The sequence below is a fragment of the Nonomuraea sp. NPDC050404 genome (assembly GCF_040655495.1).
In the GTDB taxonomy this organism is placed as follows: Bacteria; Actinomycetota; Actinomycetes; order Streptosporangiales; family Streptosporangiaceae; genus Nonomuraea.
Map to the genome: position 1 here is coordinate 1 of NZ_JBFAKB010000027.1, position 57,235 is coordinate 57,235.

At 72.0% G+C, this 57,235-nt stretch carries 47 protein-coding genes, 1 tRNA gene and 2 pseudogenes (1 of these 50 cut by a window edge); 23 read left to right on the forward strand and 27 right to left on the reverse strand.

The window, feature by feature from the left end:
* Positions 1-211 (forward strand): annotated as a pseudogene (locus AB0I81_RS48925) (NADH-quinone oxidoreductase subunit H); the annotation flags it as partial.
* Positions 212-221: 10 nt separating this feature from the next.
* Here the strand turns inward: AB0I81_RS48925 and AB0I81_RS48930 are convergent.
* Positions 222-1,013 carry an NAD(P)-dependent oxidoreductase gene (locus AB0I81_RS48930; protein ID WP_360673450.1) on the reverse strand — a complete coding sequence of 264 codons (792 nt, stop codon included), beginning with the start codon at positions 1,011-1,013 and terminating at the stop codon, positions 222-224.
* Positions 1,014-1,137: 124 nt separating this feature from the next.
* Here AB0I81_RS48930 and AB0I81_RS48935 point away from each other — a divergent pair, with 124 nt between their 5' ends.
* Entirely contained in the window at positions 1,138-1,998 is an 861-nt protein-coding gene (locus AB0I81_RS48935) for a siderophore-interacting protein (protein WP_360673453.1), read from the forward strand.
* Positions 1,999-2,274: 276 nt separating this feature from the next.
* Complete coding sequence (selD, locus tag AB0I81_RS48940) at positions 2,275-3,309, forward strand: selenide, water dikinase SelD (protein WP_360673456.1); 1,035 nt, start codon at positions 2,275-2,277, stop codon at positions 3,307-3,309.
* A gap of 153 nt (positions 3,310-3,462) precedes the next feature.
* Here the strand turns inward: selD and AB0I81_RS48945 are convergent.
* A tRNA-Sec gene (locus AB0I81_RS48945) sits at positions 3,463-3,557 on the reverse strand.
* Between the two features lie 153 nt (positions 3,558-3,710).
* Here AB0I81_RS48945 and AB0I81_RS48950 point away from each other — a divergent pair.
* The gene (locus AB0I81_RS48950) at positions 3,711-4,046 is read left to right on the forward strand and encodes a hypothetical protein (RefSeq protein ID WP_360673459.1); all 336 of its coding nucleotides are present in this window, start codon (positions 3,711-3,713) and stop codon (positions 4,044-4,046) included.
* A gap of 101 nt (positions 4,047-4,147) precedes the next feature.
* Positions 4,148-6,031 carry a hypothetical protein gene (locus AB0I81_RS48955; RefSeq protein ID WP_360673461.1) on the forward strand — a complete coding sequence of 628 codons (1,884 nt, stop codon included), beginning with the start codon at positions 4,148-4,150 and terminating at the stop codon, positions 6,029-6,031.
* A 47-nt stretch (positions 6,032-6,078) separates the two neighbouring features.
* On the opposite strand, the gene AB0I81_RS48960 is transcribed toward AB0I81_RS48955, so the two are convergent.
* The 8 genes from AB0I81_RS48960 to AB0I81_RS48995 all read right to left on the reverse strand — a co-directional run bounded on the left by AB0I81_RS48960 (position 6,079) and on the right by AB0I81_RS48995 (position 18,443).
* Positions 6,079-8,787, reverse strand: coding sequence for a Tat pathway signal sequence domain protein (locus AB0I81_RS48960; protein ID WP_360673464.1), 2,709 nt, complete (start codon positions 8,785-8,787; stop codon positions 6,079-6,081).
* Positions 8,788-8,960: 173 nt separating this feature from the next.
* The gene (acnA, locus tag AB0I81_RS48965; RefSeq protein WP_360673797.1) at positions 8,961-11,492 is read right to left on the reverse strand and encodes an aconitate hydratase AcnA; all 2,532 of its coding nucleotides are present in this window, start codon (positions 11,490-11,492) and stop codon (positions 8,961-8,963) included.
* A 58-nt stretch (positions 11,493-11,550) separates the two neighbouring features.
* Positions 11,551-12,600: an Ldh family oxidoreductase gene (locus AB0I81_RS48970; RefSeq protein ID WP_360673467.1), complete on the reverse strand. Its 1,050-nt coding sequence runs from the start codon at positions 12,598-12,600 to the stop codon at positions 11,551-11,553.
* The gene (locus AB0I81_RS48975) at positions 12,597-13,364 is read right to left on the reverse strand and encodes an aspartate/glutamate racemase family protein (protein ID WP_360673469.1); all 768 of its coding nucleotides are present in this window, start codon (positions 13,362-13,364) and stop codon (positions 12,597-12,599) included. The genes AB0I81_RS48970 and AB0I81_RS48975 overlap by 4 nt, the downstream gene beginning before the upstream one ends.
* On the reverse strand, positions 13,361-14,431 hold the full coding sequence (locus tag AB0I81_RS48980) for an isocitrate/isopropylmalate dehydrogenase family protein (protein ID WP_360673472.1): 1,071 nt from the start codon (positions 14,429-14,431) through the stop codon (positions 13,361-13,363). The genes AB0I81_RS48975 and AB0I81_RS48980 overlap by 4 nt, the downstream gene beginning before the upstream one ends.
* Positions 14,432-14,439: 8 nt before the next feature.
* Positions 14,440-15,540, reverse strand: a complete 1,101-nt coding sequence (locus AB0I81_RS48985; protein WP_360673475.1) for an ABC transporter ATP-binding protein — start codon at positions 15,538-15,540, stop codon at positions 14,440-14,442.
* Complete coding sequence (locus AB0I81_RS48990; protein WP_360673477.1) at positions 15,533-17,284, reverse strand: iron ABC transporter permease; 1,752 nt, start codon at positions 17,282-17,284, stop codon at positions 15,533-15,535. The genes AB0I81_RS48985 and AB0I81_RS48990 overlap by 8 nt, the downstream gene beginning before the upstream one ends.
* A gap of 10 nt (positions 17,285-17,294) precedes the next feature.
* Entirely contained in the window at positions 17,295-18,443 is a 1,149-nt protein-coding gene (locus AB0I81_RS48995) for an extracellular solute-binding protein (RefSeq protein ID WP_360673480.1), read from the reverse strand.
* A gap of 244 nt (positions 18,444-18,687) precedes the next feature.
* Here AB0I81_RS48995 and AB0I81_RS49000 point away from each other — a divergent pair, with 244 nt between their 5' ends.
* The 4 genes from AB0I81_RS49000 (at position 18,688) to AB0I81_RS49015 (ending at position 24,922) form a co-directional block, all read left to right on the forward strand.
* Complete coding sequence (locus tag AB0I81_RS49000; protein WP_360673483.1) at positions 18,688-19,380, forward strand: GntR family transcriptional regulator; 693 nt, start codon at positions 18,688-18,690, stop codon at positions 19,378-19,380.
* Between the two features lie 15 nt (positions 19,381-19,395).
* Positions 19,396-19,869 (forward strand): ribonuclease E activity regulator RraA, encoded by a 474-nt coding sequence (gene rraA, locus AB0I81_RS49005; protein ID WP_360673486.1) that lies wholly within the window; start codon positions 19,396-19,398, stop codon positions 19,867-19,869.
* A 116-nt stretch (positions 19,870-19,985) separates the two neighbouring features.
* Positions 19,986-24,614 (forward strand): RHS repeat-associated core domain-containing protein, encoded by a 4,629-nt coding sequence (locus tag AB0I81_RS49010; RefSeq protein WP_360673489.1) that lies wholly within the window; start codon positions 19,986-19,988, stop codon positions 24,612-24,614.
* Positions 24,599-24,922, forward strand: a complete 324-nt coding sequence (locus AB0I81_RS49015) for a hypothetical protein (protein WP_360673491.1) — start codon at positions 24,599-24,601, stop codon at positions 24,920-24,922. Before AB0I81_RS49010 ends, AB0I81_RS49015 begins: the two co-directional genes overlap by 16 nt.
* A gap of 5 nt (positions 24,923-24,927) precedes the next feature.
* On the opposite strand, the gene AB0I81_RS49020 is transcribed toward AB0I81_RS49015, so the two are convergent.
* The 3 genes from AB0I81_RS49020 to AB0I81_RS49030 form a co-directional block, all read right to left on the reverse strand.
* The gene (locus tag AB0I81_RS49020) at positions 24,928-25,407 is read right to left on the reverse strand and encodes a hypothetical protein (protein WP_360673494.1); all 480 of its coding nucleotides are present in this window, start codon (positions 25,405-25,407) and stop codon (positions 24,928-24,930) included.
* Positions 25,408-25,544: 137 nt separating this feature from the next.
* A complete protein-coding gene (locus AB0I81_RS49025) occupies positions 25,545-25,775 on the reverse strand; it encodes a hypothetical protein (protein ID WP_360673497.1) in 231 nt (76 codons plus the stop codon).
* Between the two features lie 196 nt (positions 25,776-25,971).
* Positions 25,972-26,178, reverse strand: a complete 207-nt coding sequence (locus AB0I81_RS49030; protein ID WP_360673499.1) for a cold-shock protein — start codon at positions 26,176-26,178, stop codon at positions 25,972-25,974.
* Between the two features lie 526 nt (positions 26,179-26,704).
* Between AB0I81_RS49030 and AB0I81_RS49035 the strand changes: the two genes are divergently transcribed.
* Complete coding sequence (locus AB0I81_RS49035) at positions 26,705-27,256, forward strand: hypothetical protein (protein ID WP_360673502.1); 552 nt, start codon at positions 26,705-26,707, stop codon at positions 27,254-27,256.
* A 156-nt stretch (positions 27,257-27,412) separates the two neighbouring features.
* Here the strand turns inward: AB0I81_RS49035 and AB0I81_RS49040 are convergent.
* Positions 27,413-27,715 (reverse strand): annotated as a pseudogene (locus AB0I81_RS49040) (ROK family protein); the annotation flags it as partial.
* A gap of 38 nt (positions 27,716-27,753) precedes the next feature.
* Between AB0I81_RS49040 and AB0I81_RS49045 the strand changes: the two are divergent.
* Positions 27,754-29,007 (forward strand): hypothetical protein, encoded by a 1,254-nt coding sequence (locus AB0I81_RS49045; protein ID WP_360673505.1) that lies wholly within the window; start codon positions 27,754-27,756, stop codon positions 29,005-29,007.
* An 8-nt stretch (positions 29,008-29,015) separates the two neighbouring features.
* Complete coding sequence (locus AB0I81_RS49050) at positions 29,016-29,936, forward strand: BadF/BadG/BcrA/BcrD ATPase family protein (RefSeq protein WP_360673508.1); 921 nt, start codon at positions 29,016-29,018, stop codon at positions 29,934-29,936.
* Here AB0I81_RS49050 and AB0I81_RS49055 read toward each other — a convergent pair.
* Positions 29,902-30,273, reverse strand: coding sequence for a nitroreductase family deazaflavin-dependent oxidoreductase (locus tag AB0I81_RS49055; protein WP_360673510.1), 372 nt, complete (start codon positions 30,271-30,273; stop codon positions 29,902-29,904). The two genes, AB0I81_RS49050 and AB0I81_RS49055, sit on opposite strands and share 35 nt — an antisense overlap.
* 82 nt (positions 30,274-30,355) lie before the next feature.
* Here AB0I81_RS49055 and AB0I81_RS49060 point away from each other — a divergent pair, with 82 nt between their 5' ends.
* Positions 30,356-31,009: a TetR/AcrR family transcriptional regulator gene (locus AB0I81_RS49060; protein ID WP_360673513.1), complete on the forward strand. Its 654-nt coding sequence runs from the start codon at positions 30,356-30,358 to the stop codon at positions 31,007-31,009.
* 19 nt (positions 31,010-31,028) lie between these two features.
* Here AB0I81_RS49060 and AB0I81_RS49065 read toward each other — a convergent pair whose 3' ends face one another.
* Positions 31,029-31,628, reverse strand: a complete 600-nt coding sequence (locus AB0I81_RS49065; RefSeq protein WP_360673516.1) for a TetR/AcrR family transcriptional regulator — start codon at positions 31,626-31,628, stop codon at positions 31,029-31,031.
* Positions 31,629-31,708: 80 nt separating this feature from the next.
* Between AB0I81_RS49065 and AB0I81_RS49070 the strand changes: the two genes are divergently transcribed.
* Positions 31,709-32,452 carry an NAD(P)-binding domain-containing protein gene (locus AB0I81_RS49070; protein WP_360673519.1) on the forward strand — a complete coding sequence of 248 codons (744 nt, stop codon included), beginning with the start codon at positions 31,709-31,711 and terminating at the stop codon, positions 32,450-32,452.
* Between the two features lie 161 nt (positions 32,453-32,613).
* Entirely contained in the window at positions 32,614-33,303 is a 690-nt protein-coding gene (locus AB0I81_RS49075) for a 4'-phosphopantetheinyl transferase superfamily protein (RefSeq protein WP_360673522.1), read from the forward strand.
* A gap of 7 nt (positions 33,304-33,310) precedes the next feature.
* On the opposite strand, the gene AB0I81_RS49080 is transcribed toward AB0I81_RS49075, so the two are convergent.
* Positions 33,311-34,051 carry a TetR/AcrR family transcriptional regulator gene (locus tag AB0I81_RS49080; RefSeq protein ID WP_360673525.1) on the reverse strand — a complete coding sequence of 247 codons (741 nt, stop codon included), beginning with the start codon at positions 34,049-34,051 and terminating at the stop codon, positions 33,311-33,313.
* A 321-nt stretch (positions 34,052-34,372) separates the two neighbouring features.
* Here AB0I81_RS49080 and AB0I81_RS49085 point away from each other — a divergent pair, with 321 nt between their 5' ends.
* Complete coding sequence (locus tag AB0I81_RS49085; protein WP_360673527.1) at positions 34,373-35,893, forward strand: MFS transporter; 1,521 nt, start codon at positions 34,373-34,375, stop codon at positions 35,891-35,893.
* A gap of 100 nt (positions 35,894-35,993) precedes the next feature.
* Here the strand turns inward: AB0I81_RS49085 and AB0I81_RS49090 are convergent, their stop codons facing one another.
* Both AB0I81_RS49090 and AB0I81_RS49095 read right to left on the reverse strand, forming a co-directional pair.
* The gene (locus tag AB0I81_RS49090) at positions 35,994-36,932 is read right to left on the reverse strand and encodes an alpha/beta hydrolase (protein WP_360673529.1); all 939 of its coding nucleotides are present in this window, start codon (positions 36,930-36,932) and stop codon (positions 35,994-35,996) included.
* A 65-nt stretch (positions 36,933-36,997) separates the two neighbouring features.
* A complete protein-coding gene (locus AB0I81_RS49095) occupies positions 36,998-38,392 on the reverse strand; it encodes a carboxyl transferase domain-containing protein (RefSeq protein WP_360673531.1) in 1,395 nt (464 codons plus the stop codon).
* Positions 38,393-38,911: 519 nt separating this feature from the next.
* On the opposite strand from AB0I81_RS49095, the gene rfbC reads away from it, so the two are divergent.
* The gene (gene rfbC, locus AB0I81_RS49100) at positions 38,912-39,535 is read left to right on the forward strand and encodes a dTDP-4-dehydrorhamnose 3,5-epimerase (RefSeq protein ID WP_360673534.1); all 624 of its coding nucleotides are present in this window, start codon (positions 38,912-38,914) and stop codon (positions 39,533-39,535) included.
* Positions 39,532-40,647: a DegT/DnrJ/EryC1/StrS family aminotransferase gene (locus tag AB0I81_RS49105; protein WP_360673537.1), complete on the forward strand. Its 1,116-nt coding sequence runs from the start codon at positions 39,532-39,534 to the stop codon at positions 40,645-40,647. The genes rfbC and AB0I81_RS49105 overlap by 4 nt, the downstream gene beginning before the upstream one ends.
* 15 nt (positions 40,648-40,662) lie before the next feature.
* Here AB0I81_RS49105 and AB0I81_RS49110 read toward each other — a convergent pair whose 3' ends face one another.
* From AB0I81_RS49110 to AB0I81_RS49130, 5 genes are all read right to left on the reverse strand, one after another.
* Positions 40,663-41,721: a VWA domain-containing protein gene (locus AB0I81_RS49110; RefSeq protein ID WP_360673540.1), complete on the reverse strand. Its 1,059-nt coding sequence runs from the start codon at positions 41,719-41,721 to the stop codon at positions 40,663-40,665.
* Positions 41,722-42,672: a VWA domain-containing protein gene (locus AB0I81_RS49115; protein WP_360673543.1), complete on the reverse strand. Its 951-nt coding sequence runs from the start codon at positions 42,670-42,672 to the stop codon at positions 41,722-41,724.
* 85 nt (positions 42,673-42,757) lie between these two features.
* The gene (locus AB0I81_RS49120) at positions 42,758-43,654 is read right to left on the reverse strand and encodes a DUF58 domain-containing protein (protein ID WP_360673546.1); all 897 of its coding nucleotides are present in this window, start codon (positions 43,652-43,654) and stop codon (positions 42,758-42,760) included.
* Positions 43,655-43,657: 3 nt separating this feature from the next.
* Entirely contained in the window at positions 43,658-44,641 is a 984-nt protein-coding gene (locus AB0I81_RS49125) for a MoxR family ATPase (RefSeq protein ID WP_360673549.1), read from the reverse strand.
* A gap of 47 nt (positions 44,642-44,688) precedes the next feature.
* On the reverse strand, positions 44,689-45,477 hold the full coding sequence (locus tag AB0I81_RS49130; protein ID WP_360673552.1) for a trypsin-like peptidase domain-containing protein: 789 nt from the start codon (positions 45,475-45,477) through the stop codon (positions 44,689-44,691).
* A gap of 217 nt (positions 45,478-45,694) precedes the next feature.
* Here AB0I81_RS49130 and AB0I81_RS49135 point away from each other — a divergent pair, with 217 nt between their 5' ends.
* Positions 45,695-46,861 carry a metallophosphoesterase gene (locus tag AB0I81_RS49135; protein ID WP_360673555.1) on the forward strand — a complete coding sequence of 389 codons (1,167 nt, stop codon included), beginning with the start codon at positions 45,695-45,697 and terminating at the stop codon, positions 46,859-46,861.
* Positions 46,862-47,047: 186 nt separating this feature from the next.
* Here the strand turns inward: AB0I81_RS49135 and AB0I81_RS49140 are convergent, their stop codons facing one another.
* Both AB0I81_RS49140 and AB0I81_RS49145 read right to left on the reverse strand, forming a co-directional pair.
* Positions 47,048-47,545, reverse strand: coding sequence for a hypothetical protein (locus tag AB0I81_RS49140; protein ID WP_360673558.1), 498 nt, complete (start codon positions 47,543-47,545; stop codon positions 47,048-47,050).
* Entirely contained in the window at positions 47,533-49,293 is a 1,761-nt protein-coding gene (locus AB0I81_RS49145) for an NB-ARC domain-containing protein (RefSeq protein ID WP_360673561.1), read from the reverse strand. Before AB0I81_RS49145 ends, AB0I81_RS49140 begins: the two co-directional genes overlap by 13 nt.
* A gap of 189 nt (positions 49,294-49,482) precedes the next feature.
* Between AB0I81_RS49145 and AB0I81_RS49150 the strand changes: the two genes are divergently transcribed.
* The 3 genes from AB0I81_RS49150 to AB0I81_RS49160 are packed head-to-tail and all read left to right on the forward strand — an operon-like array spanning position 49,483 to position 56,257.
* Positions 49,483-53,043, forward strand: a complete 3,561-nt coding sequence (locus AB0I81_RS49150; RefSeq protein ID WP_360673563.1) for a WD40 repeat domain-containing protein — start codon at positions 49,483-49,485, stop codon at positions 53,041-53,043.
* 29 nt (positions 53,044-53,072) lie between these two features.
* On the forward strand, positions 53,073-53,720 hold the full coding sequence (locus tag AB0I81_RS49155) for a hypothetical protein (RefSeq protein ID WP_360673566.1): 648 nt from the start codon (positions 53,073-53,075) through the stop codon (positions 53,718-53,720).
* Positions 53,717-56,257 carry an NACHT domain-containing protein gene (locus AB0I81_RS49160; protein ID WP_360673568.1) on the forward strand — a complete coding sequence of 847 codons (2,541 nt, stop codon included), beginning with the start codon at positions 53,717-53,719 and terminating at the stop codon, positions 56,255-56,257. Before AB0I81_RS49155 ends, AB0I81_RS49160 begins: the two co-directional genes overlap by 4 nt.
* Here AB0I81_RS49160 and AB0I81_RS49165 read toward each other — a convergent pair.
* A complete protein-coding gene (locus tag AB0I81_RS49165; RefSeq protein WP_360673570.1) occupies positions 56,160-57,017 on the reverse strand; it encodes an AfsR/SARP family transcriptional regulator in 858 nt (285 codons plus the stop codon). The genes AB0I81_RS49160 and AB0I81_RS49165 overlap by 98 nt on opposite strands.
* A 148-nt stretch (positions 57,018-57,165) precedes the next feature.
* Between AB0I81_RS49165 and AB0I81_RS49170 the strand changes: the two genes are divergently transcribed.
* A protein-coding gene (locus AB0I81_RS49170; protein WP_360673573.1) for a SpoIIE family protein phosphatase crosses the window boundary here: on the forward strand, positions 57,166-57,235 show its beginning. The gene runs 1,973 nt beyond the window's last position; the window shows 70 of its 2,043 coding nt (coding positions 1-70); its start codon is at positions 57,166-57,168; its stop codon lies off the right edge, out of view.

Sequence of the window (57,235 nt, forward strand, 5' to 3'; positions counted from 1 at the left end):
CACGCCGCTCGGCATCGGGCTCGGCGCGGTCGTCGTGATCGGCGCGCTGGCCATCTGGATGCGGTTCGACACCGTCAACCAGCGGCGCAAGGAGGAGCGGAAGGCACAGGTGGACGCCGAGTTCGAGCAACTGTCGCAGGAGCCGACGGCCGGTGGCTTCCCTGTGCCGCCGCTCGATCTGCCGCACTACCACGGCGCTCCCCGGCCGTGACGCAGGGCTTTCACAGGTGCCGCAGGGTGTATTCGGCGCTTGCGTACACGCCGCTCTGCAGGTCGGGTGAGTCCTCCTCCGGTGGGAGGCCCGGCGCGAAGGCTTCCGCGTCGTCAACGGGCGTGTAGCCGAGTGCCGTGCCCGCCTCCAGGTCCCAGAACCGGCGGGTGTTGGCGGAGACCGCATAGATGGTGGTGAAGCGGATGCCGGGGGCGGTGAGGGCCGCGCGTACGTACCCGAGGCAGTCTCGGGGGCTCAGCCACGTGGCCAGATGGCGGCGCTCGGAGGGCGCGTCCTCGAAGCTGCCGATTCGCAGGCACACCACGGACAGGCCGAACTTGTCCGCATAAAGCCGTCCCAGGGCCTCGACGGCCACCTTGCTCACCCCGTACAGGCCGTCAGGGCGCGGCGGCAGTTCGGCGGTGATGCTCTGTGAGGCCGGATAGAAGCCGGTCAGGCGGTTGCTGCTGGCGAGCAGCACGCGCCCGACCCCCTGCCGGCGCGCGCCCTCCAGCACGTTGTGCGTCCCCAGGACGTTGCCGTCCAGCAGGTCGGGCAGCGGCGCCTCGCCAGGGACCCCGCCCAGGTGCACCACCGCGTCGGCGCCCGCCAGAGCCGCCGTCACGGCCTCGGCGTCGCGCAGGTCAACCCGCCGGACCTCCTCCGACGGCGACCGCGCGTCGAGGGCGACCCGATCGAGCAGCACCAGCCGCTCCACCTCGCCGCGCAATCCGGCCCGCACCGCCGACCCGACGCGCCCGGCCGCGCCGGTGACCACCACAGTCCCAAGGTTCGATCCCATGGCGGCCACTCTGCCCGACCGCACCGACACTTCCCGCGAAGGATCGGTAAGAACAGAACAACTGACCCACTAGCCTTGGTGGTTAAGTTAGGCTTGCCTAATTACCGAAAGGGAGTGAGTCCCCATGGCGACCGAAACGGTACGGCGCGCACCCAAGTGCACCACCGGCGTGGTGCTGCGCACCGAGCAGCTCAGCCCGCACATGATCCGTGTAGTGCTCGGCGGCGAGGGACTCGCCGGGTTCAGCGCGGGCGAGTTCACCGACCACTATGTCAAGCTGCTGTTCCCCGTGCCCGGGGTGACCTATCCGGAACCGTTCGACATGGGTGTCATCCGTGCCGAACTGCCCCGCGAGCAGTGGCCGACGACCCGAACCTACACCGTACGCTCCTGGGATCCGCAGGCGCTGGAGCTGGTCATCGACTTCGTGGTCCACGGCTCCCAGGGCCTCGCGGGGCCGTGGGCGATGCGGGCCCGGCCGGGCGACGTGCTGCGCTTCCTGGGCCCCGGCGGCGCGTACGCGCCCAGCGCCGAGGCGGACTGGCACCTGCTCGCCGGCGACGAGAGCGCGCTGCCGGCCATCGCCACGGCGCTGGAGCGGGTCCCCGCCGGCGCGCCCGCCAAGGTCTTCATCGAGGTGGCGGACGCCGCCGAGGAGCAGGCGCTGCCGACGGACTGCGACGCCGAGATCGTCTGGCTGCACCGCGCCGACCGGCCGGTGGGCGAGGCGCTGGTACGCGCGGTGCGGGAGGCGAAGTTCCTCGACGGCACGGTGCACGCCTTCGTCCACGGCGAGGCCACCTTCGTCAAGGAACTGCGACGCTACCTGCGCGTGGAGCAGGGCCTGCCGCTGGAGCAGCTGTCCATTTCCGGTTACTGGCGGCTCGGCCGTGACGAGGACGGCTGGCAGTCCTCCAAGCGGGAGTGGAACCAGCAGATCGAGGACGAAGAGGCGAAGGACCTGAACGGCTCGCCCGCACGCTGAGCCGGTGCCCGCCCGGCCGCACTCCTCCAGCGACCGGGCGGCCACCTCCTGCCCGCCAAGCCCCTCCTCCAGCGACCGGGCGGCCACCTCCTGCCCGCCAAGCCCCTCCTCCAGCGACCGGGCGGCCACCTCCTGCCCGCCAAGCCCCTCCTACTCGCCAAGCCCCTCCTGTTAGCCAAGCCCCTCCTACTCGCCAAGCCGCCGCGTCGCGGAGTAAATTTCTTCTCTGTCGGCAGGCACTTGTCCGCGGTTGGTCCCGTGGGTGGGGAGAGGGCGATGACGTTCCATCCGGGGACGGGCGGCGCGGCGATCCGGTTGACGCAGTTCGCGCATGGCGGCGGGTGTGCCTGCAAGATCCCTCCCGGTGAGCTGGAGCGGATGGTGGCGGGCCTGACCGAGCCCGCGGAGGCGAAGAACGGCCATGAGAACGGTCATGAGCTGCTCGTCGGGCTCGACCATGGTGACGACGCCGCCGCCGTACGGCTGAGCGGCGACACCGCGGTGATCCTGACCTCCGACTTCTTCACGCCCGTCGTTGACGACGCCTACGACTGGGGACGCATCGCGGCGGCCAACGCGTTGTCCGACGTCTACGCGATGGGCGGCACGCCGCTGGTGGCCATCAACCTGCTGGGCTGGCCGCGCGGGACACTTCCGATGGAACTGGCCACGGAGGTGCTGCGCGGCGGCATGGACGTGGCCCGCGCCGCGAACTGCCACCTGGCCGGCGGGCACAGCATCGACGATCCTGAGCCGAAGTACGGCCTGGCCGTCACCGGGACCGCCGACCCCGACCGGCTGCTCAGGATCGAGGCCGGACGCGCGGGGCTGCCTCTGTCGCTGACCAAGCCGCTCGGGGTGGGCGTGCTGAACAACCGGCACAAGGTCACGGGGGAGTGGTTCGCGCAGGCGGTCGCGGTGATGACGACCCTGAACAGGGACGCCGCGCGGGCGGCGCTGCGGTCGGGGGCGCGCTGCGCGACGGACGTGACCGGGTTCGGGCTGCTCGGTCACGCGTACAAGCTGGCCAGGGCCGGAGGGGTGACCGTGCGCGTCGACCCGGCCGCGGTGCCCTACATCGACGGGGCCCGCGAGGCCGTACGGGACGGCTTCGTCAGCGGCGGCACCCGCCGCAACCTGGAGTGGGTCCTGCCGCACACGCGGTGGCGCGGCGGCGTCGGCGAGGACGACCGCCTGCTTCTGGCCGACGCCCAGACCTCCGGCGGGCTGCTCGTCGCCGGGGAGATCCCGGGCGCTCCGGTGATCGGCGAACTCCTCTCGGCAGGAGAGGCGGCGCTCGTCATCGGTTGAGTCGTCGGCTGAGAGACCGGAACGCTCGTCGTCGGCTGAGAGGCCAGGAACGCTCGTCGTCGGCTGAGAGGCCAGGAACGCTCGTCGTCGGTTGAGAGAAGTGGGATCAGGGTCGGGGGCACGAGAGGACACCGCTCACGACGACATGAGCGATGGCGGAGGCGGACGGGAATCGAACCCGCCAGGCCGGGATTCTCGGCCTCGTCGGTTTTGAAGACCGCGGCGCCCACCAGGACGCGTACGCCTCCCCGACCCCAAAATCGTAGCCCGGCCCGCCGGCCGCCGGCGTTGAACTCGCGCACCCGCACGAAGCGGCGCACGCGGCGGAGCCGACGTCAGGCGAGCACGCGGCGGCCTCGGCGGCGCTGCTGGACGACCCCGACCCGGTGGTGTGCGGCGCGGTGACCGAGCCGCTCGCCGCCGCCGTCACCCTCGCCGGCCGCCTGCGCGACCTCCTCCACCACCGGGACCCGGCCGTCCGGGTCGAGGCCGCGCACGCCCTGTACCGCCTCACCGGGGATCCCACGACGGCCCGGTGGACGTTGTGGGCGGAGGTCCCGGGCGGCGCCCCCGTACGCTGGACGGCCCTGCGGTACCTGGCGGCGATGGAGGGCTCGAACCAGGGACGGTTGTGGCAGTGCCGCGAGATCCTCGACGACGACCGCCTGCACCACATCACCCCCCCATGGGCTGGCGCGCGTTCGCCGAGGACCGCGAACTGCGGGCTCGCATCCTAGTAAAGCGTTTGCATCCCGCTCTTGACGGCAGAGACCTCCCATGTTGGGATCCAGCAGAGTAAACGTTTCAACATGTGGCCCGGCACTCGGGAAGGAAGTCGATGACGGCACGATTTCGACGCGGCAGCCGCAGAACACTGATGCTCTGCGCCCTGACCGGCCTGGTACTCGGGACAGCGGCAGGACCGGCGGCCTCCACTCCGGCGGAGGGCGGGCGGGTCATGGAGCGGCTGGACCGCGGCGTGGTGGCCGTGCGGTCGGGCGAGAAGGAGGTGCTGGTCAGCTGGCGGCTGCTCGGGCTCGACCCGAAGGGCCTCGGCTTCGACGTCGAGCGCTCCACCGACGGCGGCCCGTACCGCAGGCTCAACCGCGAGGTCCTCACCGGCGGCACCAACTACGTGGACACCACCGCCGACCTGAGCAGGTCCAACCGCTATCGGGTACGGCCCGGGAAGCAGCCGCCGAGCAGGCCGTTCACCCTGACGGCGGGCCACGCGGTCGAGCCGGTGGTACGGGTCCCGCTGCGCGAGGGCGGGCGGATCAAGTTCGTCTGGGTCGGCGACCTCGACGGCGACGGCGCCTACGACTACGTCGTGGACCGGCAGACCGCGCCGCAGAAGATCGAGGCCTACCGCAGTGACGGCAGGCTGCTGTGGGAGATGGACCTGGGCCCCAACAGCGTCGACCAGAACAACATCGAGGGCGGCTCGGCCACCGTGGACGTCGGCCACAACGACGGCGTCACGGTCTACGACCTCGACGGCGACGGCCGCGCCGAGGTGGCCATCCGGGTCGCCGACGGCGTCACCTTCGGCGACGGCAGCAAGCACACCGAGAGCGACGACGTCCGCCAGTCCATCGCCATCCTCGACGGCAGGACCGGCGCGCCCAAGGCCATCGCCCCCGTCCCCGGCGACTACCTCGCCGACGGCCCGCTGTACGCCCGCTTCGGCGTCGGCTACCTGGACGGCAGGACGCCGAGCCTGGTCGCGTACATGAAGAACCGCATCGGCAGTGGCGACTTCAACCTCATGTACACCGCCTGGAAGTACGACGGCCGCGCCCTGACGAACCAGTGGAAGTTCCTGCGCGGCGACCAGGACCTCCCAGACGGCCACAACACCCGCATCGTGGACGTGGACGGCGACGGCAAGGACGAGGTCGGCGAGATCGGGTTCCTGCTCAACGGCGACGGCACCCTGCGCTACAGCCTCGCCCCGCAGGGCATCCGGCACGGCGACCGGTGGTTCATCGCCGACATCGACCCCGGCCATCCGGGCCTGGAGGGCTACGGCATCCAGCAGGACCACCCGGAGGGGCTGCTCGACTACTACTACGGCGCCGCCGACGGCAAGATCATCTGGAAGCACGGCAGCGCGGAACCCGGCGCCGACGCGGGCCGTGGCATGGTCGCCGACATCGATCCCCGCTTCCCCGGCATGGAGACCTGGTCGATCAACGGCGAGGTGAACTACGAGCAGGGCAGGCCCACCGGCCTCTACAACGCGCCGTCGAACCGGCTCGCCGAACCCGACACCACCAAGCAGCCGTGGCCGCACATGGGCGTGTGGTGGGACGGTGACCTGCTGCGGGAGCTGTACAACGCCGACCCGTTCCCCGAGCGGCGCGACGCCCGCATCGAGAAGTGGGACCCCGCCAACCCGGCCCCGCCCGCCACGCTGCCCCGGGTGGTGACGACCTCCGAGTACGGCGCGGTCACCGCCCTGGGCAACTCCGTCTACCCGCACCTGATCGCCGACATCTTCGGCGACTGGCGTGAGGAGGTGGTGCTGACCAGCCCCGAGTTCGACGAACTGATCATCTTCACCACCGACCGGCCGACCGGCACCCGGCTGTACACCCTCGCCCACAACCCCGCCTACCGCAACGGCATGACCCTCAAGGGCTATCTGCAGGCGAGTAACGTCGACTACTTCCTGGGCCACGGCATGACCGCCCCGCCCCGGCCGAAGATCAGGTACTGACGCCCGGCACACCGCGAGGCCGCGACGCCTCGCGGTGTGACCCGTCGTCAGATGTGCTCGCCCACGAGCGCGAGGCACTGGATGGCGGCCAGGCCGTACTGGGCGCTGGCGTTCGTGCCCAGTTGCGCCTCATCGACCGGGTTGAGCACGGCGGGCCGCTCGACGCGCGTGGCGGTGAACGGGTGGTCGTCGGGGTAGCCGGCGTGGCCGGTACGCAGCTCCTGCCAGGCCCGCTTGGCCAGGGCCTGGTCGTTCAGCTGCACGGCCGCGTAGGCGGTGGCCCTGGAGTAGGCCTGGCGGAGGTTGAGGTTGCCCCAGTTCGATCCGGTGACCGCCTGCTGCTCTTCCTTGGTGGCATTGTACAGGCGGCAGAACTCCACCCATTTCGCCTTCACGGCCGCGTCGTCGATCAGGCCGAGCAGTTCGTCCATCACCTCGATGAGGCCGAAGACCGAGCTGAGGCTGCCGACGCTCACCGACTTCTCCGGCGCCGAGGAGTAGCGGCCGTCGTGCAGGTTGTATTTGACGCCGGCCTGCACCCAGCCGTTGGGCAGCGCGGCGATCGAGGTGACGCTGTTGACCAGCTTGGTACGGACCGCCGGATCGCCGTTGCGCTCCCACTCCGTCAGCCACGCCAGCGCCAGGGCGCTCCAACTGGTGGTCTGCCCGACGTCGAGCGCCTTCGGGTCCGGGTCGAACACGCCGTCGCCGAGCTTGCGGCCGGCGTCCAGCACGAGGAAGCTCCGGTCGGAGTCCACCAGGTCGTGCAGGATGTCGCCGATGCGTTCGTCGGCGGTCAGGAAGTAGTAGAAGCGTTTGTAGCCGGCGTTGCTGATCCTGACCTGCTTGGCGCTGTCGCCCCAGTGCTGGACGCCGTGGCGGGTGCCCAGGTTGCGCCACTTGCCCAGGTGGTACATGTCGACCTCGCTGGTGTGGCGGGTCATCGCCTCGGCGAACCGGTACGCCTTGGCATCCCCGGTGCGCAGGTAGTGGTACCAGAGCCACAGGTCGGTGGACAGCTCCGAGTTGTCCCACGCGTAGCCGCCGATGTCGTAGCGCCACACGTGCCGGTCGCGGTCGTAGTCGTGCATGACGTCGCCGTAGTCCCAGAACCCGTACCAGGAGCGCTGATCGACCTGCTCGCGGTGGTACTTGTGCATCAGGTCGAGCTTGTCCTCGATCGCGGCCTTCGCCGGGACCGACCGGTCCACCGGGGTCCAGGAGCCGAACACGCCCGCCGCGTGGTTGTGCGCCGGCGGGCTGATCAGCAGGGGCGGGGTGGCGTTGGCGGCGGCGAGCCGGGCGAAGCGCTCCGCCGTGGGGGTGGCCTCCAGGGCCCAGAAGGTCAGCTCGGTGGTGCGGGCGACGCCGTACGGGGTGCCGAAGCCGGGCTCGTAGTCCTCGTAGGTGATCTCCAGGGCGTCGAGCTGCTCGGGGTAGGTGTCCTGGCCCATGCCGTCGTGGTAGAACCGCAGGTCCATCGCGCCCGCCCGGGGCGACCACATCCAGACCGTGGCCGTGGCCTCGTCGGTGGCGGCGCCGGTGATCTCCAGCTCGGTCGGGTGCAGCTGCCAGAAGTCGCGCATGCCGAACGCCAGCCCGCCGGTCGGTCCGCCCAGGTAGGCCAGCCCGGAGGCGCGCCGGCCGCCGTCCACCCTGATCCAGGGGTGGCCCTCCTTGGTGCGCTTGTGGATCTCGAAGCCGTGCGCGGTGAGCTGGCGCAGGCTGTAGTCGCCCCAGGCCGGGATCCAGTGCAGGCGGGTGGTGACGCGCTGGTCCCAGGTGGCGGGGTCCGGAGTCGCCTTGCCCGTGACCTGCGCCTGCCGGACCGCCGCGCCCGGATCGCGGCGCAGCCCCGTGATGCCGCGTACCGCCTCGGCCAGCACGCCGTTGCCCTCGCCCGCGAGCCGGATGTGCCGGTTGTGTGGTTCGCCGCGCATCGGCACCGCGAACCGCACGCCGAGGCCGTTGAGGAAGTCCTTGTTCTCGTTGCCGTCGTAGACGAAGGTGTGCACGACCCGGATGGCGTCGGAGCCCGCGTACAGGTAGAAGCGCACGGTGAACGGCAGCCACTCGCGCCGCCCCTTCTTGTGCCTGCCCTCCACCTTGACCACCGCCCGCACCGGGCCGCTCTGCTCGACCTTGACCGAGGAGACGCGGCCGGTGAACGACTCGCTCTTGCCGGGTTCCTCGGGCTTGTCCTGGCGGGAGGCGACCAGGCGGCCGTCCTTGGCGATGACCGTCTCACCCCGGCTGATGGACTCGACGACGTGGTCGCCGCCGCGCGCGAACACCACCGTGATCACGCCGGTGTCCACGGTCACCTGACCGCCGTCGGTCCCGACGGTGATCGGTTCGGCGGGCGTGGCCGGGGCGCCTGCGCTCAGCCGGTACGTCTCCGCGCGCGGACCGGCGCCGCTGACGGCGTGGGCGGTCCACTTCACCGAGCCGTCCGGCCACCATGCGGTCGGCCACGACTGCACCGGCACCTGCGCACCCGCGCCGGTGGTCAGCGAGAACTGCTGGCCGGGGGCGAACGCGCCACGCGGCCACGGCACGCCCCACGTCGTGCCGCCGGTCACCTCGGCCGGGCTGCCGCCCTCCAGCCACCGTAAGTCGACGGGGTCATGACCGCTCAGATCGGACGGCACGGCGGCGGTACGCGCGGCGGCCGGGCTCGCGCCCCGGAAGGCCAGCGCCGCAGCTGTACCACCGGCGGTGGTGGCCAGCATGGCACGTCGGCTGATGTCAACCACGGGATCAACTCCTCGCGGGCCGAGCCCGGCAAGCGCTTTCCCGAGGCGCGACGGGCCCGGCCATCGATGGGGGGTCAGAAGGGTTTAACCGTTTACGTGGACGTCATCGGACCACAGCGGTCCGCGCAAGTCAACGTCCGGGTGAAGCCCTTGCGAATCCCTTCGGAAACCGTTTAAATCAGATGGCGCAGGACGTACGGCATGATGCCGCCGTGCCGGTAGTAGTCGGCCTCGCGCGGCGTGTCCAGGCGGACGCGCGCCCGGAAGGTGATCCCGTCGGCCGTCACGGTCACCTCCTGCGGGAGGTCCGGTCCGCCGAGCCCGGTGACGGCCATGGTCTCGTGCCCGGTCAGGCCGAGCTCGCCGGGCCCCTGGCCGGGGAGGAACTGCAGCGGGAGCACGCCCATGCCGACCAGGTTCGAGCGGTGGATGCGCTCGTAGGATCGAGCGATGACGGCCCGCACGCCGAGCAGCGCCGGACCCTTGGCGGCCCAGTCGCGGGAGGAACCGGCGCCGTACCCCTCTCCGGCCAGCACGATGGCCGGCACCGAGGCGGTCTGGTAAGCGCGGGCCGCCTCGTACACGCTGGTCAGACGCCCGCCGTCGAGGAAGTCGGGCGTGAGACCGCCCTCGGCCCCGCCGGCGAGCAGGTTGCGCAGGCGGACGTTGGCGAACGCGCCGCGCATCATGACCTCGTGGTTGCCGCGCCGGGAGGCGTAGGTGTTGAGCTGGTGGCGAGGCACCCCCAGCCCGGCCAGGTAACGTCCGGCGGGGCTGGACGGGAGGATCGCGCCGGCCGGCGAGATGTGGTCGGTGGTGATGAAGTCGCCCAGCATGACCAGGACGCGGGCGCCGGTGATGTCGGTGACGGGCGGCGGCTGCGGTGACATGCCGTCGAGGTAGGGAGCGCGGCGCACGTACGTGGAGCCGGGATCCCACGGATAGGTGGCCGTGCCGGACACGTCCAGCCGCCGCCACCGCTCGTCGCCTTCGAGGACGTCGGCGTAGGCGCGGCTGAACATCTCCGGGCGGATCACCTCATCGACGACGGCACGCACCTCGCCAGGCGTGGGCCACAGGTCGCGCAGGTAGACGGGACGGCCGCCGGGATCGGTCCCGAGAGGTTCGGTGGTGAGGTCCACGTCCACCGTGCCGGCCAGGGCGTAGGCGACGACGAGCGGCGGGGAGGCGAGGTAGTTGGAGCGGACCTCGGGCTGGATCCGGCCCTCGAAGTTGCGGTTGCCGGACAGGACGGCGGCGACGTCCAGGTCGTGCTCGGCCACGGCCGTGGACACCTCCTCCACGAGCGGCCCCGAGGCGCCGATGCAGGTCATGCAGCCGAACCCGGCCAGGGTGAAGCCGAGCAGCTCCAGCGCGGAGGTCAGGCCGGCCTCCGCGTAGTAGTCCATGACGACGCGGGAGCCGGGCGACAGGGTGGTCTTCACCCAGGGCTTGGCGCGCAGGCCGCGCGCCACGGCATTCCTGGCCAGCAGCCCGGCGGCGACCATGACGGAGGGGTTGGAGGTGTTGGTGCAGGAGGTGATGGCGGCGATGGCGACGGTCCCGTGCGTGATCTCCCGCCCCGGCGGGACGGGCGGATGTTCCTGCGCGCGGAAGGCGCTCTTGGCCGTGCCGAGGGGGATGCGGTCCTGCGGCCTGCGGGGCCCGGCGATGGACGGCACGACGGTGGCCAGGTCGAGATCGAGGTCGGCGGTGTAGGAGGGCGGCGCGCCGGGGTCGTGCCACAACCCCTGCGCCCTGGCGTACGCCTCGACCAGGTCGGCGTGCTCGTCGGGGCGGCCGGTGAAGCGCAGGTAGCGGATGGTCTCGGCGTCGATGGGGAACAGCGCGGCGGTGGAGCCGAACTCGGGGCTCATGTTGGACAGCGTCACCCGGTCGGTGACGGGCAGCGCCGTCACGCCCGGACCGTGGAACTCGACGATCTTGCCGACCACGCCATGGGCGCGCAGCAGCTCGGTGAGGGTCAGCACGAGGTCGGTCGCGGTGGTGGCGACGGGCAGCTCGCCGTGCAGCCGCACCCCCACCACGTCGGGGACGGGGATGGACACCGACTGCCCGAGCATCGCCGCCTCGGCCTCGATGCCGCCGATGCCCCAGCCGAGCGTGCCGAGCCCGTTGACCATCGTGGTGTGCGAGTCGGTGCCCAGGCACAGGTCCGGGTACACCTCCCCGTCGCGGCTCATCACCACGCGGGCCAGGTGCTCCACGTTGATCTGGTGCATGATGCCCTTGCCCGGCGGCACCACGGTGAAGCCGCGCAGCGACGCCTGACCCCAGCGCAGGAAGCGGTAACGTTCGGCGTTGCGCTCGTACTCCAGCTCCGCGTTGCGCGCCAGCGCGTCCGGGCGGCCGAAGACGTCGGCGATGATGGAGTGGTCCACGACCAGCTCGGCGGGGATGGCCGGGTTGACCAGCTCGGGGTCGCCGCCGAGCGCGGCCATGGCGTCGCGCATGGCGGCCAGGTCCACGAGCGCGGGCACGCCGTTGGTGTCGTGCAGGAACACCCGGGCGGGGTGCAGGCCCACGGCCGCGCCACGCTCCGCGCGCGGCTCCCATCCGGTCAGCGCCCGCACCTGCCCGGCCGGCGCGCCGTGGCGCAGCAGGTTCTCCAGCATGATGCGCAGGCTGTACGGCAGCCGCCCGGGAGCGTCCACGGGGTGGAAACGGTAGCGGCGGGATCCCACCGCGAGGTGATCGGTCACAGGTCTGGCCCTCGCAGCGATACGGGGTGGTCGTGGCTGGTCATGCGGTGCTCAGCCAGGTGGGTCGTGAAATCGCGCAGGACTGGGCGAGGCGTTCGAGGTCGCGGAGGGTTCTGCCGGGCAGCCGTACGCCGGTGACGGCGGTCCGCGCTGCGTTGCGGTCCTCGATCTCGCCCGGGTAGAAGATCTCGTCGAAGCCGGGCGCGAGCGGCACGGCCTTGGTGCGGTCGATCAGGTCGTCGAGCCGGTGGGCGTAGTCGGCGGGATCGGCCACCGCGTCCAGGCGCAGCGCCAGCAGCAGGTGGCCGCAGCCGCTGCGGCGGTCGGGCACGTACGGCCCCGCCACGTCGGCCGCGTACGAACCGCCGGTCAGCACGCCGGACAGCACATCCATCATGAACGAGATGCCATACCCCTTGTGCCCCGCCATGGGCAGGATCAGCCCGTCGATGGCCCGCCGGGCATCGGTGGTGGGGGAGCCGTCCGCCGTCTGGGCCCAGCCCTCGGGGATGGACTCGCCCCGCTCCAGCGCGGCGTAGATCTTGCCGCGGGCGACCGTGGTGCCCGCGATGTCGAGCACGACGGGCCCGCGCCGGCCGCCGGGCACCGCGATCGACCAGGGGTTGGCGCCCACGCTCTTCTCCCTGCCGCCCCACGGTGCCATCGCGGGGCTGCCGTTGGTGGTGAGCAGGGCGACGCAGCCCTCGTCGGCGATCATGCGGGTGAAGTAGGCGGCGGTGCCGAAATGGTTGCCGTTGCGGACCGCCACCACGCCGACGCCGTGCTCGCCGGCCCTGCGTACGGCGTCGCGGGCCGCGTGCGCGGTGACGACCTGCCCCACGCCGTCGCGGCCGTCGAGCACGGCCACCGCGCCGCCGTCGATCACGGTCGCCACGTCGGTCACCGCGCGCATGACGCCGGAACGCAGGCGGTCGGCGTACCACTCCAGGCGCAACATGCCGTGCGAGGGATGCCCCCACGCGTCGGCCGTCACCAGGCTGTCGGCCACCAGCCGGGCGTCCGGCTCCGGGACGCCGAGCGAGGCCAGGACCGCGGCCCCGAAGGAGATCAGTTCGGACGGCGGGATCATGTCCGTGCCCCGAAGGTCCGCGTCCCGAAGTTCAGGGCCTGGCGCAGTGCCGTGGCCGCCGCCAGTGGCGGGCTCAGCACCGGGACGCCGAGCCGGTCGGCCAGGTCGGCGCGGACCGGGCTGATCGAGTACTGCCCGAGCAGCACCAGGTCGGCCCCGTCCAGGGCGGGCCGGGCGGCCAGGGTGAGCGCGTCGGTCAGGTCCGGCCAGTTCTGGGCGGTGGCCGCTGCGACGGCTCCTGGGGCCGAGATCGCGCGTACTCCCACGCCGTGCGCCACCTGCCCGAGCCGCCGCGCGGAGTCCGCCGCCGCCGAGGCGAGCGAGCCGAGCACCAGCACCCTGCCGGGCCGCCGCCGGGCTACCTCGGCGAACATCGCCTCGTCCGAGCCCGTGACCGGCACCTCGTGCAACCGCCGCGCCACCTCGGCCGCGGGGCCGTACATGGAGCAGGACAGGAGCACCGCGTCGGCGCCGCCGCGGACCGCGTAGTCGATGAGGGCCAGCATGCGGCGCATCAGCGCGGGAGTCATGCCACCGGCCGCGTCGGCCTCGGTGACGAGCCGGTCGTCCAGCAGGTGCCAGGCGGTGGCCTCGGGGAAACCTTCGCCGAGCCCGTCGTCGGCGGGCCGCATGGAGGCGGGGGTGGCGTTGACGACCGCGACGACCGCGACCGTGCGGGGCGTCGCTTCCGGATCCGTGCGGCTCGTGTGGGGCCCCACTTCCGGATCGGTGCGGGTCGTCGCTTCCGGACTCGTGCGGGTCATCGCTTCACACCGGCGGCGACGGCCTCGGCGAACGCGCGGGTGCCCGCCGTGCCGCCCATGTCCCTGGTGCTGGTGCCGGACCGTACGGTGTCGGCGACCGCCGTCTCGATCAGCGTGGCGGCCCCGGCCAGGGCGGGGTCCTGGTGGCGGGCGCCGAGCCAGTCCAGCAGCATGGCGCTGGACAGGATCATCGCGATCGGGTTGGCCAGGTCGCGCCCGGCGATGTCCGGGGCGGAGCCGTGGGCGGCCTGGGCCATGGCGCGTTCGTGGGAGGCGTTGATGGACGGGGCGATGCCGAGCGATCCGGCGATCTCGCCGGTCAGGTCGGACAGGATGTCGCCGAACATGTTCTCGGTGACGATGACGTCGAAGTCGTCCGCCCGCCGTACCAGGTGCACGGTCATCGCGTCGATGTGGAAGTCGTCCACGCTCACCTGCGGGTAGCGGGCGGCGACCTCGTGGCAGACGTCGCGGAACAGGCCGGTGGTCAGCTTCAGCACGTTCGCCTTGTGCACGATGGTGAGCCTGCCGCGCCTGCGGGTGGCCAGCTCGAACGCCTCGACGGCGATCCGCTCGACCGCCGGCCTGGTGATGATGCCCATCGCGATGGCCACGTCGGGGGTCGGCATGAACTCCCCGGTGCCCTTGTAGGTGCTGCGGTCGGCGTAGAAGCCCTGAGTGTTCTCGCGGACGATGACCAGGTCGGTGCCGGGGACGACGGCGTCGGCGCCGTCGAAGGACTTGGCCGGGCGGATGTTGGCGAACAGGTCGAAGCGCTTGCGGATGGTGCCGCTGGGGTTGAGCCTGGAGCGGTGCGGCTCGGGGTAGGCGGCGCTGTCGTGCGGGCCTAGCAGCCAGGCGTCCAGCCCTTCCAGCGCGGTCAGCGTCGATTCCGGTACGGCGTCCCCGTGCGTGCCGATGGCCGAGACGCCCAGGGGCAGGTCCACCCACTCGGCGGGCGCCGCTCCCGCGGCGGCGAGTGCGGCGTCCACTACCTGGACGGCCGCGGGGACGATCTCGGGGCCGATGCCGTCGCCTTCGAGTACGCCAAGACGGTAGGAGGTCACGTGAGTCCTTACTGTGCGATGAGCGCTTCGACGTCCTGGGGCAGGGCGTCGGTGGTGGGGTAGAGCAGGCAGGCGGCGGGCTCGGCGAGGAGCGTGACCTCGCCGGTCAGGCCGGGGCGGGTGGTCTCGGCCTGGATGACGTGGTCGCCCAGGCGCAGGTCGTACTCGTGCCGGGAGCCGACGTAGGAGCTGGTGAGCACCTCGGCGGTGAGCACGTTGACGCCGGCGGGCGCGGTGCGGCCGGCCGGGAGGACCTCCAGTCGTTCCGGGCGGATCGCCACCGTGACACCGCCCTGGCCGGGCAGGTCGCCGGGGACGGTGATGGTCTGCCCGGTGCAGTCCAGCCGCACCTCGCCGGGGCCGCTCACCCGGCCGGGCAGGAAGTTGCAGCGGCCCACGAAGGCGGCCACCTCGGCGGTCGCGGGCCTCTCGTAGATCTCCTCGGGGGTGCCGATCTGCACCATGTCGCCCTTGGACATCACCGCGATGCGGTCGCTGAGCGCCAGGGCCTCCTCCTGGTCGTGGGTGACGTACACGGTGGTGATGCCGAGGTCGGCCTGCAGCCGCTTGAGCCAGGCGCGGGCCTGGTCGCGGAGCTTGGCGTCCAGGTTGGACAGGGGTTCGTCGAGCAGCAGCACGCTGGGGGAGTAGACCAGGGCGCGGGCGAGGGCGACGCGCTGCTGCTGGCCGCCGGAGAGCTGGTGCGGGTAGCGGTCCCTCAGCTCGGCCAGGCCCACCTTGTCCAGGACCTCGGCGATGAGCGTGTCCTGCTCGCGCCGGTCGACCTTGCGGATCTTGAGCGGCATGGCCAGGTTCTGGGCGACGGTCATGTGCGGCCACAGCGCGTACGACTGGAAGACCATGCCGAGGTTGCGGCCCTCGGGCGGCACGAACGTGCCGGCGCTGGCGAAGGTGGCCGGCCCGACCGTGATGCTGCCGCCGGTGGGGCGTTCCAGTCCGGCGATGCACGCCAGCGTGGTGGACTTGCCGCAGCCGCTGGGGCCGAGCAGGGTGAAGAACTCGCCGTCGGCGATGGTGAAGGTGATGTCGCGCAGTACGGCGTTCTCCCCGAACTGCTTGGCCAGGTGGGTGACCTTGACCTCAGGCATTGTTGTCACGTCCCTTGAGGAGTAGCCCGGCGAGTCCGACGAAGGTCGCCGTGATGGCGATCTGCAGGCTGGCCAGCGCGGCGACGGAGCCGGTGTTGCCCTGCACCCACAGTTCGAGCATGGTCGTGCCGATGATGTTGGTCTCGGCCGAGGCGAGGAACACCGCGGGCGAGTACTCCTTGAGCAGCGTCACGAACGTCAGGATCAGCGCCCCGGCGAAGGCGGGCCGCAGCAGCGCCGCGAGGATGCGGGTGAACGTACGCACCCAGTCGGCCCCCGAGACGCGGGCGGCGTTGTCGAGTTCGCGGCCGATCTGCATGATCGACGGCGAGATGGAGCCGAAGCCGCTGGGCAGCGCGCGCAGCCCGAACCCGATGATCAGCGCCCACAAGGTGCCCTGGATCAGCGTGCCCAGGCCGAACGGGGCGAAGGCCAGCGCCCAGAACAGGCCGATGCCGACGATGATGCCGGGCATCGCCTGCGGGGCGAGCGCCAGGTACTCCACCGCGCGGGCGAAGCGGAACGACGACCTGCGCGCCACCATCACCGCCAGCAGCGACAACGCGCTGACCAGGACCGCGCCGATGGCGGCCACGAGCAGGCTGTTGACGATCGACTGCACGTACACCGGGTAGGTGAAGATCCGCTCGTAGTTGTCGCCGGTGAGGGTCCTGAACGGCGACTGCAGCGGGGTGAACACCTGGGTGAAGGAGCGGAACACCAGCCCGCCGATGGGGATCAGGGCGCCCATCACGACATAGACGGTGATGGCGGCGACGCTGATCCACTTCAGCCAGCCCAGGTCCAGCGGGCGGGGCCGGGTGGCCTTGCCGCGTACGGACACGAAGCGTTGCGCGTTCTTCAGCAGCTTGGCCTGCAACGCGACCAGGCTGATGGTCACCACGAGGATGATCGCCGACGCGGCGCCCAGCACGCCGTAGTCCGGGTTGATGGACTGCAGGCCGTTGCGGTACAGGAAGGTGGAGAAGACGTCGATGCCGACCGGCTGGCCGAACAGCAGCGGCACGCTCAGCGTCTCCACCGACATGCTGATCACCAGGATCGAGCTGTAGACGACGGGCGGGCGCAGCAGCGGCAGGATCACCGAGCGCAGGACGCGCAGCGGGCCCGCGCCGCACACCTGGGCGGCGGCCTCCAGCGAGGCGTCGCTCTGGCGCAGCGCGTTGGCGCAGAAGGTGTAGACGATCGGGGCCAGCGCCACGGCCTCGGTGAGCGCCATGCCGGGGATGGAGTACAGGTTCCACGGCAGGAAGCCGAGCAGGCGGCGCACCTCGACGCTGACGAATCCGGCGGGGCCGTACATGGTGATCCAGCCGAAGCCGAGGATCAGCGAGGAGATGAAGAACGGCCACTGCATGGCGGCGGCGAACACGCGCCCGCCGGGCAGCCTCGTGCGCACCACGACCACGGCCATCGGCACCGCGATGAGCAGGCTGAGCACGGTGGTCAGCGCCGCGAACAGCGCCGTGTTGAGCACGACCCGGCCGAATCCCGCCTCGGTGAACAGCCGCACGTAGTTGCCGGCGCCGAGGATGCCGCCGGCCTCGTACAGGGGGCGGTCGAGGAAGGACTGGTACAACGTCGGCACCACCGGCGCCAGGACCAGGACGGCCAGCAGGAGCAGCACGCCGTACTGCAACCAGTTCTCCCTGGGCAGGCCCAGCGGCCGGCGGTAGCGCGGCGGGGGATGGGCGGGCGGCCGCGAAGGGGACAGGGTGGTCATCGCGTTCCTCTCAGCGGCCGAGCAGGCCGTTCCACTTGTCGGTGAACGCCTTGACCTCGGCGTCGGGGACCTTCTCGTACTTGGCGAGAATCACGTTGGCCTCACCCACGGCCTTCTCCAGTTCCTGGTAGGTGTGCAGCCCGTCGGCGTCCTTGACGTCGTCGCGGTAGGAGGTGAGCCCGCCCTCGGCCACCGCCCGCTGGCCCTCCTGCGAGAGCAGGAAGTCCACGAACAACTTGGAGGTGGCCGGGTGCGGCGCCTTGGCGGCGATGCCGACGCCGCGCGGCAGCGCGACCGTGCCGTCGTCGAGGAAGGAGATCTCCAGCAGGCCGCCGCTCTTGGCCACCACCGGATAGGCCGGGGCGGCGCTGACGAAGAAGCCGGCCACGTACTCGCCGGAGATGATCTTCTCCATCTGCGTGCCGGACGAGGTCTCCGGCCTGGCCAGGGGGAGCACCGACTGCAGCGAGGCCCAGGAGTCCGGGCGGGCGCCGGCGAAGGCGTGCGAGACGGTGAAGCCGAACGCGCCGCTCACGTCCCGTGTGGTGATCTTGCTCTTGTACTGGGCGGGGTCCTTGGCCAGGATCGCGGCCAGGCTCTTCAGGCCGGTCGGCTTCTCGGGCAACAACGAGGTGTTGTACGCGATCGACAGCGGGTCGATCGACATCGCGTACACGCCGGGCAGCAGTTCGCCGAAGTCCGGCAGCTTGTCCTGCTCCGGCGAGTCGTACTCCAGCAGCGTCCCCGGCCGGGCGGCGAAGTCGGCCCACGCCTGCGCGGCGTTCGACACCACCAGGTCGGCGGGCGAGCCGCCGGTGGCCTGCTCGCTGAGCACCCGCTGGAACACCTCGTCGCTGTCGAGGTTGTTGGCCGCGATCTTCGTCACCCAGGGGTACTTCTTCTGGAAGTCGCGGAAGATCGGCGCCCAGTTCTCCTGGTCGGTGTTGGAGTAGATGGTGAGGGTGCCGCCCTCCTTCTTGGCCGTCTCCATGAGCCGGGCGTACTCGGCCGGGTAGTACGACGGGGCCTTGCCCGTCGCGATCTGGTTCGGCGGCGGCTCTCGCTGTGCTTCACCGCCGCCGCCACCGCATGCCGTGAGCAGGCCGAACGCGAGCATGGCGGCGCCGAGGGCGCGGAAAGGGGGGTGGAAGGTGGTCATGTGCTACCTCCTAAACCAGGCGAGGCCGACCGGCCTGCCGCCTGTGGTGCCGCACACTTTGCTTCGTTATAACCTATGACGTCAACCCCCCGTTTCCGGAATGTAACGCTTCGAGCCTCCTTAACGCCTTATAGCGGCGGCTGTACGGCTGACGTGGGATGTCCAACTTGGAGGTGACTCTTCTCGACAAAGTGGGATTGCGGTGTAGGTTATAACGGTCATCGGATCACGAGACAGGACAGCGATGAGCGAATCACCGGCTGAGCTCTACACCACCAAGGCGGACTTCGCTTACCTGCGGGTCAAGGAGCTGATCCTGTCCGGGGCGCTGCTCCCCGGCTCCGTCATCGCGCAGGCCCAGCTCGCCCGCGAGATCGGCATCAGCACCACGCCCCTGCGCGAGGCGCTGCGCCGGCTCAAAAGCGAAGGGCTGGTCGAACTCGACGCCCACCGCGACGCCCGGGTGGCGCCGCTGGCCGCCGAGGAGGCCCGCGACCTGCTGGAGTTGCGCCGCTCGCTCGATCCCATGGCGGTCGCGCTGGCCGCGGAACGCCGTACCAAGGCCGACATCGCCGCCATGCGCGCCGCCCACGAGGGCCTCAGACCGCTGCCCGGCAACCCCGCCTACGAGCAGCTCGTCGCGCACCGCAAGTTCCACACGGCGCTCTACTCCGCCTCGCACAACGACCTGCTCATCCAGACCCTCGACGGTCTGTGGGACAAGGCCGACCGCTACCGCCGCCTGGCCCTGGAGGTCGAGCGCGGCCAGGCCGCCCGCGACCGCAAGGCCGCCGAACATGAGAGCCTGCTGGAGTACGTGATCGCGGGCGACACCGAGTCGGCGGCGGCCGTCATGCGCGAGCACATCGACACCAGCCTCGGCGCCCAGGCCGCCTGGCGCCTGCGCAAGCACCACCCCGAACCAGATCCCGCCTAGAAAGGGTTTCCCACCGTGACCATCGTCACCGCCGACCTGTACGACGAGCGCGGCGACCGGCTCGACTCCTGCGACCTGCAACTACGCCAGTACGGCGGCCGCCGGGCCTTCGCCGGGCCCATCGTGACCGTTCGTTGCCACGAGGACAACGCGCTGCTCAAGTCGATCCTCGGCGAGCCGGGGCAGAACCGGGTGCTGGTCGTGGACGGCGGCGGCTCGCTGCACACCGCGCTGATGGGCGACCTCATCGCCGGCCTGGCCGTGTCGAACGGCTGGGCCGGAGTGGTGATCAACGGCGCCGTCCGGGACGTCGTGGCGCTGCGTGAGCTGGACCTGGGCATCAAGGCGCTCGGCTCCAACCCCCGCAAGAGCGGCAAGCAGGGCACCGGCGAACGGGACGTCCCCGTCACCTTCGGCGAGGTCGTCTTCCACCCCGGCGCCGAACTCTTCTCCGACGACGACGGCATCCTCGTCACCCGGCCAGGCTGACCGGCTGAGGCCGACCAAGCTGACCGGCTGAGGCCCGGCGCCGTTGAACCCTGGGCTTCGGCGGCTGCGTACAACCCCGCGACACCCCATCAGGGGTCGGCGAAGCGGGTGATCGTATGCCGGGTGGCTGGGAAACTCTCGGACTGACGGGCGACCCCGCGCCGGGCGATCCGGCGCAGGTGCGCGCGCTGGCCGGCCGCCTGCTCGACCAGGCGAAGCTGGCCGAGGACAACACCGCCCGGCTGAACACGGTCTCCGGCGGCAGTTCGGCCCTGCGGATGCGCGGCGACTACGCGGCCGGTTACACCGAGGCGCTGGCCGTGCTGCCCGCGGAGCTGGCCAAGCTGGCCAGGGCCTACCGGGGTGCGGGCACCGCGCTGCGGTCGTACGCCGGCAGCCTGGAGCAGGCCAAGACCCAGGCCGGGTCGGCGCTGCGACAGGGGCAGACGGCGGACGCGCAGTACCAGGGCGCCCTGCGCGAGGTACGGGCCCAACTCCCCGCCACGGCGGCCACCGGCAGCCTGGCCGAGGTGGAGTCGGCGGTGGCCACGGCCGACCCCGCGGTGCAGGCGGCGGTGCGGCCCGCGGTGACACGGGCGCGGAACGCGGACGCGGATCGGGGCCGGGCACGGCGGATCGCCGATGAGGCGGCCGGGCTGCGGGGCGAGGCGGAGACGCGGGCGGTCGAGGAGATCGAGCGGGCGCTGCAGGGCAGCGGCATCCAGAACAAGACCTGGCTGGAGAAGGCGTGGGACACGGTCTCCACGCCGTTCCGGTCCTGGGACGACTTCGTCAACCTGGCCCGCAACGTGGCCATGGTGGCCGGGATCGCGGTGCTGATCATCGGCACGGGTGGAGTGGCGGGGGCGCTGCTGCTGGGGGCCGCGGTGGTGGCCGGGGCGGTGGTCTTCGCGGACACGCTGAACAAGTACCGGCAGGGCAAGGCGAGTCTCGGGCAGGTCGTGCTCGACGGGATCGGCATGTTCCCCGGCGGCCGTCAGGTGGGGATGCTGGCGCAGGGCGCCAAGGCGGTCGCCGCGCTGGGCGGGGTGGCGGCGGGGGTGCGCGCCGGGGGCGGCGCCACGATGGGGCTGTTCCGGACCGGAATTCCGGCGGGCGCCACCGCCATGACCGGGGCCGGGCTCCGTGGGACGCTGGCCGGGGGTGCGGGCCGGGCCTCGACGGCGGCGGGTACGGCCTGGCAGAAGACCAGGCAGTTCTTCAGCAAGGACCCGGTGCACTTCCCGACCGGCACCGTGCTGCTGCCGCAGCAGGATTTCGCGTTGCCCGGGGTGTTGCCGCTGGTGCTGGAGCGGGTCCACCTGTCGACCTACCAGGTCGGCCGGTGGTTCGGCCCGTCCTGGGCCTCCACCTTCGACCAGCGGCTGGAGATCGACGACGAGGGCGTGTGCCTGGCCCTGGCCACCGGCGCGCTGCTCAGCTTCCCGCACCCCGAGGTCGATGGGGAGTCCGTGCTGCCGGAGGAGGGGCCACGGCTGCCGCTGACCCGCGACGGCGACGACGGCTACCAGGTGACGGACCCAGCCACCGGCCAGACCCTGCACTTCAAAGCCGTCTCCGAGGCGGCCGAGGTGCTGCCGCTGACCGCGATCACCGATCGCAACGGCAACCGCATCGACCTGCGCTATGCGGACGGCATGCCGGTTGAGGCGGCCCACTCCGGCGGCTACCACCTCGACATCGAGACGCACGCCGGCCTGATCGTGGCGATCCGGCTGCGCGAGGCCGGCCAGACGCTCGTCGCCTACGGCTACGACGAGCACCGCAACCTCACCGAAGTGATCAACTCCTCCGGCCTGCCGCTGCGCTTCACCTACGACGAGCAGGGCCGGATGACGCGGTGGACCGACCGGATCGGCACCTGGTACGCCTACACCTACGACGACCGGGGCCGATGCGTCGAGGGCCACGGCTCCGACGGGATCTTCGACACCCGGATCTCCTACGGCGACGGCGTCACCGAGGCCCACGACTCCCTCGGCCACGTCACCGCGTACCACCACAACGAACTTCTCCAGGTCGTCCGCGAGACCGACCCGCTGGGCCGGAGCATCCACTACGAGTGGGACCGCCACGACCACCTGCTGGCCCGCACCGACCCACTCGGCCGCACCGACCGTTACGCCTACGACGAGCACGGCCTGCTGACCTCGATCGTCCGGCCGGACGGCGCCGTGGCACGCCTGGTCCGCGACCCTCTCGGACTGCCGGTCACCATCGTCGACTTCGACGGGCGTACCCACCTCCGCGAGTACGACGGCCCCGGCAACCTGCTCACCGAGCGCGCGGACGGGACGCAGGCCGCCACCCGGTACGCCTACCACGCCCACGGCGGCCTGGCGGGCTTCACCAACGCCTCGGAGCACACCTGGCGGGTGGACTGCGACGCGGCGGGGCTGCCGGTGGCGGTCACCGACCCGGCGCAGGCCGTCACCCGCTACGAGCGCGACGCCTTCGGCCGGGTCGTCGCCGTCACCGACCCGCTGGGCGGCACCACCCGCCTGGCCTGGACCGTGGAGGGACTGCCCGCCGCCCGCACGCTGCCGGGCGGCGCCACCGAGCACTGGCGGTACGACGCCGAGGGCAACCAGATCGAGCACCTCGACGTGCTCGGCCAGGTCACCCGTACCGAGATCGGCCCCTTCGACCTGCCGATGGTCAGGACCGCGCCCGACGGCGCCCGCCTGGAGTTCGGCTACGACACCGAACTGCGGCTCGTCACGGTGACCAACCCGCACGGGCTGATCTGGCGCTACGAGTTCGACCCGGCCGGCGGCCTGGCCGCCGAGACCGACTTCAACGACCGCCGCCTCACCTACGGCCGCGACGCGGCAGGGCAACTGGTCGAACGCGTCAACGGCGCGGGGGAGAGCACCCGCTACGACCGCGACCTGCTCGGCAGGATCAGCGCCCAGCGCTCCGGCGACCGGGTGGCCACCTTCGAGCACGACGCGCTCGGCCGCCTGATCAGAGCCGTCAACTCCGACGCCGACCTGCGCCTCGACCGTGACGAGCAGGGCCGGGTCATCGCCGAGACCTGCAACGGCGCCACCGTCACCACGGCCTACGACCGGCTCGGCCGCCGCGTGCTGCGCCGTACCCCTTCGGGCGCGCAGAGCCGGTGGGAGTACGACCACCGCGACCTGCCGCGGGCCCTGCACACGGGCGGACACACCATCAGCTTCACGCATGACCCAGCCGGCCGCGAAACCACCCGCCGCATCGGCCCCACCCACGATCAGCCCAACCGCATGGGCTCCACGCACGATCAGGCTGACCGCATCAGCTTCGCGCACGATCAGGCCGGCCGGGAGACCACCCGCCGCGAAGGCCCCGACCTGACCCTGTCCAGCGAATGGGACCCCGACTCCCGCCTGCGCACGCACACCTGGAGCGTCGGGTCGCAACCCTCCGCCCGCCGCATCCGCCAGCGCCGCGGCTACGACTACCGCGCCGACGGTCACGTGACCGCCATCGACGACCTGCTGTCCGGCCGCCGCCGCTTCGACCTCGACCCGGCCGGCCGCGTCACGGCGGTGCACGGCAACGGCTTCGACGAACGCTACGCCTACGACCCGGCCGGCCAGATCACCCATGCCTCCTGGGCCACCCCCTCACCGGACCAGGGCGAACGCGCCTACAACGGCACCCTGATCCGCAGGGCGGGGCAGGACCGCTACGAGTACGACGACCAGGGCAGGGTCGTCCTGCGCCGCCGCAGGGGCCTGTCGAAGGGCACGCGTACCTGGCACTACACCTGGGACGCCGACGACCGCCTGACCGAGGTGCGCACCCCGGACGGCCAGACCTGGCGCTACCTGTACGACGCCCTGGGCCGCCGCATCGCCAAGGAACGCGCCGATGGCACCGGCCGCATCGACTTCACCTGGGACGGCCCATCCCTCGCCGAACAGTCCACCGCCGGGCGCACCACCACCTGGGACTTCCAACCCGGCACCCTGCGCCCCCTCACCCAGACAGAACGCATCCCGCAGGACCAGATCGACCGGGCCTTCTACGCCATCGCCACCGACCTGCTCGGCACCCCCACCGAGCTCATCACCCCCGACGGAGACCTGGCCTGGCGCACCCGCCACACCTTATGGGGCACCGACCTCGGCACCCTGTCCACCGGCGCGGACTGCCCGCTGCGCTTCTCCGGCCAGTACGCCGACGAGGAATCCGGCCTCCACTACAACGTCTTCCGCCACTACGACCCAGTCACCGCCCACTACACCAGCAGCGACCCCCTGGGCCTGTCCCCCGGCCCGAACCCCTACGCGTTCGTCCCCAACCCACTCACCGCCGCCGACCCCCTGGGACTGGCTCCCTACGGTGTGCCGGGCGGGGACGACGTCCTGGATCCCAGGACCGCCGCCAACTTCGTCGGAGGCCGCTATACGACGCGCATTCTGCAGGAGGACACCGTCCTCTACCGGGCCGGCATCCACACCGAGGCCCTGGGGCGGTGGTTCTCCGTGCAAAAACCGGTGGGGGAGATCCAGGCGCGCATCGACAAGGCCCTCCCACCGGTGTGGCAGACCGGCGAGGAGTGCATCATTGACACCGGCTACGCGGTCAAGGTCCCCGCGGGTGTGAAAGTCTTCGAAGGAGAGGTCGCGAGTCAGGGTTCCTGGTACATGGGTGGCACAGATCAGATCTACATCCCCAACATCCGGGAGATCCCCGGAGTGGAGGTGGTGGGCTCATGGCCGCTCCACTAGAGGAGGACCGGCTGCACGCCGCGCTGCTCGCCCTCATTGAGCTGCTGGAAGGCCTCGGCGGCCGCTACGTGTCCATTGCCATGGGTCTACGGCGCCTGACCCTGGAGGTGGAGGAGGCACGCGAGCACGAGCGTGACTCGCCCGAGCTGCTTCAGTACGCGGTCCGAAAAATCCTCAGGCTCTACGGCGGCATGGGCAGCTTCCAGGACCTGATCCTGCAAAATGCTCAGGGCGTACTGCCCGAGCAGGACCGATTCGAAGAGCTACAGGACCAACTGTTCGAAGCGGCGCGGGACGAATTGCGCTGAGGGCCTCAGGAGCGGATGGCGCGGACTTCCGTCACGACGAAGTCGTCGATCGTGCCACGGTTCTCCAGGAGGAAGCCGACCAGGCCCGCCACCGCCTCCACCCCCTGAGACGCTCGTGCCTGCCCCGTCAGCAGGAAGACCAGGGGAGTGGAAGGCTGGTCGAGGGAGTAGCGGCGGTCGTGGCGGTGTACGTCGTGCAGGACCTTGATCGGGATCGGCCGGGGTGAGGTGAACCAGGCCACGGCCTCCCACAGCGGCAGGGCCGGGTCGGAGTCCGCGGCGGCGCGGTAGCAGGTCACGCAGCCCTGGCCGACATGCTGGCCGTGGGGGCAGGTCCAGCGGACGGCCTCGGAGTAGGGCTGGTCGCGGGGGCCGAGGATGGCGCTTTCAACCGTGCGGCGGCGTGCGGCGTGCGCCCTGGGCTCGCTGATGATGGTCCTCCGGATCGTCGTTGAGCCGGCGACGAGGCCGGTTCGGAGATGCACGCCCCTACCCAAGCCCCGCACTGCCTACCCAAGCCCTGCGCTGCGCTGCGGCGGCACGGCTGAGGAGCCGTCGCCTCGTTCGACGATCCTGCCCGCTCATGAAGGATCGAGCGGGCACCCGGGAGGAGCGGCGATCGTCACAGCTTCACGAGCTTCGCGTTCGGTAATGCGATGCGGTAGGTCTCCGCGCCGAAGTCGACGAGAACGGTGACGTCCTGCTCGACCGTGACGACCCTGCCGAGGCCGTACTTGTCGTGGCTGACACGGTCGCCGACCACGAAGTGCTCGACGGGTGGGGGCGGGATCTCCGGGGTGCTGAAGGGGCTGCCGGGCGGGCGGCGCCGGACTGCGGGCGGAGTACGTCTCATTCGGCCAAGCATGCGCCCCTCCAGTGAATAAATCGAGCCTGCCGGTGAAACGTGGCGAATCGTGTGCAGCTTTTCGTCCGGGCGGTGGCGGTGGCCGGGCGCCGGACGATGGAGCTTCGTTCGCCGTCACGGTGCGAAGGCGGACCGGCCGCCGGGCCGCACCCAGGGTGCGTGCCCGGCTTCATCATGCTCCGGGTCAGGCGGAAACGATGTTCTCCGCCTGAGGGCCCTTCTGGCCCTGGACCACGTCGAAGGACACCTTCTGTCCCTCGGTCAGCTCGCGGTAGCCACCGTTGGAGACGATGTTGGAGTAGTGTGCGAAGACGTCGGCGCCGCCGCCGTCCTGCGCGATGAAGCCGAAGCCCTTTTCCGAATTGAACCACTTGACGGTGCCGGTGGCCATGTCGGTCTCCTTCAGACATTGCCGGAATTAAAAAGAATTCACACCTCGTGAATCCTATGCCGCCGTGATGAGCCCACCCGGAGAAACCGGCAAACAAAAAACGCGCCCGAAGATCACTCTGTCAGGCGCGCATAAAGTCTTTATGGGTACCATAACTGCAACGCCATCAGGCTAACACACTTTCCCGTGGTCCTGGCGCTTGGAGATCCATCTTCCTCGATGCCCGGCGGGCACGTCCCTGTCGGGTCTGCGCATTAAGCCGGACAGGCGACCGCGAAGTGGCGCGACCGGAACGATGGGACCAATCCGGCTCACAGCCTGCGGAACGCCGGTGGTCGGGAATATGGTGCCGTCGCCGGGTGATGCCGTCGTGCCTGGCAGGGCCGTACCGATTAATTCCGATCGTCCGGGAGCTGAACCTCCGGCAAAGTGATGCCGTCATGGCGGGCAGTGACGCCGGTGGGGGCAGCGGGGCGGTGCGCCTGGGACATTTCGCGCGCCGGTGAACTGGCTAGGCTGCCGTGTCATGACCGGCACCGTGAGTGATCGCCCCCGCCCTGTGGCCCGCCTCGGCACGGCACTGGCACTTGCCTGTGCGCTCCTGATCGTCGTGGGGGCGGGCTGTGCCGCCGCTGACGATCCGGGCAGGGCTCAAGTCGGGTCCTGTCTCGAAGCGCTCGGCAAGGGTGGCAAGACCGTCAGGGACGACTTCCGCGCCGTCGCCTGTGACGCGCCCAAGGCCGCGTACAAGGTGGTCAAGAAGGCGACCAGCTGCGACGACATCACCAACGGGTACGTCGTGGTCGGAACCCGCCGATCGCCGAGCCGGTTGTGCCTGACGCTGAACGTGAGCGAGGGGGACTGCTTCCATCAGGAGATCGGCTTCCCCACCGGCAAGGTGACCAAGGTGGACTGCGGGGCCTCGGCGACGTACCGGGTGACCAAGGTGTCGGAGGGGACGGCCGACGCCTCGGTCTGCGGCAAGGACGTGCCCAACTGGGGCAGGACCCCCGACGTGCTGCCGCGCGCGATCGTGTACCGCAACCCACCGCGCACGCTCTGCGCCAACCGGCCCTGACTGGGCCGTTACTCGCTGTGATCGGAAGGGCTCGCCGATGCCAAGGCTGACGCCGATGCCGATGCCCGTGACAGTGACGGTGACGACGCCCGTGACGGTGACGGTGGCGGGAGGCTCCCACGGGGCAGGCGGTGCCGGCCAGAGGTTGGGGGGCGGTTACAGGGCCGTGCCGATCAGTCGTTGCAGGGCGTGGTCGCGGGCCAGGACGGCGGCGCCCGTTACGGTGGCCGTGGTGCCCAGGTCGCTCTGGCGTACCTCGACCGGGATGTGCAAGGAGTCCAGCGTCGTACGGACCCCGTCGAGGAGCAGCGGGTTGGAGCCGACGCCGCCGCCCAGCACGACCAGCCCGGGATCCACCAGCGAGACGACCGCCACGATCAGCCGGCCCAGTTGCGCCGCGTGCTCGGCCACCGCCCGCCGGGCCGCCGCGTGGCCCTCGGCGGCCAGCTGGAAGAGCTCCTCGGCGCTGGCCGGGCTGCACCCGCGTGGGGGCGCTCGTGCGGATCGTGTTGCCGGTGGCGCGCCCCGGGCTGATCTCGGCGGGGCTGCTGGCCTTCCTGATGGCCTGGGACGAGTTCTTCTACGCCCTCATCTTCACCTCCTCGCCCGCCTCCAAGACCGTGCCGGTGGCGCTGGCCGAGTTCACCGGCCGCTACAGCCTGGACTTCGGGCAGATGGCGGCCTGCTGGCGGCGCTGCCGCCGGTGCTCATCGCCCTGTTCTTCCAAAAGCACATCACCCGCGGTCTCGCCGCGGGCGCAGTCAAGTAAGGAAGGTTCTCCCATGTCCCGGATCTCCATGTCAGAGGGCCTGCGACAGCAGCCGGACGCGCTGGCCGCCGCCATCGCCACCCTGACAGAGCAGCTCGCGGACCCGTCGGCGTGGCCCGCGGCGCGCCGGCCGCTGTTCGTGGCGATGGGCGCCAGCCACGCCGCGCTCGCCGCCTGCGTGCACCGGCTGCGGGCCGCCGGCATCTGGGCCGCCCGCGCCGGGTGCGGCCCCGTCGGCGACGCCGACCTGGTCGTCGGCGTGTCCCAGTCGGGCCGCAGCGCGGAGACGGTCGCGATGCTGCGCGAGGCGCCGCCGGAGCGGCGGCTGGCCGTGGTGAACGTGGCGCCGTCGCCGCTGGCGGAGCTGGCCGGGCGGGTGTTGTCGTGCGGGAGCGTGGCCGACTCGAAGGTCTCGACCTCCGGGTTCAGCGTGACCCTCGCCGCGCTCGGCATGCTGGGCGACGTGTGGGCCGACGGGCGGCCCGACCCGGTGTGGCGGACGCTGCCGGGACTGCTCGCCGTGGACCTGCCGCCCGTCGTGGAGCGGGTGGCCGAGTGCGTCGCCGTGGACGTGGTGGGCGGGGGCGCCTCGCTGACCGCCGCCGAGGAGGGCGCGCTGCTGCTGCGGGAGGCGTGCCGGCTGCCCGCCACCGCCGCCGAGACCCGGCAGTACCTGCACGGGCCGATGGAGTCGGCGGGGCCGCGCACCGCGCACGTCATCATCGGCGACGAGCGCGAGGCCGAACTGGCCGCGCAGCTCGCCGGGGCCGGTCACCTGGCCCTCTACGTGGGGCCGTGCGAGAGCGACGTGCCCCGGGTGGCGGTGCCGCGCATCCCGCCGGTGGCCAGGGCGATCGTGGAGAACGCGGTGCTCCAGCGGCTCGTGGCGGCGGTGGCGGAGGTACGCGGCGTGCCGGTGGGCGAGTTCCGGTTCTCCGTCGGGGACACGAAGGTGGACTCGGCCGCGGCGGAAGCCGTATGAACCATGGTGTGACCCCTGGGCGATCCAAGGTCGTCGTCGGCGTCGACGTGGGCGGCACCAAGACCCACTGGCGCGCCGTGGACGTCACCACGGGCGGCCTCGTGGCGGATCGGATCGTGCCGAGCGAACTCGGCGCCGGCCTCCGTGACCTGGCCGAATGGCTGGCCGCGCAGTTGCGGGAGAGCGGCGTCCCCTGCGACGCGCTCGGCGTCGGCGCGCACGGCTGCGACAGCCCGGCCCTGTGCCTGGCGCTTCACGACGAGCTCGCCGCCAGGCTCGGCATCCCGGTACGGGTGGTCAACGACGCCCACCTCCTGCCGTACGCGGCCGGGCTCCCCGGAGCGATCGGCGTGGTCGCCGGCACCGGATCCGTCGCCGCGGGCACGGGACCCGGCGGCGAGCCCCTGCTGGCCGGAGGGTGGGGATGGGCGCTGGGGGACGAAGGGTCGGCGGCGGGCCTGGTACGCGAGGCCGTGCGCGCCACGTACGCCCGCCACGACGCCGGCCTGCCCCCGGACGGGCTGGCCCGCGGCCTGCTCACCGCCTTCGGCGTCGCCGAGGTGGCCGCGCTGTCCCAGGCGATGACCCGTACGCCGGGCGCCGAGGAATGGGGACGGCACGTGCCGGTGGTGTTCCTGGCCGCGTCGGAAGGCTCGGCGAGCGCCGCACGGGTGATCGAGGAGGGCGGGCGCGCCCTGGCGGGGCTGGTGGACACGCTGATCGCGCGTGGGGCGGCGGCGCGGGCGGTGGTCGCCGCCGGCGGGGTGCTGACCAAGCAGCCCCGGCTGTTCGCGGCGCTGAGCGCGGCGGTGCGCGGACGACACCCGGAGGTGCCGGTCGTGCTGCTGGAGAAGGCGCCGGTGGAGGGCGCGCTGGGCCTGGCGCGCGAGGTCCTCACCGGCTCAGGTCCATGCGGAGGAACTCGGTGATGCGCAGCAGCTTCGGCGGGCGCGGCACCTCGGCGGGCAGGGCCAGGAACGCCTCCTCCTCCCCGACGAGGCGCGGGGCGGCGAGCCGCACCTCCCTCCCCTCGATCATGAGCCGCGCGTCGCCGGCCGCCAGGACGTTGCGCACCCAGTCCGAGCGCGATCCGTACACCAGGATGAACAGGTAGCCGCCGGCGACGGGATGCGCGTCGAGCGGCGTGCGGTACGTGGTGCCGGAGGCGCGGCCGACGTGGACCAGCACCGGCCACTTCCCGCCGGCTAACGCGCGAGGGTTGAACAGCCGCTTGTTCACGTGTCCCCACCACTTGGGCATCGGCATGAGGGCCTCCTTTTCTGGCTTACGACTGTAAGGCTGGCTTACGGTAGTAAGGTTGTCAATCCGTCCGGAACCTGGAGCCGTCGTGTCCCCACCCTCGCAACCGCTCAGCAGGGCTCTCGTACTGGAGGCCGCGATCCGGGTCGCCGACCGCGGCGGCGTGGAGTCGATCACGATGCGCCGGGTGGCGCAGGAGCTGGGCGTGGAGGCGATGTCGCTCTACCACCATGTACCGAACAAGGACGCGATCCTCGACGGCGTGGTCGACATGGTGTTCGCGGCGATCGAGCTGCCCGGCGCCGGGCACGACGACTGGCGCGAGGCGATCCGTACGCGCGCCGGCTCCGCGCGTACGGTCCTGTCGCGGCACAGCTGGGCGCTCGGCCTGATGGACTCCCGCCGCAACCCCGGGCCGGCGACGCTGCGCCACCACGACGCCGTGCTCGGCGTGCTCCGGGGGGCGGGGTTCACGCTGCCGATGGCCGCGCACGCCGTCTCGCTGATCGACAGCTACGTCGGCGGATTCGTCCTGCAGGAGGCGAACCTGCCGGTCAGGGTGCCGGGCGACGTCGAGGACGTGGCCGGCGGCATCCTTGAGCACCTGCCGGCGGACGAGTTGCCGCACCTCAGAGAGATGATCACCGACCATGCCCTGCGGCCGGGCTACGACCACACGGGCGAGTTCGGCTACGGCCTGGACCTGATCCTGGACGCGCTGGAGGCCCGCAGGGAGGCGTGAAGGACGGCGCTTCGGCCGATCATTCCTCGTCCGGGCCGGGACGGTGCAGGGCCGCGAGGAGAGGCCAGGTGAGAGCGGCCATCTCGGCCGGTGTGCCGGGGCAGCCGCGCTGCAGCCACTCGGTGGCCACGCCGATGAGCGCGCCGGCGGTGAACGCGGCCGGCATGACATGGGACAGGCCGGGGTCGGCGCCGTGGCACTCGGCGTCGTGCACGGTCGCGGTGATCCGGCGGCGTACGTGCTCGATGACGCGTGCGCTTCCCTGCGGCCCCAGCAGGCTGCGGTAGAGGCCGACGTAGTCGGCGAGGTTGGCGAAGAAGGCGCGCAGCGACTCGACCGGGTCCCGCAGGTCCACCGCCCCCTCCCGGTCGAGGGCGGGCAACGAGGCGATCAGGTCGTCGATCATCGCGGTGCAGGCGACCTCGGCCAGTTCGTGCACGTCGCGGTAGTGGTCGTAGAAGGCGGACCGGCTCACCTCGGCCCGGTCGGCGACGTCGGCGACGCTGATCTGGGACAGCTCCCGCTCCTCGACGAGCCGGATCAGGGCGCCTTGCAGGGCCGTCTGGGTACGCCGCACCCGCCGGTCGATCTTCGTGGAGCCGCCATCTCTGTCTGTCACCCGGCTATCTTACATCTGTCGCTATTCTTACAGCTGTAGTCTAACTTGCACTTGTAAGCGAACGAGAGAGGCGTGGCAGCATGACGAAGACCCTTGGACTGATCGGCGCCGGCATGATCGGTGGCACACTGGCCCGCCTGGCGGTCGCCGCCGGCCTGGACGTCGTCCTCAGCAACTCGCGCGGCCCGGAGACCCTCGCCGGCCTCGTGACGGAACTCGGCGGTCAGGCCCGCGCCGCCACCGCGGCCGAGGCCGCGCAGGAGGGTGACCTGGTGGTGGCCACCATTCCGCTGCACGCACACGACCGGCTGCCCGCCGCGTCGCTGGCGGGCAGGATCGTGATCGACACGATGAACTACTATCCGGAGCGCGACGGCCGCATCGCCGAGCTGGACGCGAACGAGCTGACCTCCAGCGCCCTGGTCCAGCGGCGGCTGGCCGGCGCCCGCGTGGTCAAGGCGTTCAACAACATCGACTTCCACCGCCTGTCCACCGGCGGCCGGCCGTCGGGCGCGCCCGACCGCAGCGCCCTGCCCGTCGCCGGTGACGACCCGGCGGCCAAGGCCGAGGTGATCGCGCTGCTGGACGTGCTCGGCTGGGACGCGGTGGACATCGGCACGCTGGACGACAGCTGGCGCAGCGAGCCCGGCACGCCGGTCTACGTCCAGCCGTACTTTCCGTTCCAGGCTCCCGAGGGGGTCGGCGGGGAGGAGGCGTTCCGCTGGTTCCTGGAGACGCCGGGCGTACCGGTGCCCGCCGACCGGGTGCGGGAGCTGACCGCGAACGTCGTCCGGGGGAGCGCGGGCGGGACGATGATGTTGTGAGAAGGGGCTACGCGGCGGCGGCGTACCGGGAATTCCGATTTCTGGGGGTGACCCGGGGGAGTGCGGCGGCTTAGCATCGCAGACATGATCGTTGCACGGCGCCCCGGACGCCGGGGGCACGCACAGCGGCCGCGGGCCGGACTCGGCGCGGGGGAGCGGCGGTGATCGAGGAGATCCTGCCGGACGCGGTGGTCTCGGTCGAGAGCTTCGGCGACGCCGTGGACCCGATGCTCTTCCCGGAGGAGGAGGCGGTGGTGGCGCGGGCGGTCGCCAAACGGCGCGCCGAGTTCGCCACCGTACGCGCCTGCGCCAGGACGGCCCTGGCCAAACTGGGCCACCCGCCCGCGCCCCTCCTCCCGGGGGAACGCGGCGCGCCCATCTGGCCGGACGGCGTGGTGGGCAGCATGACCCACTGCGCCGACTACCGGGCGTGCGCCGTCTCCTCCGACGGTGACACCCTGGCCGTCGGGATCGACGCCGAGCCGCACGACCGCCTTCCCGACGGCGTACTGGAGGCCGTCTCCGACCCGTGGGAGCGGGCCTGGATCGCCCGGCTCGGGGCGGAGCGGCCCGAGGTGTCGTGGGACCGGCTGCTGTTCTGCGCCAAGGAGGCGGTGTACAAGGCGTGGTTCCCGCTGACCCGGCGCTGGCTGGACTTCTCGGAGGCCAGCCTGTCGGTGGATCCGCTGGAACGGACCTTCTCGGCGCGGTTGTCGGTCACCGGGCACACGGCCGGCGGGCTCGCGATCACCGGGTTCAGGGGGCGGTGGCTGGCCCGCGACGGGCTGGTGCTCACGACCATCGTGGTGCCGGCGGGGCCGGACGCGCAGGAGCAACTCCAGCCACGCTAGCAGGGGTTCAGAGCGTTCTCGGCGGCCGCGTCTCGCTCTCCACGAAGACGGCCAGGCCGTCGAGCAGGCGGTTGAGGCTGAACTCGAACCACGCGTCGATGTCGGCCACGTCGTCCTGCTCCTCCAGCAGCCGCGTCAGCATGGGGAACTGCCCGGTGTCGATAATCTCCCGTATGGCGGGCATCTTGTCGGCCCGCCACTGCAGCGTGGTCCTGCCCGTACGCCGTTCCTCCTCGACCTCGCTGACCAACAGCAGGGCCGCACCCTGCACCTGGGCGCTGACCGCGATGGCCACCCAGTGGGTGATCACCGGCGCGAGGCCCAGGCCGTCCATCGCCTGCATCGTGCGTTCGAGCTCGGTCAGCACGTTGGGCCCGAACGGCGGACGCGTGGTGGCGACCGTCTGCAGCAACCACGGGTGGCGGGAGTAGAGGCGCCACTCCCGCCGGGCGGCGTACCGCAACAGCACGCGCCAGCCGGCGTCGGCGGGTGGCGCCTGCCGCTCCTCGCCGTGAACCGCGTCGACCATGAGCTCGATGAGGGCGTCCTTGCCGGGGACGTAGCGGTAGAGCGACATGGTGCCCGCCCCGAGCCGGGTGGCCACCCGGCGCATCGACAGCCCGTCGAGACCCTCGGCGTCGGCCATGGCGATGGCGGCGGCGACGATCCGCTGCACGCTCAGCCCTTCGGCGGGGGGTTGCGGCGCCTCGTCCGGTACGGGGGCGATGGCGGGCGACGGTCGCGACACCCCGGCCGGTTCCGTCCGGGCGGCCGCCCGTGCGCGATAGGCGCGTGCCTGGCAGGAGCGCGAGCAGTATCGCGGACGCCGCCCGCGCGGGGCGGCCTCCATGGTCTTTCCACACTGTGCGCAGTTCGGCATGGGCCCTTCATTTCGTCGCAGCACCATCGGTGTGACGAAATTCTAACACGCCATTTTCGTGACGTAATAGTGTGACGAAATAGAGGGCTGGACTATCTATTAAAAGGATATATAGGCTCACCTGGACAAGATGAGTACGTCGTATGCGTGCCACGTACGTGAGGGGGATCGGTGAACAACGGACCGACAATGGCTGGACGAAGAGAATGGCTCGGGCTGGCCATCCTCGTGCTGCCCGTGCTGCTCATCTCCATCACGGTGACCGTCCTGTACTTCGCGGTGCCCTTCCTGTCCGCCGACCTGAGCCCCAGCGGATCCCAACTCCTGTGGATCGTGGACGTCTATGCCTTCCTGCTGGCGGGCCTGCTCCTGGTGATGGGAGCGCTCGGCGACAGGATCGGGCGCAGAAAACTGCTCCTGCTGGGCGCGACCGCGTTCGGGCTGACCTCGGCCGCCGCGGCGTACGCGCCGAGCGCCGAACTGCTCATCGTGGCCCGCGGCCTGCAGGGCGCGGCGGCCGCCACACTCATGCCGCCGACGCTGGCACTGATCAGGAACATGTTCCAGGACCCGGGCCAGCGCCGGACGGCCATCGCGATCTGGGCGGCCGGCTTCGCCGGAGGCAGCGTGCTCGGCCCGATCGTGGGCGGCTGGCTGCTGGAGCGCGTGTGGTGGGGCGCGGTGTTCCTCATCAACGTCCCCATCATGGCCCTGCTGCTGGTCCTGGGCCCGATCCTGCTGCCGGAGCGGCGCGATCCGAACCCCGGCAGGTTCGACCTGCTCAGCGCGGTGTTGTCGCTGGCCGCCGTGCTGCCGATCGTGTACGGGGTCAAGCAGCTCGCGGGCGGCGGCCCGGCACCGGAGGTGATGCTCGCGATCGCCGTGGGGCTCGCCTTCGGCTGGGCCTTCGTCCGCCGGCAACGCTCCCTGGCCGATCCCATGCTGGACCTCAACCTGTTCAGGGACCGCGGCTTCGGGATCTCGCTGCTCACCGACACGCTGGCGATCTTCGCGCTGGTCGGCGTGTTCTACTTCATCACCCAGTATCTGCAGATGGTGCTGGGCCTGACCCCCTTCGTGGCGGGCCTGTTCACGTTGCCCGCGGCGGCCATGGCCCTGGTCGGCGCCCTGCTGGGGGCCGCGCTGGTGCGCTGGTTCAGGCCGGGCTTCACCATAGCCGGCGGGCTGTTCACGGCGGGCGTGGGTTTCGCGGTGCTCGCGCTGGTCGGGCACGACACCCACCGGGCGGTGCTCGTGCTGGGGCTGGCGCTGCTCGGCGGCGGCATCGGCGTGGTGCAGGCGCTGGCGTCCGACCTCGTCGTGGCGGTGGCGCCGCCGGAACGGGCCGGGGCCGCCTCCGCCGCCCTGGAGGCCGGCACCGAGCTGGGCGGCGCGCTGGGCGTCGCCGTCCTGGGCAGCATGGGGCTGGCCGTCTACCGGTCGGCCTTCGTGCCTCCCGAAGGGCTGGCGCCGGAGACGGCGCGGGCGGCGGGGGAGACCCTGGGCGGCGCGGCCGACGTGGCGGCCGGCCTGCCCGACCGGCTCGGCGAGGCGGTCCTCGACTCGGCGCGCACGGCGTTCACCGCGAGCATGCAGGTGTCGGCGCTGGTCGGCGCCGGCATGCTCGCCGTCGCCGCGATCCTGGCCGCCGTCATGCTCAGATCCGTCACGGCCGAGGCCGCACCGAGCGAACAACGCGGCACCGCCTGAGGCCCGGAGGCATGCGGTCGCATCCGCCGGGCCATCAGTCGCACAGGTTCGTCAGTCGCACAGGTTCGTCAGCCGTGCGGGCCGTTAGTCGTGCAGGCCGTTAGTCGTGCAGGCCGCGGCGCAGCGCGTCGACCATGTCGGCGTTGATGCGCCCGGCCACCCCGGTGTCCGAGAACACCGACGCGCCGTGGAAGGCCCCCGGGTACAGGTGCAGCTCGGTCGGCACGCCGGCCTCGACGAGCCGCTGCGCGTAGGCGATGCCCTCGTCCCGCAGCGGGTCGAACTCGCACACCGACACGTACGCGGGCGGCAAACCCGACAGGTCCTCTGCCCTGATCGGCGCCGCGTACGGCGAGACCTCCCCGTTGTTCTCACCCAGGTAGTACCGCCAGCTCAGCACCGCGCTGGGCTGGTTCCACATGGGCGTGTCGGTGAACTGCCTCATCGACGGCGTCTGGAGCCGATCGTCGGTCACCGGCACGTCCAGGCACTGGAAGCGCAGCGGCGGCCCGCCACGGTCACGGGTCAGCAGGGCCAGCGCGGTGGACAGGTTGCCACCCGCGCTGTCCCCGGCGACACCGATCCTGGCGGGGTCGACGCCCAGCTCCGGGGCAGCGCCCGCCAGCCAATCCAGCGTGGCGTAGGTGTCGTCCAGCGCGGCGGGGAAGGGGTTCTCGGGCGCGAGCCGGTAGTCCACGGCCACCACGACCGCCGGGATGAGGTCGGCGAAGCGCAGGTTGCGCACATGGAACAGATCCAGGTCACCGGAGACGAACCCGCCGCCGTGCAGGTAGATCAGCGCGGGCAGGGACGAGCCCGCCGGCCGGTACAGGCGTACCGGCACCTCGGGCGTGCCCGGCACGAGCCGTTCCTCCACGGTCACCGACCGCTGCGGCGTGTACTGGGGCAGCAGCTCGGCCACCTGCGCGGCCAGGGCCTCGTCAATCACCGGTGCGTCCCGCTTGATCACCTCGTCCAGCGCGACGTCGGGGATCAGGTCCAGGAGGGGCAGAAGTTCCGGGTCGTACGCGTACGGCACGATCCTCCCTTTCGGTCAGGCGTGGATGATGGGGAAACTGCGGCCGGTCTTCTTGCCCCGGATCGTCACAAGGGGATGTTGCCGTGCCGGCCACGGGCCGGAGGCGCGGCGGCCAGCGCTTCCGCGATCTTGCGGCGGGTGTGCGCGACCTCGATGACCTCGTCCACGACGCCGAGCGCCCTGGCCCTGTCCACGCCGCCGGTGCTGCGTTCGAGTTCGGCGGCCAGCTTCAGCTGCAGCGACTCGCGCTCCGCCTCGGGGGCCTGCGCCAGCTCCTTGCGGCGCAGGATGCCGACCGCCGCCTCGGAGCTCATCACCGCGATCCGGGTGCCGGGCCAGGCGAAGACCGCGGTGGCGCCGAGCGAGCGGGAGTTCATCGCGATGTAGGCGCCGCCGTAGGACTGGCGGGTGTGCAGCGTCACCCGGGGCACCGTGGCCTCGGCGAAGGCGTGCAGCAGCTTGGCGCCGCGCCTGATCACGCCGTCCCATTCCTGCGTCACGCCGGGCAGGTAGCCGGGCACGTCGGTGAGCACGACGAGCGGCACGCCGAGCGAGTCGCACATCCTGACGAACCGGGCGGCCTTCTCGGCGCTCAGCGAGTCGAGGCAACCGCCCTTGCGCAGGGGGTTGTTGGCCAGCACGCCGACCGAGCCGCCCGCCAGCCGCCCCAGGCCGATCATCATGTTGGGCGCCCAGCGGGGCTGCAGCTCCACGAACGGCCCGTCCTCGTCGAGGATGGCCCGTACCAGCGGGCGTACGTCGTAGGCGCGGCGTGGGTTGTCGGGCAGCAGCGCCGCCAGGTCGCCGTTGTCGCCGACCGCCGCGGCGTCGAAGACCGGCTTGCCGGTCAGCAGCGCGGTCACCGTGCGCGCGGCGGTGCAGGCCTCCTCCTCCGAGGCGACCGACAGGTGCGCCACGCCGGACTTCGCGCTGTGCGTGGCGGGGCCGCCCAGCGCCTCCATGTCGATCTGCTCGCCGGTGACCTTGCGCACCACGTCGGGGCCGGTGACGAACATCCGGCCGCCCGGCGCCATGATGGTCACGTCGGTCAGCGCGGGGCCGTACGCGGCGGCGCCGGCCGCCGGGCCGAGGATGATCGAGATCTGCGGCACCCGTCCGGAGGCGCGCGTCATGGCCGCGAACATGCGGCCCACGCCGTCCATGGACTCCACGCCGTCGGCCAGCCGGGCGCCGCCGGAGTGCCACAGCCCGATCACCGGACTGCCGGAACGTACGGCTTCGTCGATGGCGGCCACGATCCTGTCGCTGCCCTCGGCCCCGAGCGCGCCGCCCATGACGGCGGGGTCGGTGCAGAAGGCGACGACGTTGCTGTCGCCCAGCCGGCCGCGCGCGGTGGCCACGCCGCTGTCGTCGCTGTCGTGCATCGGCTCGATGGAACCCGGCGCGAACAGGCGCGCCAGGCGGGCAGCCGGAGCGCGGCCATCCAACCGGGGATTCACCTGAATGACCGTCAACGCATCATCCGTTCGTCGAGGCGGCAAATACCAAACGGACGCTAATCGCAGCGTGGGGGGCGACCAACCCCTTATCCCCCCTAACCACGGGCCGGAGACAGCGCTATCCGGGTCCGCGCCGCCGCCGTCACGGCCGCCCGGCCGAAAGGCAACGGGAAATGGCAGCTCGGCCGCCAGGTCGGGATAAGTGGTTCGCCCGGGTCACCGGACCGCTCAGGGCGCTGACCGCGACGGACCTGTCCCACCCGCCCACGACCGGCATCGAGTACTGGCGCTCCAGCTTTTTCACCGGCCAGGGAAAGAGTGTTGTCAGGATAATGGTCTCCACGTACGATCAGGCTCATTTCCGGATGTATCCGTCGTTGCCGCTGGACGTCGTGCGATCACCACTATTCATGGGAGCGGGGAGCCGTTAAGGGTTGTTAGGGGGTTGTTGGAGCCACTTCCTAGCACCAACCATGAAACGTCGGACTGATACGTACGTATCCAGAAGGGTGCACACCGATGCAGTTGAATCGGCTGGACGTGGCGGACACTTACCTAGTGACACCGCAGGTGTTCCCTGACGACAGGGGGCACTTCCTCGAGATGTTCAGCTCGCCTGCCTTCAAAGAGGTGGTCGGTCACGAGATGAACGTCGCGCAGGTCAACTGCTCGCTGTCCGTGAAGGGCACGATCAGGGGGTTGCACGCGGTCTCGCTGCCGGGCCAGGCCCGTTACGTGACCTGCCCGCAGGGCGCGATCATCGACATCGTGGTGGACGTCCGGCTGGGTTCTCCCACTTACGGCAAGCATGTGGCGGTCGAGCTCAGCTCCGAGAATCGGCACGCGCTCTACCTGGCCGAAGGGCTGGCGCACGGCTTCGCCCCGCTGACCGACGAGGCCACCGTGGTCTACCTCTGCTCCAACACCTATGCCCCCGGCCGGGAGGTGCAGATCAACCCGTTCGACCCCGACCTGGCGCTGCCCTGGCCGGACACCGGCGCCGAGCTGCTGATCGCCGACAAGGACCGCACCGCGCCCACCCTGCGCGAGGCGGCCGAGCGCGGCCTGCTGCCGACCTACGTCGAGTGCCAGGAGCTCTACGCCCAGCTGAACGGCCTCACCCTGGACGGTGAGAACCGATGATCCCCCTGTTCAAGGTGGCCATGTCCGAAGAGGCGCCCGCCGCCGTGTCCGAGGTGCTGGCCAGCGGCAGCATCGGGCAGGGCGCCAAGGTCGAGGCGTTCGAGCGGGCACTGGCCGAGCGCATCGGCAACCCGTACGTCGTCACCGTCAACAGCGCCACCTCCGGCCTGCACCTGGCCCTGCGCCTGGTCGCGGGGGAGGGCCCGCACGGCGACGGCGAGGTGCTGACCACCCCGCTCACGATGGAGGCCACCAACTGGGCCATCCTGGCCAACGGGCTGGGCATCCGGTGGGTGGACATCGACCCCGCCACGCTCAACGTGGACCTGGACGACCTGGCCAGGAAGATCTCGCCGCGCACCCGCGCCATCGTGATCGTGCACTTCGGCGGCTACCCCGTGGACCTGGACCGGCTCGCCGCGATCCTCGACAAGGCCGAGGCCATGTACGGCTTCAGGCCGCAGGTCATCGAGGACTGCGCGCACGCGTGGGGCGCCTCCTACCGGGGCACCCACATCGGCGGCCACGGCAACATCTCCGTCTTCAGCTTCCAGGCGATCAAGCACCTGACCTCCGGCGACGGCGGCGCGGTCGTCCTGCCCACCGAGGAACTGCACGCGCGGGCCAGGCTGCTGCGCTGGTTCGGCATCCCGCGCACCGCGGACCGGCTGCGCAACCCGCCCGACGTCGCGGAGTGGGGCTACAAGTTCCACATGAACGACATCAACGCCGCCATCGGCCTGTCCAATCTCGACACGGCCGAGCAGGCGCTGGCCAGGAACCGCGCCAACGCCGCCTTCTACGACGAGGAACTGGCCGACGTGCCGGGGCTGGAGCTGACCGAGCGGGCCGACGACCGTACCCACTCCTTCTGGATCTATCCGATGAAGGTGGACGACCGCAACGGGTTCTTCCAGCGCATGGACGAGGCCGGGATCATGGCCAGCAACGTCCACGAGCGCAACGACCTCCACTCGGTCGTCCGCAAGTATGCCGCCCACCTGCCCGCACTCGACCGGGTCGCCCCGCGCGTCGTCTGCGTGCCCGCCGGCTGGTGGGTCACCGACGAGCAGCGCCGGCACATCGCCGACGTCATCAGGAAGGGCTGGTGAGCCCGCTCTCCGGGGTCAGCGGGCCGGGATCCGGGGACGGTTCCACCAGAGGGACAACGACAGGGCCGCGGTGATCAGGACGGCGCCGCCGGCGGCGAAGGCCGCGGCGGTGTCGACCTGCCGGCGGACCACGGTGAAGCTGCCCGGGAGGGCGTCGAGGGCGTTCTGCAACTCGTCGGCGTTCTCCGCGCGGTGGTAGGAGCCGCCGGTGGTCTGGGCGATCTGCTTGAGCGCGGGCTCGTCGATGGTACGGGGGTTGCGGCCACGGTCGAAGCCCCCGCGACCCCCGAAACCGCCGCCCCAGCCGCCGAAGCCGCGGCCGTCGAACTGGGAGTTCGCGCACACCATCGGGGACGGGTTCGTGGTGCCGAAGCCGATGGGGAAGACCCGGACGCGGCGCAGGGCCGCCTCCTGGGCGGCGGTCTGCGGATCGACGCCCTGGGTGTTGGCGCCGTCGGTGAGCACGACGATCGCGGCGCCGGCGTAGCCCTCCCCGCCGCTGACGGGGTCGGCGCCGGTGGGGGCGACCGACGGGTCCACCTCGGCGATCGCGTCGATCGAGGTGAGCATGGCCTGCCCGATCGCGGTGCCACGGGAGGTGGTGAGCCCCTCCAGCGCCTTGATCAGCGCGTCGGTGTCGTCGGTGGGCGGGACGAGCAGGCCCGCGCTGCCCGCGAAGGTGACCAGGCCGATGCGCGGCCCGCCCCGCTGCGACTCGATGAACTCCGCGGCGGCCTTCTGCGCGGCGGTGATGCGGTTGGGGTCCACGTCCGTGGAGCACATGGAGCCTGAGGTGTCGAGCGCGAGCAGGATCGTCGCCGACGTCTGCGGCACCGGCACCGACGCCTGCGGCCGGGCGGCGCCGACCGCGAGGAGTGCCAGCCCGGCGACGAACAGCGCGGCCGGGATCTTCCGCGTCCAGCGCGTACGGCCGGGCAGCGCGGTGCGTACCAGCGCGATCGAGGTGACCCGCACGGCGGCCCGCCGGCGACGGCGCAGCGCCCACCAGCGGATGGCGAAGATCAGCGGGATCACCAGGATGGACAGCAGCAACCACGGCCACGAGAACGACATTCAGATCACCCGTCCAGACCGGAGCACGGTGAGCGCCGCTCCTGCGGTGAGCAGCGCGAGGGCCAGCCCGATCAGGGCGCCGGCGAGGGGCAGCGGCTCGTCGGAGACGGTGAGCCGCAGGTCGATCGTGTCGGCGATCCCGTCGAGCCGCGCGGTGTCGGAGGCGGGATGGTAGGCGCCGCCGGTGGTCCGCGCGATCAGGGTGAGGGTGTCCTCGTCCAGTGAGGTCTGCAGGTGGTAGCCGTCCACCCGCACGGTCGCCCCGGCCGCCGTGCCGACGCCGACGGTGTGGATGTGCACGTTCGCCTTCTGGGCCACGGTGGCGGCCCGTTCGAGGTCGCCGCCCTGGTTCTGGCCGTCGGAGAAGATCACGATCGTCGCCGACGGCCAGTAACCGATGTCGGGTACGTCGCCGTCCCGCCCGACGGCCACCTGCTTGCCGGTGATCGCCGTCAGCGAGGCCGTGATGGCCGCCCCCAGCGAGGTGCCGCCGGCGACCTTCAGCCGGTCGATGGCCTTGAGCGCGACCGAGTGATCGGCGTCGGGGCGCGCGGTGGTGAGCGCGCCCCGCTCGAACGCGACGACTCCGATGTCGACGCTGTCGGGCTGGGCCGCCACGAACGCGCGGGCCGCGCGCTGCGCGCCCGCCAGCCGGGTGGGGGCGACGTCATTGGCGTTCATGCTGTTGGAGACGTCGATGGCGAGGATGACGGTGCCCGCGGTCCTGGGGACCGGCACCATGGCCGCCGGTCCCGCGGTGGCGACCGCCAGTACGGCCACGCCCGCGATCGTCAGGCCGGCTCCGAGGTACGCCCGCCGGCCGCCCGGCACGGCGACCCCGGCCGCGGCCAGCGTGGCCGTTCGCCGGCGCGCCGAGACGACGGCCGCCCAGGCGAGCGCTGCCGTGATGAGCAGCCCGACGGCCAGCAGGAGCGGCGAGTACAGGGTCATGCGGCCTCCCCGATCGGCCTCATGAGCCCTCTGACCTTGCCCGGCCCTCTCCTGATCCGGTGGTGGGCGGTCTCGGTGAGTTGCCTCATGGCGACCGGTCCCGGGTTCGGGCGACGACCTCGACCAGCGCCTCGGCCAGGTCGCGGTCGGTGTCGACGCGGTGGACGGGCACCCCGGCCCGGCGCATGCCCGCCGCCAGCCGGGCGTCGCGCTCGTCCACGGCGGCGCGGAAGCGTACCTGGAGCAGCGGGTCGGCGGAGTCGACGATGAGCTGCTCGCCGGTCTCGGCGTCCTCGACCACGACCAGCCCGGCCTCGGGCAGCACGTCGTCGGCGGTGTCCACGATCCGCAGCGCGACCACCTCGTGCCGCCGTACCAGGCGCTGGAGCGAGCGTTCCCAGTCGCCCTCGCCGATGAAGTCCGACAACACGACGATGAGCGCGCGGCGGCGCGCGAGCCGTCCGGCCGCGTCGAGCATCTCCGCCAGATCGGTGGTGGCGCCGCTGCCTGTGCCGCTGCCTGTGCCGCTGGTGCGGGCCAGTTCGGCGGCGATGCGCAGGGCGTGCCGCCGGGTGGTGCCGGGCGGCACGACGCGCAACATTCCGGTGTCGAACAGCAGGGCGCCGACGCGGTTGCCGCCCCGGCCGAACAGCCGGGCCAGGATGAGCGCGAGCTCGGCCAGCACGTCGTGCTTGCCGCGCCCCGGCCGCCCGGCCGCCATCGACGCCGACCGGTCGAGCACGAGCCACACCGTCAGCTCCCGGTCCTCGGTGAACACGCGCAGGTGCGGCTCGTCCAGCCGGGCGGTCACGTTCCAGTCGATGTGCCGGGCGTCGTCGCCCTCGCTGTACGCGCGCAACCCGGTGAAGTCGATCCCGGAGCCGCGGTGCGTGGTGCGGTGGGCGCCCTGGAGCCGGCCGTCCAGCCTGCGGACGACCTTCCACTCCAGGCGGAGCAGGAGCCTCTCGGGGGCGGTTGCCATGGCTCAGCGATTCTGCAGGACGACGTCGGGCGCGCGGACGGCCCCGAGCACCCCGGTGATGATCGTGTCGGCGTCGACGTCGTCCGCGAGGGCCTCGTACGACAGTACGAGGCGGTGGCGCAGCACGTCGAGCGCGAGCTCGGACAGGTCGTGCGGCAGGACGTAGTCGCGCCCGCGCAGGAACGCCAGCGCCCTGGCGCCCGTGACGAGCGCGATGGACGCCCGCGGGCTGGCCCCGTAGGTGACATACCGCTCCAGCTCGCCGAGGCCGGCCGTCGCGGGGGAGCGCGTCACGGTGACCAGCCGTACCGCGTAGTCGACGATCGCCGGGTCGACGTACACCTGCTGGGCGCGTACCCGCATCTGGAGCAGGTCAGCGGCCGTCACCATCGGCTGCGGCGGCTCGGGCGGTCGCAGGGCCCGCGCGACGATCGCCTGCTCCTCCGCCTGCGTCGGATAGTCGACGACCACCTTCATCATGAAACGGTCGACCTGCGCCTCGGGCAGCGGATAGGTGCCCTCCGACTCGATCGGGTTCTCCGTGGCCATGACCAGGAACGGCTCGGGCACCTTGAACGTCTCACGGCCGATCGTCACCTGGTGCTCCTGCATCACCTCCAGCAGGGCGCTCTGCACCTTGGCGGGGGCGCGGTTGATCTCGTCGGCCAGCAGCAGGTTCGCGAAGACCGGGCCGAGCTCCGTACGGAACTCCCCGGAGTGCTGGTGGTAGACCCGCGTGCCCACGAGGTCGGCCGGCACCAGGTCGGGGGTGAACTGCACGCGCTGGAAAGTCCCGGCGATCGCGGCGGCGAGCGACCGTACGGCGAGCGTCTTGGCCAGGCCCGGCACGCCCTCCACCAGCAGGTGGCCGTCGGCGATCAGCGCGACGGCCATTCGCTCCAGCAGCACGTCCTGTCCGACGATCGTGCGTTTGACCTCGAACAACACCTGTTCGAGCGGGTGGGCCGACTGGTTGGTCGAGGTCATATGGCGTGTTCCTTCGTGTCGGTCAGGTCGGGGTTCCGTCTCGCCGGTCAGATCAGGGGTCCGTCGCCCGGCGGGCCGTCGCCGTCGGCGCCGCCCAGAGCCACGCCGATCGGCACCGCGAACGCGATGCCGGCGAACGCCTCGTCGCCGCCCGGGTCGGCGATCGAGACGACGATGCCGATGACCAGGCCGCGGGCGTCCAGGAGCGGGCCGCCGGAGCTGCCCGGGTTGACGGAGGCGTCGAACTGGATGAGCCCGCTCAGGTCGCCGTCCTGGGATCTGCGGTTCAGGCCCGACACGACGCCGGTGGAGACGCTGTAGGTCAGGCCCAGCGGGTTGCCGATCGCCACGACATCCGCGCCCACGGCCGCGCCGCCGCCGAGCGTCGCGGGGACGACGATCTCCGGCAGCTTCGCGGGCCTGAGCGCCGCCACGTCCAGCTTGGGGTTCGCCGACGCGACCACGGCCTTGGCCTTGGTGCCGTCGGCGAACGTCAGGTTGACGTCCTTGGCACCCTCGACGACGTGATGCGCCGTCAGGATCGTCCCGTCCTCGGCCGCGATCACGCCGGTGCCGAACGACTCGCCGGCCTGGATGACGACCACCGACGGGCCGACCCTCTCGTAGAGGTCGGGCACGGTGAGCGTCGCGCTGGGCGTCGGGCTCGGGCTCGGCGTGGGCGCGGCCGTTCCGCTGTTCCCACTGCCGCTGCCCAGCCAGTACGCCAGCACCGCCACGACGACGAGCGCGCCGCCACCGACGGCGAGTCGTCTGGCCCTCCCCGACACGGCCCGCTGAGGCTCGGCCGCACCGGCTTCCTGCGGCCCGCGCTCCATCACCCCATATTCATAAAATTAAGCCAAAAGTGCTACAAACTCCGCCTGAGAACTCCATGAGAACCGGACGCCGGTGGGCGTGCGCGTACAACTACGGGTGGAGCGACGGGGGCGCGACTACTCCGTCACGCGTACGGGACGGATCCGCGGCCGGACGACGACGGGAAGCCGCCGACAGGGCGAGTCTTGAGGCCCTGTCCGCTCGTTAGGGGGATTCATGTCGATGCCCGGCTGGGTGTGGGGCCAATCGGTGGCCTGGTTACTGGTGCACTTCTACCTGTGGGCCAGGCTGGTCCGCGGCACCACGCCACCCGGGTCGGCCGCGCGCCGTGCGGGCACCGTGCTGGCGATGGTGCTCGCGCTGTTCATTCCTGCCGCGCTGATCACCCCGTTCGTGCTGGACATCGCCGTGTCCCGGTGGATCGCCTGGCCGGGCAACATCTGGTACGGGCTGGCCATCTACCTGCTGATGTTGCTCATCCTGGCCGAGCCCGTGCGGCTGGTGGCCGCGGTGCTGCGCAGGCGGCGGGCCAAAGCGGCACGGCCCGCGGTGAGCGGTGCTCCCGACCCCGCGAAGCGGGTGTTCCTCGCCCGCTCGATCGCGGTGACGGCCGGGGCGGCGGCGACCGGCATCGTCGGGTACGGCATGGTGACGGCGCTGGGTCCGCCCCGCCTCGACCGGGTCACCGTACGGCTGCGCCGTGGCGGGCCGCGGGCGAGCGGGCTGCGGATCGCGCTGGTCGGCGACATCCACCTCGGGCCGATGCTGGGACGTTCCCACACGCGGCGCATCGTCGACCTGCTCAACGGCACCGGGGCGGATCTCGTGGCCATCGTCGGCGACCTCGTGGACGGCACCGTCGAGCAGCTCGCCCCGGCCGCCGCACCCCTGCGCGACCTGCGCAGCCGGTACGGCACGTACTTCGTCACCGGCAACCACGAATACCTCTCGGGCGCCGAGGAGTGGATCGAGGAGCTGCGCGAGCTGGGGATCCGCCCGCTGCGCAACGAACGCGTCGAACTGCCCGCCCTCGACCTCGCCGGCGTCAACGACGTGACCGGCGCCCGCCAGGCCGACGGGCCCGACTACGCCAGAGCGCTCGGCGACCGCGACCCCGCCCGCCCCGTCGTCCTGCTGGCGCACCAGCCGATCCAGGTCAACGAGGCGGTACGGCACGGCGTGGACGTACAGCTCTCGGGCCACACCCACGGCGGCCAGATGATGCCGCTCGACCTCCTGACCGGCTGGGCCCAGCCGACGCTCGCCGGCTACGAGCGTTTCGGCGAGACGCAGCTGTACGTGACGAAGGGGGCCGGCTTCTGGGGACCGCCGGTACGGGTCGGCGCGCCGCCCGACATCACGATCGTCGAACTCAGGACCTGACGCACACGGACGGGGGAGACCTTCGGCGGGCAGGCGATTCAGGCAGACCTTCAGCGGGCGGGCCCTCACGATTCGGGCGGACCTTCAGCGGGCGGGCCCTCACGATTCGGGCGGACCTTCAGCGGGCGGGCCCTCACGATTCGGGCGGACCTTCAGCGGGCGGGCCCTCTCCGTTCGGGGAGACCTTCAGCGGGTGGACCAGAGGTCCCGCACCTGCGTGGTGGCCTCCTGCGCGGGCAGCTTCGTGACGTCCAACCGGATGTCGTAGCCCGTGAAGTCGGCCTGCTGGTCGTGCATGGCGCGGAACTCCGCCGCCGTCACGTGCACGGGACGGGTCCCCGCCCGCCTCTCCGCCTCGCCGAAGTCCGCCTCCAGCTTCAGGATCAGCACGTCGGGCAGCGAGGAGCGGTAGAGCCCGGCGGTGGTGTCCGTCAGCACGTCCGCGATCACCACGTCGATGCCGCCGTCCAGGAAGTTCCCGGCCAGCGCGCAGCCGTTGAGCACCCCCAGCCGTTGCTGGGCGAGGCCCGCGGGACCGTCCCAGGGCGCGGCATGGCCGCTGACGACCAGATGACGCACGTCGTCGATGTCGATGAAGGCGGCGCATGGCCGTTCCCGGGCGACGAGCCGGCCGATCGTGCTCTTGCCCACGGCCGGAGGCCCCGTCAGAATCAGCGCCCGCACAGAAGTGATCTTCTCTCACCGGCCTCCGGAGCCGCAAGATCGCAGCTCCGATCGTGGGCGCCGGCATCCGCCGGCCACAGCGCCGCGGCGTGATCGTGCACCAGGGGATGCATCCGGTACCAGCCGGGTGCCGGCTCCTGCAGCAGATGGGCGTCCAGCAACTGGTCCAGCAGCCGTCTCGCCCGCGCCAGGCTCGTGTCCAGCAGCACGGCGGCCGTGTCAGGGCCGAAGTCCGCATTGCCGCCCGCGCCCAGCAGCCGGTACACCCGCCGCTGCTCGGCGGGCAGCCGCTGGTAGGAGCGATCCAGGGCGGCGGAGACGCCGTGCCGTCCGTCCGTCAGCTCGGCCAGCCGGTCGCAGGCCAGCCGGTCGAGCAGGTGCCGTACGCCCCAGGCGGGCCGCGCCCGGAGCCGGGCGGCGGCGATGCGGATGGCGAGGGGCAGCAGCCCGCAGTGCCGTACGACCTCGGCCACGACGTCCGCCGGCGCGACGGGATCCGGCCCGGCCACCCGGTTGAACGCCTCCCGGTTGGCCGCCTCCCGGTTGGACGGCACCCGGTTGAACGCCACCCGGTTGAACAGGGTGACCGCGTCCGCGACCGGCAGGACGTCCAGGGACACGTTGCGGACGTCGCCGTGGCAGGTGAGCCGGCGGCGGCTGGTGACGATCACGCGGCATCCCGGGCTCGCGGGCAGCAGCGGATGGAGCTGGTGCTCGTCGTCGGCGTCGTCCAGCACGATCAGGACCCTGCGCCCGGCCAGCACGCTGCGGTAGAGCGCGGCGCGGTCGTCGATGTTCCAGGGGATGTGCTCGCCGGGCACGCCCAGCGTACGCAGCAGGCGGGCCAGGACCGCGCCCGGCTTGACCGGCTCCGTGGCCTCGGCATGGCCGTGCAGGTCCACGAAGAGCTGGCCGTCGGGGAACAGCGGCGCCAGCCGGTGCGCGGCGTGCACGGCCAGCGCCGTCTTGCCGACCCCCGCCATGCCGTTGACGCAGACGACCGGCACGGTGTGCGCGCTGTGGTGATCCTGCACGATCGCCAGCTCGCGATCCCGCCCGGCCAGCACGGCCACATCGGCCGGCAACTGCCGGGGCACGGTCACCGGCGGCGGCCCGGCCACCGAAGCCCAGAGCACCGCCGCCTGCCCGGTCACCGCCTGCCCGGTCACCGGCTGCCCAGTCACGGGCGGCCAGGTCACGGGTCCGGCCACCGCTGGTGGCTCGGCCACCGGCGGCCAGGTCGTCAACAACGGCGGCCCGGCGGCCGCCGGCACCCCCGTCGCGTGCGGCGCCCCGGCCCCGTGGGGCGCCCCGCCCCCGTGTGGTGCCCCGGCCCCATGGGGCGCCCCGCCCCCGTGTGGTGCCTCGCCCCCGCGTGGTGCCCCGGTCGCGTGCGGCGGCCCGGTCACCTGCGGCGCCCCGGCCCCGTGTCGTGCCCCGGTCACCGGCGGCGCCTCGGCCGCCGTCGGCGGTTCCGGCGACGCCGGATCGGCGAGTCCGGCAGGCAGAGACCGGCCATGGGCGGCGGCGCTCAGTATCGCCTGCTCCGCGCCGTTCAGCTCCAGGGCCTTGGCCAGCAGCAGAACGGACGTGGTGCGCGGCTGTAACAGCCCACTGCTCTCAATACGGCGCACGGTCCTGACATTGAGCCCGGCCCGTTCGGCGAGCTGCTCCTGAGTCAGCAGCGCCCGTTTCCGCCAGCCCCGCAGCAGCGTCCCCAACGACAGCCCGGCACAGGCATCCCCCACGTTTCCGACACCCCCGTTCGATTTCGTCGGCCCTGGTCGGTGCGGGCTGACATGACCATCGAAACGGTGTCCATGCTGTTCAAGCCACTAGTCGGACGACATTGGACGGAATCGGACGGCCCCGGCCACCCGTGACTTCCCGTCAAACGCGATTGATGGGAACGGCGGCGATTGGCCAGAATGAGCGCCATGGGCGAGCGGGAGGAAGGCGGCCATTCGCACGATGCACCCCCCTACCAAGGACTTGCGCCGTTCGAGACCGGGGAAGCCAATCTGTTCTTCGGGCGTACGCGGGCGACCCGCAATCTCGTGGACCGGCTGGCACGGCGGCTGACGGAGCACGGCTCCATCCTGCTGGTCTCGGGCGCCTCAGGCGTGGGCAAGTCGTCGCTGCTGCGGGCGGGGCTGATACCGGCGCTCGCGGAGGGCATGTTGCCGCTGGCCGGATCCCGGGACTGGCCGCGCCTGATCGTCACACCGACCGCCAACCCGTTCCGCACGCTCGCCGCAGCCTGGACGCAGGCGTTCGGCGGCGACGCCGAGAAGACGGAAAGGCGATTAAGGGACGTCCCGCACGAGGCCGTCCCATCGCCCGGCCGTCGGCTCGTCCTGGTCGTCGACCAGTTCGAGGAGCTGTTCACCCTGGTCAGCGACGAGCGGGAGCGCCAGGCGTTCATCGGCACCCTGCACGCCCTGACGGAAGGCCCCGGGGGCGCGGCGGTGATCATCGGGGTGCGCGCGGACTACTGGGACCGCTGCGCCGCCTACCCGTACTTCGCCGAGGCCATCCAGGACGGCCAGGTCATCGTCGAGCCGATGGCGGAGCCGGACCTGCGGCTGGCGATCACCGGACCCGCCGCGGCGGCGGGCCTGAAGATCGAGACCGGCCTGGTCGAGATCATCCTGGACGACCTGCGCACCGGCCAGGCGGCCGCCGACCGCTACGGGGCGGCGGCCCTGCCCCTGCTCTCCCAGGCACTGTGCAACATCTGGCTGAAACGCGAGGACGACACCCTGACCGTCCTGGGCTACGAGAAGTCCGGCCGGGTCCACGACTCCGTGCGGCGCACGGCCGACGAGGCGCTCGCGGAACTGCCCGCCGACGATCGCAAGGCCGCGCTGAGGATCTTCCGCCGGCTGACGGTGATCACCGCCGGCGGTCAGGTGGCGCGGCGCAGGGCGACGCTGGCCGAACTGCACGCCGCCGCGTCGACGCGGAGCGGGCAGGGCGCTGGGCGCGGGGACGGGATCGCGGCGCTGTTGTCCGGGTTCGCGGGCCGCCGCCTGCTCACCCTGCACGAGGACACCGTGGAGATCGCCCACGACGCCCTGCTGACGGCCTGGCCCACCCTGCGCCAGTGGCTCGAACCCGACCTCGCCGCGCAAACGGTCTACGACGGCCTGCTGGACGCCGCCGAGCAGTGGGCCGGCAACCACCGCGACCCCGCCTTCCTCTACCGGGGCCCCAGGCTGCTGGCGGTCCAGGACAGCCGGCCCCGCTGGGACCGCGACCCCGACAGCTTCCCCCCGCCGGGCCCCACCGCCGAGCGGTTCATCGCGGCCTCCATCCGGGAGGCACGGCGCGTGAGCCGCCGCCGCCGTATGGTCATGACCGGTCTGTCGGTGTTGTCGGTGGCGGCGATCTGCGCGGCCGGCGCCGCCGTCGTCGCGGCGGACGAGGCCGTCCTGCAACGCGCGCGGGCGATCTCGCGCCAGCTGGCCGCCCAGAGCGAGGTCACCGGCGACTCCACGATGTCCTCGCTGCTGGCCGTGGCGGCGTGGAAGATCGCCGACACCGACGAGGCCCGCAACCGGGTGCTGAACGCGGCCACCCGTACCGGAAGGGGGACCCTCACCGGGCACACGCGCGGCGTCATGGCGCTGGCCTTCAGCGCCGACGGCTCGATCGTCGTGACGGGCAGCGACGACGGCACCGCACGAATCTGGGACACGGCGACGCGCCGGCAGATCGGCGCGCCGATCGCCCGGGCGCGGTTCGACTGCTCGGACGTCCACCTGGCACTCAGCCGCGACGGCCGGACGCTGGCCACCGCGTGCGGCGGCACCGTGCGCTTCTACGACGTGGTCACCCGTCGCGAGCTGGGCCCGCCGCTGACGCACCGGGACGTCGTGTCGGCGCTGGCGTTCCGGCCGGACGGGAAGACCCTCGTGACGGGCGACTTCAAGGGCGTCGTCCGGCAGTGGGACGCGGCCACGCACCGGCCGCACGGCCTCCCCATGGGCCGCCCCGACCAGGGGCGCGAGCTGGCGAGCATCGTCCGTAAGGTGACGTTCGACCGGACCGGCAAGGTGATGGCGGTCGCGAGCGGCAAGTCCGTACGGCTCTGGGACCCCGCCACCTCCCGCCCGCTGGGCGCCCCCATCGCCAGGCAGGACGACACCGTCCTCGACGTCGCCTTCAGCCCGGACGGCGGCACCCTCGCGACCGTCAGCCACGGCAAGACCGCCCTGCTGTGGAGCGTGGCCTCGGGGAGGCGGACGGGCGCGCTCAGGGACCGCAACGCCGGTTTCAACGCGATCGTCTTCAGCCCGGACGGCACCAGGATCGCCACCGCGGGCGGCAGCGGCCGCATGGTCCTGTGGGACGCCGCCAGCCGGGAGCGACTCCTCGTGCTCGCCGGCAACGTGAACGTCCTCGAGTGCGTGGCGTTCAGCCCGGACGGCAACGTGGTCGCCGCGGCGGGCTTCGACGGCGTGGTACGCCTGGCGGACCCGCGCATCCGCACCCAGATCGGGACCCGCATGCCCGCGCAGTCGGCCGTCGCGCTGAGCCGCGACGGACGCACGCTGGCCACCGGGGCGGCCGACGAGAACGACCCCTCGATCCAGTTGTGGGACACGGCCACCCAGCGGCCGGCCGGCCCGCCGCTGAGACCGGGAGGCCCCCGCCGCCCGGTGTCGGTCATCGAGTTCGCCCCCGACGGGCGCACGCTCCTGACCTCGGGCTCGGACGGACTGCGGCTCTGGGATCTCGCGGCCCGCCGCGAGATCGCCCATGAGCCGGCCCTGCGTGGCCTGCCCAGGCTCAGCCCCGACGGCAGGTTCGTCGCCGTCCAGGTGGACCAGGACATCGCGTTCTGGGACGTCGCGCGCCGCACGGAGATCGGGCCGCGCATCCACCTGCCCTCCCACACCAGCGTCATCACGGCGCTGGCGATCAGCTCCGACGGCAAAAAGCTGGCCAGCGCCGGCGCCGACGACCGGGTACGGATCTTCGACGTGGCCGCCCGCCGCGAGATCCCGGCCGCCTCGCCGCCCGCGTCCGCCGGCGGGCTGGTCAACGACCTGGAGTTCAGCCCCGACGGCACGAAGCTGGCCTTCACGGCCTCCGACGACACCGTACGGCTGTGGGACGTCGAACGCCGCCGCCCGGCGGGTGTCGCCCTGGTCAACGAGGACGGGCCGACCAGCGCGATGGAGTTCAGCCCGGACGGCCGGGTGCTGGCCACCGGCTCCATGGGCGGCGGCGTGCAACTGTGGGACCTGCGGATCCACCGCGCGCTCGGAACGGCGATGAGCGGCCACGAAGGCGGCGTGACCAGCCTCGCCTACAGCCGGGACGGGGCGTCGCTCGCCACGGTGGGCGGCGACGGGGCCGCGCGGCTCTGGAACGTCCGCACCCCCGCCGACCTGGTGGCCGCCGCGTGCGCCAACGCGGGCCGTGATCTCACCCGCGAGGAATGGGAGACCCTTGTACGAGAGGAGGAGTACCGGCGGACGTGCCCGTGACCCCGGACACCATCATGAAGAGAGCACGCATGTTCCTGCGAGGTCTGCGGCGGCGGACGGGCAGGCCCGTCCCCGAACTGGTCGCGCTGTTCCGTTCGATCATCGACGGCGGCCGCGACTTCCACCCGATCGCCTCCGACTTCCTGGAACACTTCATGGATGGCGTGGGCACGTCCAGGACGATGTCCCTGCGCTGGCTGCGCTCGTTCAAGGTGATCAAGAAGGCCGAGCGGAAGAACCAGCGCCGCTTCGAACGGCAGCTCACCAGGGAGGCGAAGTCGCTGCACGACGGAGGATCGAGCTGGTTGCACGACTACTGGGACGCGCGGATCAGCGCGTTCATCGGCACGGAGCTGTTCTACGTGAGCAGGATGAGCCTGCTGCGCTCGCAGGGCTCGTTCGTCCTGACCAGGGACGGGCCGGAGGTGCGCGTGTCCGGCACGGTGCGCCACCGCTGGTTCGACCCCTACGACTGGGACCGCGGCCGATGGGTCTACATCCCCCGGCACGGGTTCGTGCCCATCGCGGTCGGCCGCGAGCTGGTCGACGCCGATGAGGCGCGCAACTTCCTGATGGAGTCACGCCACGTCCAGACGCTGGAGGGCCGATGCGTGGACGGACGGCGGCGCGGCGACGCGAACTTCGTGTGGTCGCTGGCGCGGACGGGGAACGGATGACCGCGGAACGTCCGGGACCGCCCGGCCCGGCCGAGGCCGGCGGCACGGCGGACTTCGTGCGCTCGCTGGCCCTGCTGCGGCAGTGGGCGGGCGAGCCGTCCCTGAGCAGGCTGCGCGCGCTCGGCGGCCAGATCGCCACCGCGGACGGCACCAAGGTCGACGCCCTGCCGAAGAGCACGACCTCGCACGTCCTGCGGCAGGCCGACCGGCTGCCCCGGTGGGATTTCGTACGCGCCTTCGTCACCGCCTGCTTCCACTACTGCGACCACCCGCCCGAGCTGATCCCCGGCGAGCTCGAACGCTGGCGGGCCGCCAGGACGGCCCTGGCGGAACCGGCCGCGCCCGAGCCCGTGCCCGAACCGCCGCCCGTGGGCAGCGTCCTGTCCCAGGATCCCGATCCGGCCGTCGAACTGCTCGCCCGGCGGGTGCTGCGGGAGGAGGACAGAGCGCGCAAAGGGCTGCTCGGCGGCTACAACCTCGCGCCGCTGCCCTTCGGCCCGGACGGCGACGATGGCGAGGCCGAACACGACCTGCACGAGATCGGCCGCTTCTTCCACGCCCTGAGCCCGCGCCGCCTGCTGGTCGTGGGGGAGTCGGGGGCGGGCAAGACGGTGCTCGCCATCGAGCTGGTGCTGCAACTGCTGGAGCCCGTGCTGGCCGCAGGCGGACGGCCGGGCAGGGACCAGCCGGTGCCGGTACGCCTGAACGCGGCCAGGTGGACCCTGGGCAGGCCGTTCGAAGCCTGGCTGGCCGAGCAGCTCGCGCAGGAGTTCGGCCTGGCCGCCAGGGACGCGCAGCGGCTGGTGCGCGATCGCCGGGTGCTGCCGGTGGTGGACGGCCTGGACGAACTGGACCCCGAGCCGTCGCCGGGCCCGCCGCGCCGGGCGATCGGGCTGCTGGCCGAGCTCAACCGCTACAGCGACTTCTCCGGACGGCGGCCGGGCGCGGTCGTCGTGACCTGCCGCGCCGACCGGCACGCCGAGCTGCGCGCGGCCGGAGCGGGGCTGGACGACGCCGCCCTGGTCAGGCTGCACCACCTGGACACCGGGCAGATCGGCACCTACCTGCGCGCCCGCTGGCCGGACGGCCATCTGCACGCCCCGCACCGCGACGCCATCCACGCGGCGCTTTCCGGGGCGGCGGGCGGGGCGGTGCGCGCCGCGCTCGCCACGCCGTGGCGGCTGCTGCTGACGGTGACGGCCGTGGAGTCCGGCGACGACCCGGCCGAACTGCTCCGCGCGGATCCGGCGGCCGATCCCGGTGAGGGGGCGGCACGGATCGCCGGCAGGCTGCTGGAGGCTTACGTGCCCGCGGCGACGGACCTCGCGCCCCGGGCCGCCCACGGCACTCCGTACCAGCCGGGTCAGGTGCACGCCTGGCTCGTGCAACTGGCCGCCCACCTGCGCGAGCAGGCCGACCATGGCGTACGGGCGGATCGGGCCGCCCCTGGGCGGCGCGGCCCCGGCGTCGGGGCGGATCGGCCGCCGCCCGGTCTGACGGCGATCGACATCGTCCCCCACCTGCTGTGGCCCATCGGCGGCCGGCGGCGGGTCCGGGTGCTGCACACCCTGGGCTGCGCGCTCTTCGCGGTCATCGCGATGCTGGCGTTCTGGACGGGCTCGGCGGCCGGCGACCTCGGCGGCCCCGAGCAGACGCTCACCCTGGCGCTCATGGCCGCCTGGGTGATCGTCGCCACCGCGCTGTCGATGACGCCCTGGCCGGCCGCCGCCGGCGGGCGGACCCGGGTGCCGCGCCGGCGCCGGATGACCGGTGGCCTGCTGGGAGCCCTGGCCGGCGTGCCGGCCGGCGTGCTCGGCGGCCTGGCCGGGCTCGCGCTGACCGGCGGCAGGGCCTTCGGCCCCGGCTTCGCGGTCGCCGCGGGCGGCATCGGCGGACTGGTGCTGGGCGCGATCATCGGGCTGACGGCGGCCGGCCGGCGGGGCGCCGAGCGCATGACCGTGGCGGAGGCGATCCGCGCGGAACCCTTCACCCTGCTCGGCTTCGGGTTGTGCGGCGCGATCACCGGGCTGCCGCCGCTACGGCTGGCCGACGCCGGCCCGCTGCCGCTGGCCCTGGGCGTCGCCGCGGCCTTCACCCTGGCCTTCACGCTGGGCGTCGTCTTCAAGATCGCCACTGGCGGCTGGAGCAGGGACGCGGAGCTGGCCCGCCCGCAGGAGGCCCTGCACCGCAACGCGACCAACGGGCTGGCCTTCGGCTTCATCGGCGCCGTCGCCGCGTTCCTGGTGTTCGTCATGAACAACGACGTCGTCCGGTCGCTGCTGTGCGCGTTCATCGGCAGCGTGACCTTCAGCCTGGCCTTCGGCGCGGTCGCCTGGGCCCGTACCACGATCGGACTGGCCGTCGCGGCCGCGCGCGGCCTGCTGCCGCTGCGGTTGTGGGCCTTTCTCGACTGGGCCTGCGAGGCCCGGCTGCTGCGCGTCAGTGGCGCCACCTACCAGTTCCGGCACCGCGAACTCCAGGACCACCTGACGCCGCCCGCCAGCGCCGGCGACAGGCGGGCGAGCCGTCGTCCGTGAGGATCCGCGTGTGCAACGTCCGCAACTCCTCGCCGGGAGCGATGCCGAGCTCCTCGGCGAGCTGCCGGCGAGCCGTGTGGTACGTCTCCAGCGCGTCGGCCCGCCGGCCGACGGCGTGCAGGGCGGTCATCAGGTAGCCGCGGAACCGCTCGTCGAAGGGGTGGCGCGCGGTGAGCGCCCGCAGCTCGCTGATCAGCTCGGCGTAACGCCGCTGGCGCAGGTCAGCCCGGATGCGCCGGTCGAGCACCTTCAGCCGCTGCTCCCGCAGCCGGGGGGCGTCCTCGTGGTGCAGCGCCTCCGACGGCACGTCCGTCAGCGGGTCCCCGCGCCACTGTGTCAGCGCCAGCCGCAGCATGGTGGCCTCCGCGTCCAGGTCCCCCATGGCGGCCGCCTGCCCGGCCTGACGCTGCCAGAACTCGAACCGGCCGAGGTCGGTCTGCTCGGGCGCCGCCTCGATCGCGTAGCCGTTGCGCCGGCTGGTGATCACCCCGTCGCCCAATAACGTCCTGATCCGGGTCAGGTAGAGCTGGACCGCGCGGCGCGGATTCCTGGGCGGCTCGTCGCCCCAGATCGTCTCCGCCAGCCGCTCGACGGTCACCGCCCGCCCCGCGTCCAGCAGCAGCGTCGCCACGATGATGCGGTGCTTCGGCGAGCCGAACTCCACCGCCCGCCCGCCGTCCCGGGCCATGAGCGGGCCGAGCAGTCCGAATTCGTACGTCTGCCGCGTCCTGGCCGAAGCCCGATGTGGTCCCAGTCCCATGCCTACCACTTTTGGTCACCCGGCCCGGTGCGGGACAGGGCAAGCGACCGGGCATTGCCCGGACATTCCTGACCGGCCGCCCCGTGTTCCCCGCCGGTCGCGGCCGGGTAAGGCTCCGGGTGACTGTGGCCATCGGGGGGAGGTCACCATGGGAGCTGCCGACGATCACGGGGAGAGCGGGCTGTCGCTGGAGATGCTCGATCCGGCGCCGGTGGGGG

Bases quoted from the DNA above. Each gene is read 5' to 3' on its own strand.
- AB0I81_RS49000 (WP_360673483.1), top strand. From the start codon at position 18,688: ATGAGCGAATCACCGGCTGAGCTCTACACCACCAAGGCGGACTTCGCT.
- AB0I81_RS48930 (WP_360673450.1), bottom strand. From the start codon at position 1,013: ATGGGATCGAACCTTGGGACTGTGGTGGTCACCGGCGCGGCCGGGCGC.
- AB0I81_RS48955 (WP_360673461.1), top strand. From the start codon at position 4,148: ATGACGGCACGATTTCGACGCGGCAGCCGCAGAACACTGATGCTCTGC.
- AB0I81_RS49030 (WP_360673499.1), bottom strand. From the start codon at position 26,178: ATGGCCACCGGCACCGTCAAGTGGTTCAATTCGGAAAAGGGCTTCGGC.
- AB0I81_RS48970 (WP_360673467.1), bottom strand. From the start codon at position 12,600: ATGATCCCGCCGTCCGAACTGATCTCCTTCGGGGCCGCGGTCCTGGCC.
- AB0I81_RS49085 (WP_360673527.1), top strand. From the start codon at position 34,373: ATGGCTGGACGAAGAGAATGGCTCGGGCTGGCCATCCTCGTGCTGCCC.
- AB0I81_RS49115 (WP_360673543.1), bottom strand. From the start codon at position 42,672: ATGACCCTGTACTCGCCGCTCCTGCTGGCCGTCGGGCTGCTCATCACG.
- AB0I81_RS49160 (WP_360673568.1), top strand. From the start codon at position 53,717: ATGACCGCGGAACGTCCGGGACCGCCCGGCCCGGCCGAGGCCGGCGGC.
- AB0I81_RS48935 (WP_360673453.1), top strand. From the start codon at position 1,138: ATGGCGACCGAAACGGTACGGCGCGCACCCAAGTGCACCACCGGCGTG.
- AB0I81_RS49070 (WP_360673519.1), top strand. From the start codon at position 31,709: ATGACGAAGACCCTTGGACTGATCGGCGCCGGCATGATCGGTGGCACA.
- AB0I81_RS49125 (WP_360673549.1), bottom strand. From the start codon at position 44,641: ATGACCTCGACCAACCAGTCGGCCCACCCGCTCGAACAGGTGTTGTTC.
- AB0I81_RS49025 (WP_360673497.1), bottom strand. From the start codon at position 25,775: ATGAGACGTACTCCGCCCGCAGTCCGGCGCCGCCCGCCCGGCAGCCCC.
- AB0I81_RS49155 (WP_360673566.1), top strand. From the start codon at position 53,073: ATGTTCCTGCGAGGTCTGCGGCGGCGGACGGGCAGGCCCGTCCCCGAA.
- AB0I81_RS49055 (WP_360673510.1), bottom strand. From the start codon at position 30,273: ATGCCGATGCCCAAGTGGTGGGGACACGTGAACAAGCGGCTGTTCAAC.
- AB0I81_RS48975 (WP_360673469.1), bottom strand. From the start codon at position 13,364: ATGACCCGCACGAGTCCGGAAGCGACGACCCGCACCGATCCGGAAGTG.
- AB0I81_RS49135 (WP_360673555.1), top strand. From the start codon at position 45,695: ATGTCGATGCCCGGCTGGGTGTGGGGCCAATCGGTGGCCTGGTTACTG.
- AB0I81_RS48990 (WP_360673477.1), bottom strand. From the start codon at position 17,284: ATGACCACCCTGTCCCCTTCGCGGCCGCCCGCCCATCCCCCGCCGCGC.
- AB0I81_RS49150 (WP_360673563.1), top strand. From the start codon at position 49,483: ATGGGCGAGCGGGAGGAAGGCGGCCATTCGCACGATGCACCCCCCTAC.
- AB0I81_RS49165 (WP_360673570.1), bottom strand. From the start codon at position 57,017: ATGGGACTGGGACCACATCGGGCTTCGGCCAGGACGCGGCAGACGTAC.
- AB0I81_RS49110 (WP_360673540.1), bottom strand. From the start codon at position 41,721: ATGTCGTTCTCGTGGCCGTGGTTGCTGCTGTCCATCCTGGTGATCCCG.
- AB0I81_RS49105 (WP_360673537.1), top strand. From the start codon at position 39,532: ATGATCCCCCTGTTCAAGGTGGCCATGTCCGAAGAGGCGCCCGCCGCC.
- rfbC (WP_360673534.1), top strand. From the start codon at position 38,912: ATGCAGTTGAATCGGCTGGACGTGGCGGACACTTACCTAGTGACACCG.
- AB0I81_RS49015 (WP_360673491.1), top strand. From the start codon at position 24,599: ATGGCCGCTCCACTAGAGGAGGACCGGCTGCACGCCGCGCTGCTCGCC.
- AB0I81_RS48985 (WP_360673475.1), bottom strand. From the start codon at position 15,540: ATGCCTGAGGTCAAGGTCACCCACCTGGCCAAGCAGTTCGGGGAGAAC.
- AB0I81_RS48995 (WP_360673480.1), bottom strand. From the start codon at position 18,443: ATGACCACCTTCCACCCCCCTTTCCGCGCCCTCGGCGCCGCCATGCTC.
- AB0I81_RS49035 (WP_360673502.1), top strand. From the start codon at position 26,705: ATGACCGGCACCGTGAGTGATCGCCCCCGCCCTGTGGCCCGCCTCGGC.
- selD (WP_360673456.1), top strand. From the start codon at position 2,275: ATGACGTTCCATCCGGGGACGGGCGGCGCGGCGATCCGGTTGACGCAG.
- AB0I81_RS49120 (WP_360673546.1), bottom strand. From the start codon at position 43,654: ATGGCAACCGCCCCCGAGAGGCTCCTGCTCCGCCTGGAGTGGAAGGTC.
- AB0I81_RS49010 (WP_360673489.1), top strand. From the start codon at position 19,986: ATGCCGGGTGGCTGGGAAACTCTCGGACTGACGGGCGACCCCGCGCCG.
- AB0I81_RS49130 (WP_360673552.1), bottom strand. From the start codon at position 45,477: ATGGAGCGCGGGCCGCAGGAAGCCGGTGCGGCCGAGCCTCAGCGGGCC.